The organism is Ruegeria sp. BHSB058 (genome assembly GCF_059613285.1).
Window position 1 is genome coordinate 1 of record NZ_JBXWSF010000017.1, and the last position, 57,671, is coordinate 57,671.

The following is a 57,671-nucleotide window of genomic DNA, read 5'->3' on the forward strand; positions in this document are numbered from 1 at the left end:
GCTTGGTTCCGGGTTTCTGTCTCATCTCCACTCCTTGATGGTTACGATGAGCCAGAAACCCTCCCTTATCAAATCAACCTAAACTGTCCCATTGGCGCTGACGTCAAACACACTGCTGAGATGGCAGCCTGATGGCTGCGAGACAACATTTTGCGCATCGCATCAAATAACTTGGCAATACCCCATCGACGATATCACGAGAGCCCACAAAACCTAACCCCGACCGATGTCTACTTCGGGCGCGACCAGACCCTCGCTTAGCTCAGGCCGCCATCTGTCCCAAAATCCCTGGCGACGGACAGTTTTGTCCAATCCATGCCGGCTCGTAACTCACTATTTTCGGCATACTTATTCCATAAATCCTGTTTTGTAGTCGAGAGTATTTGGCGGATATTTGTTAGTAAACTTAGAAGTACTGGAGATAACTTGTGCAAAGCCATGCTCGTGTGGTTGTTATTGGAGGAGGTGTCGGTGGACTGTCGGCGCTTTACCACCTTTGTCTGGAAGGTTGGACCGATACTGTCTTGCTGGAACGAAACGAGTTGACCAGCGGCACAACGTGGCATTCGGCGGCGCAATGTCCCAGCGTGGCGTTCAACCAGCTGCTGCTGCTCCTGCGAGACTACACAATCAAGCTTTATAAGGAACTGGCTGACGATCCGGCATATCCAATCAACTATCACCATGGAACAGGTGGTATGCGCCTCCTGACCAACCCAACTCATGTGGATGAAGTGCTTCACATCATGTCGGTGGCCAAGGGGCTGGGTATTGAATTTGATCTGCTGGATGCGGCTGAAGCAAAGCGGCGCAATCCTTTGCTGAACACTGATGGTGTCCTTGCTGCGATGTGGGATGAACGCGACGGCGACATCGACCCGGCGCAGCTGTGTCAAGCCATGGCGGCCCGGTCGCGAAAGGCGGGCGCAATGATTCACCGCAACGCCCCCGTAACTGCCTTGAAACAAAAGCCTAACGGTGAATGGTTAGTGACAACAGGCAAGGGCACGATCACCGCCGAGCATATCGTGGTTGCTGCGGGTTATCGCGCCAATGAGGTCGGTGCATTGATGGGGATCGCGTATCCAGTCATTGCGATGGAGCACATGTACTTCGTCACCGAAGACATCCCTGAACTGGTTGAGCGCGAGACGCGCGTCCCTATGGTGCGCTGTCCGCGTGACACTTTTTATATGCGACAAGAAAAGAATGGCCTTCTTGTCGGAATCTATGAACATGACTGTAAGACATTCGGGATGGACGGAATTGATCCTGATTTCGTCAATGCGCTTTGCCCGGATGATCTGGATCGTCTCTTGCCGAAGATGGAGCCGATTTTTGACCGCCTTCCGTGTTTGAAAGATGTTGGCATAAAGTCGGTGGTGAACGGGCCAATCACCTATGCCTCGGATGCAGGGCCACTGGTCGGAAAGCAACCAGGCCTCCGAAATTGCTGGTCGATGAACGGACTGCGCGTGGGCATTGGCGAAGGCGGTGGCTATGGCAAAATGCTCGCACAGATGATGGTGCACGGGGAAACGGAATGGGATACTTGGCAACTCGACCCGCGCCGTCTCACTAGTTTTGCCAACACTGAGTTTACTGCGCTGAAATCCATCGAGGATTACCAGCACGAATTCCGCTGGCATCTGCCGCACGAGCATCGCCCGGCCGGTCGCCCGGCCAAGGCGTCACCACTTTATCCGGTGCTGAAGGCCAAAGGTGCGGAATTTGGTGTCGTAAATGGCTGGGAGCGGGCAGAGTTCTATAAACAGGACCCAGCTTTCAAAACTTCATACGGTTATTCTTTTCAGAACTGGCACGATATTGTGGGGCGTGAAATCGAGGCGCTATGTACCAACGTCGGACTGGCAGAGCTTTCAGGTTTCAACCACTACCGCATCACTGGAGCCGGCGCGCTGGATTGGTTGAGTAGTCTGACCTGCTCCAGGGTTTCAGAAAAGATCGGAAAGGCCAGTTTGTGTTACTTCCTGACATCAAAGGGCAATATCGCAGGCGAGGCCACGATTGTACCTTTGTCAGATGGGAGCGTGTTTTATGGTTCTGCTGCCGCGGCTGAGTATCACGATATGGATTGGTTGACCGAACGTTTGCCCAAAGCATCAGATATTTGTATCGAGAGTCGCACCAACACGCACACAATGATTGTGATTGCTGGCCCAAAAGCCCGTGATTTGTTGGCTGTAGCGTCGCCGCGCACAAAATGGGGTCAAGCCGATTTTCCGTGGTTAAGCGCGCAGCGTGTCTTTATCGGATATATCGAGGCTTTGGCCATCGCGATCAGCTATTCGGGAGAGCAAGCGTTCGAATTGCATATCCCCAACACGCAACTCTACCCCGCGTATGATATTCTGACCAGAGTCGGTGCAGCATTCGGCCTGTCGCATTTCGGTATGTTTGCAATTGACTCGATGCGACTGGAAAAAGGTCATGGCCATTGGAAGGGTGACTTTATCACCGAATTCAATCCGATTGAGGCGGCGCTGCATCGTTTTGTCGACTTGTCCAAGGATTTCCCCGGAAAGTCCGGGCTTCTTGAGCAGATGAGTATCGGAAATCGCAAAGTACGGGTCATGCTTGAAATCCACGATGACAACGGACCAGCACAACCGGGTGAAGGCGTATTTGTGAATGGCGCGCCAATCGGGTCGATTACTTCATCCGCGTGGGGCTACCGCACTGGCAGAAACCTCGCCATGGCCTACGTTGACCCGGCATATGCAGGCGTGCTTACGGAAGTGGAAGTGTTGCTTTCGGGTGAAGTCACCAAGGCAATCGTAGGTCCGCTTTGCCAGTTTGATCCCGAAAACGCGCGGCCAAAAGGGAACAGTCAAATTGTCAATTTGCACTATTGACGGGGTACCGTAGACTAAATGCCCATTCCGAATTTGTGTGCCAACACGCGGCATCACCACATGTCGGACTGCGTCCCTCTGCAAGCGCAATCGATTCTTACCTGCCTCGCCGGGGAACGCTCCTCCAGATCGGCAGCGCTGAAAAGAAAACTGTTCGCCGCGTCCATACCGCGCGTCATCATCGCCACTGTAACCGTGTCGAAAGGGAATTATGTTCTCAACACAACGTCGACACGGGACTATTTCAGTGGCCATTCACTTGCTGACTTGCCGGACGTTGATCGCCAAAGCCCCGTAGTAAATCCTCGTCGGCCTTCGTACAAAGATTGCGACACACCCCAATCAGTTGATCTCGGTCAAAGTTTGGCACATGCTGGCAGAGTAAGAGACGATTGCAGAGCCAATCTGGCGCGAGCCGAAGACAATGACCAGCCACGCGACGAGACGCAATTTTCTGCGCGGAAGTATGAACTCCGCGCCTGTTCCGCGCCCTTTTGGCGCTGGGGCCGATATGGCGTTTTTGGAGGCGTGTACGCGCTGCGGCAATTGCGCGGCGGTTTGTCCACAAGCGATTATCACAGCAGGTGAAAACGGGTTTCCCGTTGTTGACGTCAGCCGCAGGTCCTGCACGTTTTGCGGCGAGTGCGTCGATGCCTGCAAACCGGGTGCACTTAAACCGGATATGGAGTGGCCATGGCGGGTCGCGATATCCGACACCTGCTTGTCGCTGAACCGCGTGAATTGCCGTATATGCCAGGATCATTGCGAACTATCCGCGATCCGGTTCCAGCTACGTGTCGGCGGCAGCGCCGAGCCGCTGATCGACGATGCGTCCTGTACAGGATGCGGCGCTTGCGTCTCGGCGTGCCCGGCTGACGCAATTTCGCTTGTCCATTCTCAAACCGGCCAGGAGAACCGCCAATGACAAACATCTGCGGCTGCCTTGTGCATACCATGCCAGCCATGACCCGAAGCGTCATTGAAGCAATCGATGCGACTGAAGGGGGCGAGGTGCATGCGCATGAAGACGGACGTGTGGTGGTCACCATCGAGGATACCGAAACCCAACGGGCCTCGGATCAGATCATGGCCCTGCACCAAATTCCCGGCGTGTTGAATGTCACGCTGACTTATCACCATTTTGAAGAGCTTGAATCTGACAGCGCTTCACAGACCCAACACTGAACACTGGGAGACCATATCGATGACCGCTTCCGCATCCCGCCGTGCGTTTTTGAAAACAAGTGCTGCCCTTGCCACCGCTTCGGCGGCTGGCATTACCCTGCCGGAAAAGGCAGCGGCGCAACTTCCGAGCCCGGATATCCGCTGGGACAAGGCCGCTTGCCGTTTTTGTGGGACAGGTTGTTCCGTTCTGGTTGGCGTCAAAGATGGCCGCGTGGTCGCAACTCAAGGAGATCCCGAAGCACCGGTGAACCGCGGCCTCAACTGTATCAAGGGTTATTTCCTGTCCAAGATCATGTATGGGCAGGACCGCTTGACCACGCCGCTTTTGCGCAAATCTAACGGTGTGTTCGACAAGGAAGGCGAGTTTGAGCCTGTGAGCTGGGACGAAGCTTTCGACATTATGGCCGAGAAGTGGAAAGAGGCACTAGCCAAGAAAGGGCCGACCAGTGTCGGCATGTTCGGTTCCGGACAGTGGACGGTTTGGGAAGGATATGCCGCCGCCAAGTTCATGAAAGCCGGCCTGCGTTCGAACAACATTGACCCGAACGCGCGTCACTGCATGGCATCCGCAGTGGCAGGTTTCATGCGTACATTTGGCATTGACGAGCCGATGGGCTGTTATGACGATCTTGAGCACGCCGATACCTTCGTGCTTTGGGGATCGAACATGGCCGAGATGCACCCGATCCTGTGGTCGCGTTTGACCGACACCCGCCTTACCAAACCGGGCTGTCAGGTTCACGTCTTGTCGACATTCGAACACCGGTCGTTCGAGCTGGCCGACAACGGCATGATTTTTGCACCGCAAACCGACCTGGCGATCCTGAACTATATCGCCAACTACATCATCCAGAACGGCGCGGTGAACGAAGAATTCGTCAAGAACCACGTCAACATTACCAAAACAGCAACCGATATCGGTTATGGCCTGCGCCCAACACATGAACTGGAACAGGCCGCGGCGAACCCGTCACATGAAGGCAAGCACGGTGCGCTTACGCCAATCAGTTTCGAGGAATATGCCGAAGCCGTCAGCGAATACACCGTGGAAAGAGTTTCGGAATTGTCGGGAGTCCCAGCAGGAAAGCTGGAGCAATTGGCGCAACAATACGCTGATCCGAACCGCAAGGTGATGAGCTTGTGGACCATGGGCTTCAACCAGCACACTCGCGGGTCGTGGGTGAACTCCCTGATGTACAACGTGCACCTTCTGGTCGGAAAAATCTCCGAGCCAGGCAACTCCCCCTTCTCGTTGACCGGTCAACCTTCGGCTTGTGGCACAGCGCGTGAAGTCGGAACCTTTGCCCACCGCCTGCCCGCGGACATGGTGGTCATGAACGAAAAGCACCGCGACATCGCTGAGGCCAAGTGGGGCCTGCCCAAAGGCACTATTCCGGAAAAGCCGGGCTATCACGCCGTGTTGCAGCATCGCATGCTCAAGGACGGGGAACTGAACGCCTATTGGGTACAATGCACAAACAACATGCAGGCCGCCCCCAACATGCTGGAAGAAGGGCTGCCGGGCTACCGTAACCCGGACAACTTCATAGTCGTTTCCGATCCTTATCCGACCGTCACAGCGCTTGCCGCCGACCTGATCCTGCCGACTGCGATGTGGGTGGAAAAGGAAGGCGCCTATGGCAACGCTGAGCGCCGGACCCAGTTCTGGCGCCAGCAGGTGGATGCACCGGGTGAGGCACGTTCGGACGTCTGGCAGGTCATGGAATTCTCAAAACGCTTCAAGGTCGAAGAAGTGTGGCCGGAAGAGTTGGTGACGGCGAAGCCCGAGTATCGCGGCAAGACCTTGTATGAAATCCTGTACGAGAATGGCAAGGTCAACAAATATCCGCTGACAGAAACCGCCGAAGGTTTCAACAACGACGAGTCCAAGCATTTTGGTTTCTACGTGCAGAAAGGTCTGTTCGAAGAATACGCCGATTTCGGCCGCGGCAAGGCGCATGACCTCGCTGATTTTGACACATACCACCAGGCTCGCGGTCTGCGCTGGCCTGTGGTGGATGGAAAGGAAACACTCTATCGCTTCCGCGAGGGGTATGACCCCTATGTCGAAAAGGGCAAGGGCGTTCAATTCTACGGCAAGCCGGACGGCAAGGCGAACATCATCTTCGCGCCTTACGAGCCTGCAGCGGAAATGCCGGATGAAGAATTCGACCTATGGCTCGTGACCGGTCGCGTGCTGGAGCATTGGCACTCCGGTTCGATGACCCGCCGGGTGCCGGAACTGCACCGGTCGTTCCCATCGGCGGTGGTGTATATGCACCCTGACGATGCCAAGGATCGCGGCTTGCGGCGTGGGCAGGAGATCACCATCTCGTCCCGCCGTGGCGATATGCAAAGCCGGGTCGAAACCCGTGGTCGCAACAAGCCGCCGCGCGGGGTCGTGTTCGTTCCGTGGTTCGACGAAGGCCAGTTGATCAACAAGTTGACGCTGGACGCCACTTGCCCGATCTCGAAGGAGACCGATTTCAAAAAATGTGCCTGCAAGGTGGAGCGCGCATAAGCGCTCCGTCTAACGACCGAAAGCAAGGGACAGGGTCATGCCCGCCAATTCCAACCGTCAACTCAGGTCTGTGGACCGGCGCCGCTTTTTGCAGGATGCTGCCCGTGCGACTGCGGGTTGCGCGGTGTGTGGGCTTGGCCTGACCTATCTGGCTACGGACGCCGGCGCGCTTCCGGCACAGGCGCTGCGCCCGCCCGGCGCTTTGGCAGAGAAAGACTTCCTGGCCGCGTGTATCCGTTGTGGTTTATGTGTCCGGGACTGTCCCTATGACACGCTGAAACTAGCCGAACTTGGCGTCGACGGGGCCGCGACAGGTACTCCATTTTTTATTGCCCGCGATGTGCCCTGCGAGATGTGTGAAGACATTCCCTGTGTTGCCGCCTGCCCGACAGGTGCGCTCGACAAGGAACTCGCCGATATTGACGACGCGGATATGGGCCTTGCTGTTCTGATCGACACAGAACGGTGCCTGAATGCGTTGGGTCTGCGCTGTGATGTTTGCTATCGCGTCTGTCCCGTGATCGATAAGGCGATCACGCTGGAGGTTCGACACAACGAGCGATCCGGGCATCACGCCATTTTCATGCCGGTTGTCCACTCGGACGCGTGCACGGGCTGCGGAAAATGCGAAAAAGCCTGTGTGCTACCGGAAGAAGCGGCGATCAAGGTATTGCCGCGTCGGTTGGCAACCGCTGAATCTGCCGAACACTACAGACTGGGTTGGGAAGAACAAAATCCGCTGGTCGATGACCTGATCGACCTACCGGACCGCCTGCCGGGGCCAGGCACCGACAACCTTGTGGCGCCGGGCGGCTATCTGTCCGAACCGATCCCAGACCCCAGCATGGAAGGCGGGTTCAAACCCAGTTTTTCAATTCCGGGCGCCGAGGGGGCAGGGCAATGAGCGAAAGAACTCAAAGCCCCGTTGGCCACGAGGCCATAGCCGAAAAAGGCTGGTTGAACGCGCACAAATACCTTCTATTGCGGCGAACGGCACAGTTTTTCTTCCTGTATATCTTTTTGATGGGGCCATGGTTCGGCATCTGGTGGGTAAAGGGAAACCTCGCAAGTTCGCTGACCTTTGATGTGTTGCCGCTAACCGACCCGTTCGTGACCGTCCAGTCGATGCTCGCATTTCACTGGCCCGAGGCAACTGCACTGGTCGGCGCGCTAGTTGTCGGCACCGTTTATGCACTGATCGGTGGCCGCGTCTATTGCAGTTGGGTGTGCCCGATCAATCCTGTGACCGACGCCGCGCATTGGTTGCATGATCGCCTTGGGCTTCAAAAGGGCTGGCAGCCCAAGCGAAGCACGAAATACTATGTGCTCGCCATGGTGCTTGCGGTGTCGCTCGCCACCGGCACGATTGCATGGGAATTGGTAAATCCAGTCTCGATGCTGCATCGCGGTCTTATCTTTGGCATAGGATTTGCCTGGGCATTCGTCATTGCGGTTTTTGTCTTTGACCTGATCGTGTCCCGCCGCGGATGGTGTGGTCACCTTTGTCCCGTCGGTGCATTTTATGGGCTGCTGGGAGCGCAATCATTGTTGCGGGTATCAGCACTAAACCGTGCCGCATGCGACGATTGCATGGACTGTTTTGCCGTGTGTCCTGAAATGCAGGTTATCACGCCCGCTCTGAGAGGAGATGAAGATTCGACCCCTCTGATCCTCAGCCCGGATTGCACGAATTGCGGTCGCTGCATCGATGTCTGCGCGCCCGACGTCTTTCAATTCACCCATCGCTTCGACCCCAGGCCAAGCCCGGCCCGTCCAAAGCGGCGCAACCAGAAACACAACCCATCCGAGGCCGGTCGCGCGGCCTAAGCAAGAAACGGAGAAACTCAATGAAAACCTTAGCACTTACAAGCGCCCTCGCGGTCGCAGCCCTCGTTGGAAGTCTCGGATATGCTCTGGCACAGTCGGTCGACACATTGCGCGGCGCCGATGTCAACGAACCGGTTCCACTTGATCAGGTCCATCGCAATGTCGAAGGGCGCATTCAGCGCAACTATCGCCAGCAACCGCCGTTGATCCCGCACTCGGTTGAGCAATACCAGATCGACCTACGCACCAACCAATGTCTAGCCTGTCATGACTGGACCAAGGCTGGCGAACGAAACGCCCCAACCTTGTCGATGACCCATTATCTGGACCGCGAGGGCAACGAGTTGGATCGGATTGCAGGCACACGCTACTTCTGCAACCAGTGTCATGTGCCGCAAGCAGATGCTCCGGCGTTGGTTGACAATGTCTTTCAGCCGTCCTCAGACAACTAATCCAACGCAAGATTGAAAGGAGCACTGAAATGGCAGACTCCCCTGAAAAACGCGGTTGGATCCGCCGTCTATGGAACGGGTTCTGGACACCGGCCGTCATGTTCAGCTCGGGCTTTCTGATCCTTGCCGGCTTTTTGGCAGGTATCTTGTTCTGGGGCGGCTTTCACTGGACGCTGGAACTGACCAATACCGAGGAATTCTGTACGTCGTGTCACACGATGGAAACCAACCTGGGCGAATATCGCGAGACGGTCCACTACAACAACCACTCCGGTGTGCGCGCAATTTGCTCGGACTGCCATGTGCCGGACGAGTGGAGCCACAAGATCAAGGCTAAAGTCATGGCGGTCAAAGACGTCTATCACGAATTGGCCGGAACGATAAGCACGCCCGAAAAATACGAAGATCACCGTTTGAGCATGGCGTCTGCCGTGTGGAAGAAGATGAAGGCGTCGGACAGCCGGGAATGCCGGAACTGCCATGACTTCGACTATATGGATTTCACCATCCAGGAAACCCGCGCCGCCTCGGAACACCAACGCGCAATCGACAACAGCATGACTTGCATCGACTGCCACCAAGGCATCGCTCACAATCTTCCGCCCGGCTATCTTGAGGAGTACCAGAAGGTTACTGAAGTTTTGAACTCGGAAACTGGCGGATTGATCCATCAACAAGCTTCGGCGGAAAGCGACCAGATCAAGTCATATCTGGACACGCGGACAGACTGAGAAGGGGCGAGACATGTTAGAAATTTTGGGAGACATCGGTAGCAATATCCTCAGCTTGCCGGGCGTTCTGGGCCTGGCGCTGGGGATGATGACCCGACAACTTTGGTTAGGTGCTGTCATGGGTGGCGTTGTTGGTATTGCCGAGACGCTGGTTTTTGCAGGTTTCCAGTTTTCTCGTGTTGATACCGTCGATCTGGGGATCGCAATTGTCGTCGGTATTTGCGCCGGGAGCCTGGGCACAGTCATTCGCTTGAAAGGAGCTACCGCCTGATCGGATGGTATTGCCAAGTTATTGACCTAAGCATGTAAGGTATTGGCGAAGGCAGGTTCAGGCTGTCATTTCCGCAGTGCAATCGTTCCAGAGGTTGAAGGCGTCGGAACGAGCGTGGCGGTATGAGTTTGCGTTGAGTTGATATCGGCGGGGACGGAAGATCAGGTTGATTTGGTCATGCGCGGACAGAAATCTCTGAGCCTGCAGGTGAGACTTGAACTTGCCGAATAGCTTCTCTCTTTTGCGGGTTGGTCAGTGCGAGACTTCGATCGCGTTGTTGAGACCTTTGTGGGTACGATGGTCAGCGTCCGGCGCCAGTGTTTTCATCGGTTTGATATAGCTGCATAGTTTATCCATTGTCCGGCAGTGCATTGCGAATGCAATGTCACGAGAGGGGGGATGACGACTCTGGGTTCGCCGAATTTGGCAACCAGCCCTCTGAAGAAGCGCTTTGCAGCTTTGGCATTTCGGCGAGTTTGCACGAGAATGTCGAGCACGTCGCCATTGGCGGCGATCGCATGCCACAACCAGTGCTTCTTGCCACGGATCATGATCACGACTTCGTCCATGTGCCACTTGTCATTCGGCTGTGGACGATCCCGCTTGATGCAATCTGCAAAGTGTAGACCAAAGCGATTGACCCACAGCCGAACTGCTTCCCGGCTGACGATAACGCCCCGCGCAGCCAACAGACCCTCGACGTCAGCTGTGCTCAACGCAAAGCGATGGTAAGCCCAAGCCGCATAAGCAATGATCTCACGATGAAAACGAAAGCCTCTAAGGCATGGCATGATCGGTGGGATGTTCATTAGCGCGACATAGCTGGATCACTCAGCCTGTACAACTTGGCAATACCCTTAGTTTACATCAGTTCACTGAACCCCTAACCGGGAACGACAATTGTCTTCTCGGGGTCCCAGCTCAGCCAGACCTGAGCCTCCTCCTTGAGTTCGGGAATATCCTGATCGCGGGCGATTATTTTGAATACCTGCCCTCCGCATCGCGCAATGCAGGTTGCCATCGCCCCGGCAAAGATCCGACGTTCCAGAATTGCCGGTATCTTTGACAGGTTGTCCCCTTGTGGTTCGTCCACCAGAATGCTCATGTTTTCGGGACGAACGGCCAAAGTGGCATTTGCTGCAGTTCCGGGCGGCAATTTGATGTCCGCTCCTTCCACTCTAAAAATCCCCTTACCATCTTTCGAAAGAAAATTCGCCTCTCCCAAGAACTCAGCGGTGAACACATCCGTTGGATTGCTGTAAACCTCGCGCGGAGCGCCGGCCTGGATCATCTCTCCCTGCCGAAGGATGCCGATCTTGTCGGATAGGGTCAGCGCCTCTTCCTGATCATGGGTCACGAATATGGTGGTGATGCCGATTTCGCGCTGAATACGCTTCAGTTCGATCTGCATGTCGATGCGCAGCGACTTGTCCAGCGCCGATAAGGGTTCGTCGAGCAGTAGAACCTTGGGGTTTGTCACTATGGCACGGGCCAGTGCGACCCGCTGGCGCTGGCCACCGGACAGCTGATGCGGTTTGCGGTCTCCGTGCTGGCCCAGCTGAACCAAATCCAGCGCTTCGCCAACGCGCCGGCGTTCCTCGATCGCACCGACTTTGCGCACACGCAGCCCGAACCCGACATTGTCTGCGACGGTCATATTGGGAAACAGGGCATAATTCTGGAACATCATGCCGATATCGCGTTTTTCAACCGGAATATGTTCGACCGATGTATCGCCGATACGGATCGATCCGGCGTCAGTGAAGATGAAACCGGCAATGGCGCGCAGCAGCGTGGTCTTGCCGCTGCCCGATGGCCCGAGCAGTGCAAAAAAGCCGCCATTAGGGAAATCCATCGTTACATCGTTCAGCGCTTTGAGCGGTCCGAATGACTTGGTGACATTCTGGACAGAAACCTCGGCCATCAGCGTTCTCCTCCGAAGTTTGAGAACCGCGCGGCAAACAGCATCACGGCCATGGAAACAACAATAATGATTGTGGAAATCGCGTTGATCTCTGGTGTGAATCCCTTGCGGATCGACGTGTAGATCAGCACCGGTAGCGTGCTGTCACCCGGTTCTGACAGGAAATACGAGACGACAAACTGGTCAAAACTGACGGCAAAAGCGAACAACGCGCCTGCGATCACGCCGGAAGAAATCCATGGTAAAGTCACGCGGCGCGTCACCGTCCAGGCGTCGGCGCCCATCGACCGCGCAGCTTCCTCCAGCGTGGCATCAAATGTGGCCAATCGAGCACTGACGACAACAATGACGTAGGGCAGGGCAAGCGCTACATGGCCGATAATGACGGAAGGGGTGCCGCGTCCGAGACCAACGCCAAAAAAGAAGATCAGCATCGCCGTTCCGGTGATCAGCCACGGAATGGCGATGGGTGGAAACAGCATGACCTGCAAGAACCGCTTGCCCCGGAAGTCGAACCGGAACAGGGCAACAGATGCAGCGGTGCCCAGAATTGTCGCGACAACCGTGGTCACAAGCGCGATCAGCACTGACCGAGCTGCGGCATCGATAATCTGACCATTGCCAGACAAATCCTCGTACCACCTGAGCGAGAACTCGAACGGTAGTTGATAATAAGGTGAGGCATTGAAGGACATGATCGCCATGACGATGATTGGCGCATAGAGGAAAAACAGGATCAGCCCCAGCCAGACCTTCCCCAAAACTGTCAGAAATCGGCCACTCATGTTTGTGCCCTTTTCAGAACCGGGCTTGCCAAGGCAAGGATCAACAGCACCACGGCAAGCAGGATGAAGGAAAGAGCGGCCCCAAGCGGCCAGTTGAACACAGCCACGAATTGATCTTCAATCACCGTACCGAAATAGGTGCCAACCCGACCGCCCAGAATGCGGGGTTCCATGAACGAGCCAACCACCGGAACAAAGATCAGCACCGCTCCGGCCATCAACCCGGGAAGAGACAGTGGCAGAATGATGCGCCAAAGGATGGTCAGTTTGCCCGCGCCCATGGATCGGGCAGCGTCAATCAGAGTGTCGTCAATGGCCTGAAGCGCCAGATACGAAGTCAGAATAACATAGGGCAGATAGGAATGAACCAGCCCGATCACGATGGCCGGGGTCGAAAACATCAAGTTTACATCCACTTCGAAGGGAAGAACAGCATTCAGGCCCAGATCCAGCACACCGTTGCCGCGTAACACAATGGCCCAGGAAAAGATGCGCACGAGCGAGTTGGACCAGAACGGCAGAATGACCAGCAGAAACAGCGCCTCGCGCGACCGGCCCTTGATCGCCTTGGCTAAGACATAGGCGCAGGGAAACCCGACCAGCACAGAAATCGCGGTCACCGTCAGACCAAGCCTAAGCGACTTCCATAACAGCGTGGCATAAGTCGAAGTTTGAAAAAAGGCCTGGTAGTTTTCCGTCGTATGGAACCACTCTCCATCACCAAACGGTACATCGGATAGGAAACTGAAATAGAGCATGGCTGACAGTGGCAAGAAGATAGCCACCGTCAGCCAAAGATATGCAGGGGAGAGCAGGCTGAAGATCTTCAGTCGTTCCTGTTTGGCAAGAACATCGGACATCCAGAAACACTCCCCTGAGAGTTGGCAGTTTATTGGGCGGCCTTTAGACCTTGCCACAGTTCAAGGTATTTCTCGCGAGTCTCATCCGAGACCGGGCGCTGGAACTGAACGCGGGCAACAACTTCGGGGTCTCCGAGAACCTGTTTGTTGAAGGCGTCATCGGGCAGAGCCGCAGCCGCTTTGGCATTGGCCGATGCAGGAGCACCATCAACGGCCCATTTCACGTAGAACTCTGGGTCGATCATCCAGTTGATAAAGGCATGCGCTGCCTCTTTCTTGTTGGACGAGTTGGGAACAGACAGTCCGTCCAGCCAGCCGATTGCCCCTTCTTTTGGCACGATGAACTGCACCGGCAGACCGGCAGCCATCGATCGGCTGGCCGATCCGGACCAGAAAGTCGCCACATCCAAATCACCGGCGGCCATGAACTGGTTCCAGTCGTTCTCGGATCCCCAATAGGTTTTTATCTGTGGCATCAACTCGGCAAGCTTGGCCTCGACGGCATCCAAATCGGCAATGTTGTTGATGTCCTGACCAGTGGCAATAGCGGCGAATTGCACCGCCTCCAGCGCATCGTCGCGGATCGAGACTTTGCCCTCATGCGCCTTGTCCCAGAATACTTCGATCGAGTCCGGCAACTCATCAAACTCGCCGGTATTGACAGCAAAGGATGTCAGACCCCAGGTCCATGGAACTCCATGCAGTGCCCCACCGGCATTCAGGTCCTGGTTGCCGCTCAGGTTTTCAGGTACGTCCGCAAGATTTTCGACCAGTGCAACATCGACAGGCCCGATCAGACCTTCTTCTTGCGCCTGCGGTGTAAATGCCGCGTTGATCAGCACGACATCATAAGCGCCGGGGTTGGTGCGCAGCTTGGTCAGCATTTCCTGTTCCGAGTTGAAATACTCGTGCACAACAGTGTGACCGCTGGCATCGGTGAATGCCTCGACCGCCCAATCCAGATCGGTGCCATAGCCCTGCCAGTTCAGAACCCGAATTTCATCGGCGATGGCGGCACTACCAACAAAGACGGCGGTTGTAGCCAATAAGATATGTTTGTTCATTTTGACCTCCCAGTCATTCGCAATTGAGAATTCTCTCGATCAACAGGCCTCTTTTTTATTCAGCGCCTCGGCAACCACCACACTGCTGGGTGTTGTTGCCGGGCCTTTTTGTGTCGCTGAAATAGCCGCCGCCACATTCGCATATCTGGCGGCTTGTGAGGGCGTGTCGCCAAGAGACAAGCGGGCGATGAAGCTGCCTATATGGGCGTCTCCAGCACCATTTGTGTCGACAACCCGGACGCGGTAGGGCAGGACATGTTCCACGGTGTCACCGGTGGCGATAAGGCACCCTTCGGATCCGTTTCGCACCACGCAACCGCCGTCTGCCGGGCGTGATTTCGCAATGGAAAGGGCGGCTTCGGTCGGATCACCCAAGCCGGTCAGAATCGCGGCCTCGCGGGCATTTGTGCTGACCCAATACGCCCGGTCCAAAGCCGCGTCGCGAATTTCGCGTGGGATCGACGCCACGACCGGGGACGGATCAAACACCAGGTTTGGAATAATGGCTTCCGTCAGAAGCCAATGATGCAGGGCCGCACGCGAACCCGCATAATGAAGGGCGTAGCCCGATAGCAACGTCCACCCGTACTCGGCAAATCCAATCTGTTCCAGGTCCTCGGTGGTCACGTGCCCCTCGGCCCCATCGCTTGCGACAAAGGTGCGTTCGCCCTCACTGTCGATCAGGACGCTGCAACAGCCTTGATCCCTCGTCAGATCCTGGCTGCGCAAGAACGGAATGCCTTCGGCGTTCAGCCCTTCGCGGACTAACTGCGCAAAAGGTCCCGAACCGATGGTTCCGCCATAACACACCATCATGCCCGTGCGCTTTGCGGCAACCATGGCATTGAAGCCACCGCCGGGTTTGATCGAAAAGCCGCGTACGATCGCCTCTTCGCCCGCGGCAGGGACATGATCGATCTCGTAGAGAAGATCGGCGACAACACCTGACATTTGCAATAGCCGGTTTGTCATTGGACCATCTCCGCATTTTCGAACGCCGAGCCATCGCAATTGGCACGCAGCGACAACAAATCTCGCGCAATTTGTTCCAGCGGCAACTCGTTTGCCGCAAATACCGTTTCGATGGCGAATTGCGTGATCCTGCTTTGCCCGACACAGGCACCTGCCATTGCCCCGGCAATCGCACCGATCGTATCGGTGTCATCTCCGATATTCGCGGCAATTTTCGCAGTTTCCCATGGGTCACAATTTGCCAGCAAAACCACACCGAATGCTGCCGCCACAGATTCGTGTGAGGCAACGGACGTTCCAATACGCTCGGCGAAGGCCTCGGACGAAAGTCCATCCTTTGCTGCTTCCAGTGCCAAAGCGATCTTTTCGGCCATGGCGTTTTCACCAACTGCATATCCGCGCCTTTGACCCGCTTCGGCGGCGCGTAACGCCGGCGCTATGGCCCGGTCAAATGACATCCCGTCGATGCCGCAACTGATGACTGTTGCAACGGCCGCAGCGGCGGCAATTGCTTCGCCAGTGTTATGGGTCATTCGGCAGGCAAGTTCGACACGATCCAGAAAGGTGGCTTCAGGTGCAATACGTGTTGCAATACCGACTGGTGCAATGCGCATCGACGCGCCATTGGTGGTCCCATTGCGCCCGGTCTCGTCAGCAGAGGCGCCTGAAATGATTGCGTCGAGTGCAGCCTTGGACGACGGCCCCAGCAAATCGCGCAACCCTCGTTTGCGAACATCGGCTTCCCATGCGAGGAGGTCGTTGGCCCAACGGTGTTCGTCTAGTTGACCACCATCCTCAATCAGTCTGAGTGCCAGCAACAACGCCTGTTCGGTGTCGTCTGTAACCTGCGCTGCTTTGAGCCCGTGCGAGACCGGGTGATCCGGGAACGGAGCAATAAAAGTTGAGATCACACCGTAGTGACGAAGAATATCCGCACGGCTCAGTGTCTGAGACGGCATGCCCATCGCGTCACCAATCGCCATCCCGGCCAAAGCCCCACAAGCGCGATCGTACTGAATGTCAGAGCTTACCGGCATTGTTGTCAACTAGAACTCCATGTGCAGACCGAACATCACTGGGTCCAATATGCTTTCGACAAATTCAATGATCGACCCGTCTGCGGCTCGTGTCAGTCGGCGTAAGTGCAGCATTGGCTCACCTGGATTACGCCCCATGACTCGGGCATCCATATCGGAAAGTGCGGGCAATACTCCGGCCCATTCGTCCCCGCCCGCAACCACTAGTCCTTTGGATCTAAGCAATTCAGTCAACGACCCGTTCTTAAGCCCGGTATCCAAAACATGCGAGAAACTGTCCCGCCATGGAATCCGGCTGCGCTCCAGCGACACGCCCTGTCTTGTATGGACCTGGTACCTCAATCGGTCGACGACCAGAAAATCCGAACCCGCTTCGACGGGCGCATCGGGGATGTCCATGGATCCACGGTCCAGCACCAGAACGCGAGTTTCCAGGTGAATATCTCCCGACGCAAGAGCAACGCTCCACCCGGAACGATCATCAATTGTCTTGCCGCCGAAGGTAACGAAGGACCCGATACCGCTCTTGGTGGTGATCAGGCCTTTATTGCTGAGAATTTCCAGGCTCTTGCGAATCGTATTCCGACTGACCGAAAATCTCTTCACAAGTGCGCTTTCGCTGGCCAGCGGATCACCCCGACTGAGCGCACCAGATCTGATATCCGTTTCCAGACGATGGGCAATCTTGACCGACTTGGATGCGCCGATCAGAGATATCCCTGTGTCATCATGTTCAAACCTGTTCATACCTGTACTCTAGCGTGGCTCTTTTGTGCTAGTCAACAAAAAGTCGTGCAGTCCTCTGACTGGCGTTGTTGCGTAACTCGCGTTTGAGGTGTGAAGACCCGTACCCCGCCGACGTCATGCCACGCGTTTGATCTCGGCGATTCTGAGGGCGTTGAAGCGGTTCATGAGGGCGATGAGGATGCGGATTTCTGCGGTCTGGCGGTTTGGGTCTCTTGCCGCGATGCGCTCGCCGAAGGCCTTCAGGCGGCGCATCCTCGCCTCGATCCTGCTGCGGACATGGTATCCGGTCCAGCGCTTCCAGAATGCCCGCCCGTAATGTAGCGTTGCGCGCAGGTTTTTTGTTTCTGGCAATTGCCGCAGGACAGTCTTCCTTAAGCAAGCGCCCGTTCTTGCGGATCGGAAAGATTCGAACAGCGTCGCGCTCGATGATGGCGTTGTGGCATCGGCGTGTGTCGCAGGCGCCATCAGCAGTCACTGTGCCGATCGGCTCATTCGGAGGGATCAGGCTGAGCAGATCAGGTAGTACTGGGTTGTCGCCGTCGCGGCTAGAGTTCACATGCTGAAACGGCGATGTCTGAGTTACTCCTAGATGATTGGACAATTTCTGGGGCTGACGTGACCTCCTCACCCACCTAGAGTTTGTTTCGGATCGATCCCGACCTCGCGGCACATGCGCCAAGCGTAAGAGTTCTTGAGTGGCGCGTGTTTGCGCCACCAGGGTTTGGTGCCATTTGTGTAAAGATGAACGGAAACGGTATCTTCCGTGAACCACCCTTCGACTCTACCATGCGGATCGTAGAAGATATCGTTCAGTTGAAACGGCACAGGATACAACACATCTGGCGTCATTGCCCGATCAAAGTCGCCGGTTTGTTTTGCGTAATGCGTAAATGCCTGTGGACCAAATGCCGTGCGTTCGGTTTTGTAAATGCGAACAGCCAAGGGATCTTGACCCTTTTGCCGGTCCATCTTCTTGCGCTGGCTCTGTCCCCACCAAGCAGGATAATCTGGCAAGTTCTCGTAATAGTCCAAAAGTTGGTCGATCAACTCGCACTCTTGCGGCAATCCGACAACCCCGCAGTTCAGCGCACCGCGCATCCCATGACCGGCAAAGATCCACTCCCATTCGTCCGGAAAAGGTTTGTGGCAGTAAGCGTCGCAGTCGATCCAGATGGCGCCTGTCTTTTTGATCATCTTGTAGCGGAAGACGTTCGAAAGAAATGACGCGGACGTCGCTTCGACCACCGACATATCGATATCCATAATCTCGGAAGCGGACCTGATCTCGACACCTTCGGGTGCATTGACTACGTCTTCGGTGCAATACAGAGTCACCGGATGGCCGTGACGCAAGTGTGATTTCAGGCATAACTGATTGAGATAGTGAAGGCTCTCTCCGATCCACAGAGAGGCAACGGGGCGGCGAGTTTCGGACAAGTCTGCTTCCTCGATAGAATTTGCCGGTATTTTATGTGTGTTGTCCTTTATTTGGCTTGAGGATGCAAAGGCGAATTGCATCTCAGCAGTCAAATCGTGTCCAACAATGGTAGTCTGTTCTTTCTGCACGTATATCGGGACCTGACGACCGACCACAGGCAACACAGGACGAAACATGCCCGCCCAACACGGCATTCTTGAAAAGCTGCGAAAACGCAAAAGCCCCAACGGCACCATCATGGCAGTATCTATGATGAAAGACGAAGCGCCGTATTTGTTGGAGTGGTATGCGCATCACCTGGCAGTCGGGTTCACTGATATTCTCGTCTATACCAATGATTGCTCTGACGGAACGGTGGAAATGCTTCAGCGTCTGGAGGAGCTTGGTCTGGGCTATCACCGGCACAACGTCATTCCTGATGGTGTCAAGCCGCAGCCATCTGCGCTGAAACATGCGCAGGCCGAGCCCTTGGTTCAGGCCGCAGATTGGTTGCTGGTTTTCGATGCTGATGAGTTCTTGTGCATCAACCATCCATCCGGAAATCTTGACGGATTGATTTCCGACGCCGTGGAAAAAGGAGCGAATGGCATTGTGATCACCTGGCGAATATTCGGCTCAGGTGGTGTGGTTGATTGGTCGCGCAAGCCGGTGACAGAACAATACCTGCGTGCGGCACCGCCCCTTTGGAATAAGGGTTGGGGGGTCAAAACCTTGTTCAAGTTCGATCCAGAGTATTGGAAACTTGGTATTCATCGACCTTCGATCAAGAACAAGCATCTTGAAACTGGTTTCCCAGAGTCGGTGAAGTGGCTGAACGGTTCTGGTCTTTCGATGGAAGACTATTTCAAATTTCGAGGTTGGCGCTCCATCCGACGCACGCTCGGCTATGAATGGGCACAAATGAACCACTACGCGGTCAAGTCTGTGGATGCATATGCCGTTCGAAAATTTCGAGGCAACGTCAACAACAAAAAAGACAAGTACAATTCCGACTATTGGGCCTTACAGGATCGCAATGAAGTCGAGGATCGCTCCATTCTGCGCCATGCACCTCTCGGGCGGGAGATCATGCAGGCTCTCCTCATGGATCCCGTGCTTCGAGCGTTGCACGAGGCGGCGTTGGATCGAATTGAGACGCGGCTCGATGCGTATAAACAGACGCCCGAATACCAAGGCCTGAAAAACGAATTGATTGAGGCGGGTAAGACACCGATTGCCAAGGTGGTGGCCAAACCGCCGCAGCCTCGCGACCCGGCCAAGATAGCGGCGATGATGAGCCGCGTGGAAAGAACGGCGACTGAAAAATTTGAAAAACCCAGAGAAGCAAATACAGATTTCCAAACGGTCGCATCGCCCTACGTGGGACAAGATGCGCGTCTTTCCACAGCTGCATCAACTCAGTGGTTTTTGAACCATGACATCGAATTGCCAGCCGATCCGGGGCTATTCTCATCCGAGGCTCTCAACTCCATTGTTGCGGGCAGGTTCGATCGGCGGAACGCCAGAAATATCGGGGGTTACCTCGATGGTTGCGCGCGGCTCCTCGAAATCGGGAGCGGTGTGGGTTTTGTTCCCCTAAAAGCCAGTCGTGATCTTCCGAAACTGGTTATAATGGCGCAGGACTGCCGGTCAGGCCTTGTCAGGGCGGCCAGAGAAATCGCGCGGCGCAACGGGTTGGAGAATTCGTCGCGCCTCAAATTCAGCGATGGGTTTTTGTCCTTTGAGGCTGACCGGCAAGGGCAGGCTTCGGGCCTTGCCGCATATCTTACAGATTTCAGGCCTGATGTTCTTCGCCTCGCGGCACCCGACCAGTTGCCGTCCGAACTTTTGCGTACGGCATCGCTAAGCTGTGTGGGCCGCGTGATCATTCCATATGCAGGTGAGCAAGCACGTGACCTATCACGACAAGAATACGGCCCTGTCTTGGCCGATCTTGGGCTAACGGAATCGATGGACAGGGCCGAAAGCGGTTCGCTACAATTCGACAGGGAACCTCAGATATAGCGGCGTCTCGATTGCGGTCCCATGGCCGAAATTGTGTTCAGTGATAATGTGTGATCCATGTTCTGCATCCTGTGCCGCAACATTTGCCGGGTCAGGCGGGAAAGGTCGTTCGCGTACTCGGGTTTGCCGGCCACATTCTCAAATTCGCCTTTTCCGCAGTGGTCAAACAAAATTGGCGGCAGGTCGGCGGCGAATTCCACAAGCGTGAATCTATTGTCTCGCAAGATACCAAGGCAGGAATTCGATGGATTGGTCCCCAGCGCTTTTTCCCATTCTGTCGGCTTTGAAGGTTGGGAAAAATCCAGTTCGCTGAACGTGTAGGTACGCCAGTCATCTGGCACATCGCCGTTCATCAGCGGAATTAGAGAGCGCCCATCCATCGAATTGGGAATGTCGCAACCGATCCAATCGAGAATGGTCGGCGTTATGTCGATGGTCTCGGTTGGTGCGGAAACAACCTTGCCAGCTCGGGCTTTGTTTCCCGGCATTCGGATGATGAGTGGTGTCTGATACGCAGCGTCATAAACAGTCATCTTTCCCCATGAATGGTGATCACCCAACATTTCGCCGTGGTCCGCCGTTACGACCAGAAGTGTGTTATCATACTGACCGCTATCCTTGAGATGCTGAATTGCCCGGCCGATATGGTGATCGACCTCGGTTGCCAGACCAAGATAGATCGACCTCAGCGTCTGGATATTTTCGTCCGTTGCTTCCAGCCCGGGGAACCCTTCGACAAATGTCTCGATAGAACTGGTTTTTATGAGCGGAGCAAAGAACGGGTGAACCGCGCATTCCTGTTCGACAGATGTCAACCTTTTAGGCAAAGGCAAAGACTGCGGATTGTACATACGGTTGTAGGGGCAGGGAGCGACTAGTGGTGGGTGAGGACGGATATAAGTTAGATGGGCGAACCAGCTTTTGCCGTGATGCGCTGTGATTTTGCCAAGGAAAGAATTCGTCAGGAACGCAGTATCACTATCTTCAGCTGAGTAGAGAGCGGGGTCATTCAGGCGTGGTTTGCCGCCATCTGGCGCAATCGGCTTGTATACATCCCAGTATTTTTCGAATTCGTACCCCTGCTGGATCAAATGCGATTGCCATGGATACGACATTTCAAGCCGCATCTCGGTCATCTCGTGAAAACCAGTCATTGGGTATTCATAGGTCTTCATCGCCGGGTCGTTGGGGTGGTGGACACGTGGATCTGAAGAGGTGTCGGTATACCCGAAAAGCATTGGCAGCAGTCCTGCCTTGCGCATCTCAGTTGCCAGATTGGGTATGTCATGGCGCAATGGCGTGCCGTTTCGCACTGATCGGTGGTTCATCGCGTATTGACCGGTCAGGATGGATGCGCGCGATGGCCCACAGGGGTTGGTGACCGAGAAATGTCGATCGAAACTCACCGCGTCCTGCATGAGCGCGCGAAGGTTCGGGAGATCGACGTGCTGGGCCAACTCTCCGCTCAAACAATCCGCTCGCAGTTGGTCAATGATGATGAACAGAACGTTACGCGTGGCGGACATCAGGCTTCTCCGAGGAAATAGCGAAATCAAGTGATAGGTAGGTCAGCGAAATGCGTCCAGATCAAAACGGACTAACAACGTCCGAACCTGGGGGCTCGAACCATTCGTTTATGCCGCATCCGCGGCGTCAGTAGTAATGGAAAAAGGGCGCGACGGTTGACCGCCGCGCCTTTTGGATCACGGGCTTGGAACTGTCATTTCATATCGAAGCGGTCCGCATCCATCACTTTGGTCCAGGCTGAGATGAAATCGGTCACAAGCCGGGCCTGACCATCGTCCTGCCCATAGATTTCGGCAATTGCCCGAAGTTGCGAGTTGGAACCGAAAACCAGATCGACCCGAGTCCCGGTCCACCTGACGGTCCCGGTTGCCCGGTCGCGACCCTCGAAAATGTTCGATGAACCCGACGCCGGTGTCCATTCGGTTCCCATGTCCAACAAATTGACGAAAAAGTCGTTGGTCAACTTGCCGGGACGCTCGGTCAGCATACCATGGGTCGCCCCGCCCTGGTTCGCGCCAAGCACCCGCAAGCCACCGATCAAAGCTGTCATCTCGGGCGCGGAGAGACCCAGCAACTGAGCCTTGTCGATCAACAACTCTTCGGGCGAGATCGAGTATTCGGCTTTCTGGTAGTTGCGGAAGCCATCGGCAATTGGCTCCAGAACAGCCATGCCTTCGGGGTCAGTCTGATCTTGCGTTGCATCGCCCCGGCCCAGTGTGACCGTAACGGTTGCATCGTGCCCCGCGTCTTTTGCTGCCTTTTCGATTGCAGCAGAACCGCCCAGTACAATCAGGTCCGCCATCGAGACGGGCCGCGGAAATTCATTGCGGATGCCCTCCAACACTTGCAACACACGCCCAAGCTGTTCCGGATCGTTGGCTTCCCAGCGGTTCATCGGTTCCAGCCGTATGCGTGCACCGTTGGCGCCGCCGCGGTGGTCTGAACCGCGATACGTCGAAGCCGAAGCCCAGGCGGTTTTGACCAGGTCGGACACGGACAGGCTGGATTCGAGGATTTTTGCCTTGAGCGAAACAACATCGGCATCAGACAGTTTGGTTTCCGATGGCGGGATCGGATCTTGCCAGATCAGATCTTCAGCAGGAACTTCTTCGCCCAAATAGCGCGATTTTGGCCCCATGTCGCGGTGAGTAAGCTTGAACCACGCGCGTGCGAACGCTTCGGCAAACTCTTCCGGGTTGGCGTGGAAGCGGCGCGAGATTGGGCCGTAGATCGGATCCATACGCATCGCCATGTCGGCCGTAGTCATCATGGTTTTGACTTTTTTCGACGGATCATGTGCCTGCGGGGCCATATCTTCGTCGGTCACGCCAACCGGTTCCCAAATCCATGCTCCTGCCGGTGATTTGGTCAGGTTCCAGTCATAGCCAAACAACAGATCGAAATAGCCGTTGTCCCACTTCGTCGGATTTGCCGTCCAGGCACCTTCGATGCCACTGGTAGTGGTGTCATCCCCTTTGCCGGTCCCATATGCATTGATCCAGCCCAGACCCATGGTTTCGATCGGCGCGCCTTCAGGCTCGGGGCCAACGAGCGCCGGATCTCCTGCACCATGGGCTTTCCCGAATGTATGGCCACCAGCCACCAGAGCCACGGTTTCTTCGTCATCCATCCCCATTCGACCGAATGTTTCGCGGATGTCGCGGCCGGAGGCCAGAATATTGGGCTCGCCATCGGGTCCTTCCGGATTCACATAGATCAGGCCCATCTGCACGGCAGCCAGCGGATTTTCCAGCTCCCGATCTCCGGAATAGCGCTTTTCACCCAGCCATTCGGATTCAGTGCCCCAATAGACGTCTTCTTCGGGTTCCCAGACATCCGGCCTGCCGCCGCCAAAGCCGAATGTTTTGCCGCCCATCGATTCAATGGCGCAGTTTCCGGCCAAGATCATCAGGTCTGCCCAAGAGATTTTGTTGCCGTACTTCCGCTTGATCGGCCACAGCAGCCGTCGCGCCTTATCGAGGTTTCCGTTGTCAGGCCAACTGTTCAGAGGAGCAAACCGTTGTTGACCTGTGCCGCCGCCGCCGCGTCCGTCGCCAGTGCGATAGGTCCCGGCACTGTGCCAGGCCATCCGAATGAAAAGCCCGCCATAGTGACCATAGTCCGCTGGCCACCAATCCTGACTGTCAGTCATGAGGTCGTAAAGGTCTTGTTTGAGTGCTTTGAAATCCAACGAGTTGAACTCTTCAGCATAGCTGAATGCCTCTCCCATCGGATCGGAACGGGAGGAATTCTGGTGCAGGATTTTCAGGTTCAGCTGGTTTGGCCACCAGTCACGGTTCGAGCGCGTGCCAAGCGCGGTACTGCCATGTATGACTGGACATTTGCCTATGTCATTTCCGTCCATAATTCTCTCCATCGAATATGTGTTGGTTTTTCGGCCCATGTTGGGCCGCGCGTTTCATAGAAAAGGCTAGCAGACGAATACCATCAACATAAGTTGCATTTATCAATCGTTGCGATAATAAAAAGTTATGATGGATCATTGGAGAGTAATGAACGTCCAGAATTGGGTATTGGGTGGATATCTGCTCGCGACATGGCGACCTTGACGGTTCGCATTCAGGATACCAAAAAAGTTGGTGTTTCGGGTTCGTCATGCGGCCAATTCAAAAGACTAGCGGTAAGTGTGAATATGGGAAAAGCAATAATCTGCTGTGCTCTGAACGGTGTGCTGACTGATCCTCTGCAGCACAACGTACCGGTCACTCCGCAAGAAATGGCAGAAGAAGCTCGCAGAGCCTACGAGGCCGGAGCCGCCATTGTTCACATCCACTTACGGCAACAGGGTGAAGGCAAAGGTCATCTTCCAAGCTGGGACATTGATCTTTCGCGAGAGATTCAGGCAGCTATCAGAGATTCCTGCCCAAGCATCATCATCAATCATACCACTGGAGTTGTGGGTTGCGACTATCGGGGGGTCTTGGACGTCATCAAGGCGACCAAACCGGAAATTGCCGCCTGCAATGCAGGGTCGCTGAACTATCTGAAGGCCCGAAAAGATGGGTCTTGGGCTTGGCCACCAATGCTGTTCGACAATCCGGTCCAGAAAGTTCAGGATTTTCTGACTGCGATCCAAGCTGCCGAAGCGATCCCGGAGTTCGAGTGCTTTGATACCGGAATTGTTCGTAGCGTGGGAATGTACCGCCAGGCCGGAATGTTTTCGGGCACTGCTCACCTGAACTTTGTTATGGGTGTCGCGTCGGGACAACCTGCACGGGTAGATCTTCTGCCGATCCTTGCAGATTTGGCTCCTAACAATTCCAGATGGCAAGTAACCGCGATCGGTCGCTCCGAAATCTGGCCTTTGCACCGTAAAGCCGCAGAGCTTGGCGGGCATTTACGCACCGGTCTCGAAGACACGTTTTATTTGCCTTCCGGAGACAAGGCCGCATCAAACGGAGCACTAATCGAAGAACTCGCACGTTTGGCCCGAGAGGCCGGTCGCGAAATAGCGTCGACGCAAGAGGCGCGAAAACTTATTGGTATCAAGGCAGTTTAATCAATTTGGCGACGTGGCAATAAAGAAGTACACCCACTCTCCCTTGAAGTCCGAATTCTCCGCCCGAAGAGCGGAAACTCGCTCCTTCAGCCATTCCAGATAGTCTTCGGCGGGTTCGCCTAAAGGTCGAATGCCATCATAAAGTGGTTCGGACGTGGCGAAGGCCGCCGCGATCTCCTGTCCGAACGGTGGTCCTATGGTGATAAACAATCCTGGATCCCCGAGTTTTTCCGCCCCGATCTTCAGGTCCGATTTCGCCGGAGATTTGACCAAATCAACGTTTTCGTTTGGGCTGAGATGAATGACCATTCCATCAGCATCAAAATAATCGACATAAACATAGGCGTCGTAATCCGGCGCAGTTAGATCCAGAACCAGTTGCTGGCCTTCGGAATAGTTGAATTCTCGGGCGTGGGCATCTGGGCCAACAATCAGCGGATTGGTTATCTGATCCGTTGACTGAGGCAGGCCGACATCACCTATGCCTGACAAGGCCCCGCATTGCGGACGTGGCAGGATCAACAAGTTGTCGGTTACAGAAATGCTTTGACCCATCTGGGCTTGCAAGGCAGCTATTATCGGTGCTTGCATATTGTATTCCGGCACATGGCCGACAACTTCCAATGTGTTGTTTTCAGGGTGAAATTGCACCTGTATCCGCGAACAGGGCACTTGGGACAGAACGCCCGAGATTCCGTCACGCAACTCGGTCGAGGCGCTTCCGGCGTTGCTTGGGTCGACAAAACTTTGGAACGCCGCGATTGATACAGGGTCAACGGTTGCGTCTCCACTACCTGAAAATGCCAGTGCGGCAACCATAACCGTTTCCGGAAGCGGTGCGGTAGAAAGCGTGGTTGTTTGTGGTTTTTCGATTTTCGCCGATACCGGCAGAGGCTGATCGAGTGAAATCGCGTTGCTGGACGGTGGCCGGGTTTGAACCATATCGCCGATGTCGGAAGCATCCCCAGCAACAAGCGTCGTTGCTTTGGGAACAGCCGCCGATATTTGTGTTGCGTCGATGATCTCCGACTGCCCTACAGTAGGCCGGACACTGGCTTGAGTGGCCTTTTGGCCACGTTTCGGCACAGGCTGTAATGCCTCAAAATCGGGGGCAAGGCTTTTTCCCCGGGTTTGCGGAATGGTGCCTTGGCCGATGCGCCGACCGGTAGTATTCGATGTTGCTGCTGTTTGCCTTTCAGGGACGGCCTCGGCTGCGTCAGACCGCTCAACCTGGTAGGTTGACAGATGCATCTTGGTCTCCGGCATCGATTGTTCGTAAACCACTTTCGGTTCAAACGACCATAACAGAATTCCCCCGCATACGGCGTGCAGGGCGACTGACCCCACCAATCCGAGACCCCAGATAGCAGGCTCGCCGATCATGGAGTGACCGGCGGTGGCGTGACCACCAAAACCTGATCACGCACTCCAAGCTGTTCCAGTCTGGTGATCAGGGGCAGAACATTTCGTAGTTCGACGTCCTTATGTGCATTGATGCGCACGAGAGTATCCGGTGTTTCTCGAATTTCCTTTTTCAAAAAAGCAAAGATTTGTTCGGCATCAGAGGCCACCCCGTCCAGAGCCAACGATCCCGTTGTGCTTACAGATATCGTCGTCCCGCCCGCTGGCATGTCCGCGCCGGTTCGGGCTTCGGGAGGTGATACGTCGAATGGCGCGGTTGCATCCATCCGCCCGATGAGCATGAAAAACACCAACAAAAAGAACACCACGTCTATCAATGCGATGATCGTTTCCGGCTGAGGGCGCGGGGCAGGGCGGGTGATCCTCATGATCGGGTCTCCAGCCGGATTATCCTTACCTTGGTAGCGCCTGCGCTTGTTAGGGTGTCCATCAGCGAAACCAGAGCTTGCATATTGGCGCCTCCGGTCGGAAGAACAATGACGCTCAAACGGGGATTTTGCGCCGTCCGCGTTCGTATTATTCCGCCCAATTCTGTAAACTCAAGTTCACGACCACGGATCACTGGAACCCCGTCCGCGCCTAGTCGGATCAACAAGGTGCCCCCCTGTTCTGCGGTGGGTGGCGATGCCTCTTCACTCTGGTCCGTCCGCGAAAGCGCGGGGATCATGTCGAGGTTCAGATATGTCGACGTAACCATGAAGAAGACCAACAAGATCAACATCACATCGATCATCGGAACCAGAGAAATCAGCGCCTTCTGGTGCAGTGGACGTTTCAGGATCACCTCGGCTGCCATCGTTGCCTATCCTCAGTCATCGCCGCGTTCTTCGATAACCATCAATCGACCAACCGAGTTCTCGATAGCCTGCGCACCACGTTCTGCGCGCGCGTTTAACAGCGTCGCGCCTACAGCAGCGGGAATGGCGACCAATAGGCCTGCGGCAGTCGTCAGCAACGCTTGCCAGATACCACCGGCCAAGACCGCTGCGTTTGCCGATCCCTGCGCCAGTTCGAGTTCCTGGAAAGACTGGATCATGCCGGTGACCGTCCCCAATAGCCCCAACAAGGGACTGATCATCGCGATGAGTTCAAGCGCACGAATCATGCTGTTCATGGAAGCGAACTCCTCGTTCCCCCGCCGGGTCAGTTCTGCCAACAATGCGGGTCCTTTGAATCCTTCGGCCAAGGCTTGCATGGCATAAGCGCAGACGCGATCAGCGGGTGCCTTGCCAGCAGAGACCTGGAGTTGCGCCTGAGACTTATCGCCTTTCGCCCAATGTGCCAAAGCAGCATCACGCATCGGGCCGCCAGAGGTAACGGGCCACAAGCGGATCGCCTTAACGACAATCAGGGCCAGCGAGAAAACCGACAGAACCGCCAAAAGCGCGATGATTGGCCCTCCGGGACCAAGATTTTCAAACCCATCCATGATCACTTCGCCAAGATTGCAGAGGTTTTGCTGTTCAGTTCCAGAATTGGGAAACAGTCTGTCGGTTCTGAATTTTGCGGTTTGCAAGCTGACAGATCGTGCAGCAAAACTTCGGAAATATTGCCGCAATCAATCTCGGGAATTTCGAAAAGTTTGAGGACTGTCCGTTGGATTGGTAGTGGGGCAGCGTCGACAGAAAGTAAGCGGTCGATGACCCCGCTGCCGTCGAGAATAGCCAAAGACATTTCAAATTGCTCATAGCTGTTGCCTGTGTGATTTCGAAACAGGAAAAAGGCGCGGCAACCACCAGTTTCGATGGCTTCGAATTTGTTCAATTCAACAGTTAGCTTCTCCTCCGCGGTGCTGACGCCAGGTATAGTGGCAAGAAAAACACCGAGTGCGGCCAGCGCCAGTTTTGAAATCTTCATGTTCACCTCCGCTTTACCTTGCTCACGTTATGTGTTTCAGGGCGTCGTTCACTTTCCGCAGTGTAGTTGTAACCGTCGATCTGATGCTGGTTTCGACAAACCCGTTGGAATCTATTGTCTTGAAAAACTCAGAGTTGACGACTTTCAGATGTTTTTGCGCGTGTGCTCTTGCGGTGACAGCCAGCCGACGGCGTTTGGCAGCTGAATCGGCCGTAGCTAACTCGCCCAAAACCGTTTCCAGGGTTGTATCCATCTGCGTTAGCGGCTGCAGCTTTCGTACGATTTGAGAAGCAGCATTTCGAAATCGGTATTCGTCCTTGGTCGCAGCATTGATTGCGACGATCAAGGCGTGCACGTCCTTTGCCGTTGCCTTGCGGGCAGCTATCCAGTCTTGTCGTGCCCTGTTCAGCGCATTCGGGCCTGGTTGTGCGACATCCGGAGAAGGGGCATCTATATCACGCGACATATCGGCGATACGCTGAGCCAGATTTACAATCGACTGGGAAACAAAGGTCATGTCGCCAGCTTTGATTTTTTCCGAAATTGTTTTGGCTTCGGTCGCGGCGAGTTGCTGTGCTTCGGGTCCAATGCGGGCGGCGCGCAAGACCAAGTCGCGCAAGTGCTTTGATGCTTTTTGTCTGGCTGGTCTGTCAGATGCTTGATCTGACTGTTCAGACGTCGAACGGGTGTCAGGCGTTGGCGCGGTCTCCTCGTGGTTTGGGGCAAGATGCTTTGCGCCGGCCTGGATTTCACCGACGTCGCTCTCTTCTTCGAGGATGGTTCCACTCGCGTCCGTCGCGGTGACTTTTGCGGAAACGCTGTTGTTTTTCAGGTATTTGCGAACTCTTTTGGCTAAATTGGGAAGCGGCATGTCGCACGCGAGTGTGATCATGTTTGCGTCAGCAGTCAGAACACCGAACGCAACTTTGGTAAAGCCGCCTTGCTTTTTAGCCTCTTTTCCCAGTGTCGATGGTGGCTTGCGCCGATCAATGAAAAGGCAATCATCGTTTTTGGAGTCGATGCAGAATGCGAACGCCAATGGTTGCTTTCGGGCAATACCCACCATCTGCCGCAATTCAGCTCCGGTAACCGGTTCTACTCCCATTGGAAACCGCCTCACGCGCAATATGAATTTGACTTTGAAGAGACAATAAGGCTGACTGTGGGTCAAGACAGGAGCTGGGAATATCGATCTTGAAACGTATTTGTTGATTTCGTATTGGCGTTTTCTTCGGCTGGTTGGGCCTTAGGGGGTGCCGCTATGTATGAGACAACATTGAAAAAATGAAAAAAGCCCTGAGGAATGAATGGATCTGGCAGCCTACCTAGAACCGCGCGATGCAAACCCGCCGAGTGGCGAAAATCTTGAATACGAGGCCATCTTCACGGATTTGGAACTGGCGGCCCAGCCAGGCGAAGAACGCCAGATGGGTACCGAGGTTGTAGCTGCGGAAGAACAGGATTGGACCGACGTCCGGACTAAAGCCCTTGAGGTTATGGAGCAAAGCCACGAGATCCGTGCGGCGGTCTTTCTGGTTGAAGCCGTACTGAACTCATCCGGTTTGCCCGACTTTGCGTCGTCTCTGGGATATATCCGCAGCCTACTTGAAGACTATTGGGATTCTTGTCATCCCGAATTGGACGAAGACGATGGTGACGCAACCATGCGGATCAATGCGGTGCAAGGTCTTGCGTCTTCAGATCGAGTAATCCGCGCCTTGCGGCGGTGCCCACTGACCGACAGCCGTATGTTCGGTCGCCTAACGCTGCGCCATGTTGATGTTGCTGATGGTACAATTAACGCACCCGCCGACATGGACAATGTACCGGACATGAATGCGGTGTTGGCCGCGTTCAAGGACACAGATGAAATTGTTCTGAATGCCAACTCCGAAGCGGTCAAAACGGCGCTGGAACATTTGCAAGCCATTGATGCGGTTTTCAACGAGCAAACACCGGGCGAAGGCCCTGATCTCGAACCGCTAATTAATTCCGTAAAGCAGGTACAGCGAGCGTTGTCACAGCATGGTGGTTCCGGGTCTGCTACGGCGTCGGAAACTGCGGATGAAGGACAGCCTGTGGAAATGCCTTCTGCGCCGACGGGTGGAGCACCGGCTGTTGGCGGCGGCGCAATTAATTCGGCCCGTGATGTTACCATGATGCTGGATCGGATCATGGATTACTATGCCCGGTGTGAGCCTTCGAGCCCGATCCCAGTTTTGCTGGAACGGGCCAAACGTCTCGTCAATGCCGATTTTTTGACAATAATCGAAGATATGGCGAAAGAAGGTTTGGATGAAGTTCGTCGGATCGGTGGGATCAAACCCAAAGACGATTACGACTCTTATTAACTGCCTGCACCGATCACCGCACGCGGTACAACAGAACTGAAAAAGGATTGAGGAGCAACAGATGGCCGACAGTTCGCAAAAATTCATAGCGCGAAACAGGGCGCCGAGAGTTCAAATTGAATACGATGTGGAACTTTACGGAGCCCAGAAGAAGGTTCAGTTGCCCTTTGTGATGGGCGTAATGAGCGACCTGGCAGGTAAGTCCGAAGTTGAGCAGCCTCCGGTTGCAGATCGGAAGTTTTTGGAAATCGATGTCGACAACTTTGATGACAGGATGAAGTCGATGGCGCCGCGCGCCGCGTTCACGGTTCCAAATACGTTGACCGGCGAAGGCAACATGGCTGTCGATATCACGTTCGAATCCATGGACGATTTCAGTCCGGCGGCTATTGCCCGCAAGGTAGAGCCACTGCGCGAGTTGCTTGAAGCCCGAACCCAGCTATCGAACCTGATGACGTATATGGACGGCAAGACGGGGGCTGAAGACTTGATCTCAAAAATCATTCAAGACCCGGCATTGCTGAAAACACTGGCAGCACAACCAAAGCCGGGCGGTGAAGCGAGCGAGGAGGAATAAAAATGGCCGAAGAAGAAGCCCAAGTCCAACAAGCTGAAGGTCAAACCGCATTCGGATCGTCCGAATTTGAAGCGTTGCTGCAAAAGGAATTCCGGCCCAAGTCCGATCAAGCGAAAACCGCCGTCGAGTCTGCTGTCAAGACACTGGCGGAACAGGCCTTGGCGAACACAGCGCTGATTTCGGATGACGCGTTGCGCTCTATCGAAAGCATTGTCGCGGAGATCGACAAAAAATTGACCGAACAGGTCAACCTGATCCTGCACCACGAAGACTTCCAGCAAATGGAAAGCGCGTGGCGCGGGCTGCATTATCTCGTCAACAACACCGAGACTGATGAGCAGTTGAAAATTCGGGTCATGAACATCTCCAAGAAGGACATGCACAAGACTCTGCGCAAGTTCAAAGGGACTGCGTGGGATCAATCTCCGATCTTCAAGAAGCTCTACGAAGAGGAATTCGGCCAATTTGGTGGCGAGCCATATGGCACGTTGGTGGCTGACTATCACTTTGACCACAGTCCGCAGGATATTGAATTGCTGGGCGAGATGGCCAAGGTCGCAGCGGCAGCACACGCGCCGTTGATCACCGGCGCCAAACCAACTCTGTTCCAGATGGACAGTTGGTCCGAACTTGCCAACCCGCGCGATCTGACCAAGATTTTTCAGACGCCGGAGTATGCTGCCTGGCGGTCTCTGCGCGAAAGCGAGGATTCCAAATACATCGGCCTTGCAATGCCACGATTCCTTGGTCGTTTGCCCTATGGGTCCAAGACTGAACCGGTCGAGGAGTTCGCCTTTGAGGAAGACACCGAAGGCGCAGACAGCAACAAGTACAGCTGGGTGAATGCGGCTTACGGTATGGCCGTGAATATCAACCGTTCATTCAAGCAATATGGCTGGTGTTCGCGTATTCGCGGCATCGAAAGTGGCGGGGCATTGGAAAATCTCCCGTCACACACCTTTGCGACCGACGACGGCGGCGTGGATCAGAAATGCCCCACCGAAATAGCCATCGGGGACCGGCGCGAGGCAGAACTTGCTAAAAACGGTATGATGCCACTTATTCATCGCAAGAACTCGGATCTGGCGGCCTTTATCGGTGCGCAATCCTTGCACAAGCCGGCGGAATACAACGATCCGGACGCGACCGCGAACGCGAATTTGGCGGCGCGTTTGCCTTACCTGTTCGCGACTTGCCGTTTTGCACACTACCTCAAATGCATGGTTCGGGACAAAGTCGGATCGTTCAAAAGCCGCAATGATATGCAGGACTGGCTGCAGGAATGGATCAACGAATATGTTGATACCAACTCTGAGATATCGTCCGAAGCCGAGAAAGCGCGTAAACCCTTGTCGGCGGCTGAAGTTGTTGTTGAAGAGGTCGAAGGAAACCCCGGTTACTATACGTCCAAGTTTTTCCTGAGACCGCACTATCAACTCGAAGGCCTGTCAGTTTCGTTGCGGCTGGTCTCGAAACTCCCGTCTGAAAAGGGCGCGTAGTAGACGCTGAACATGCCTTTCCGCAGCACGGCTCGGCCGTGCTGCTGTTAACTCTCCTCAGGAAGGATAAAAAATGGAAAACGTATTTATCAAAATTGACGGCATTCCCGGCGAAGCTCGTGAATTGAAACACAAGGATGGCAAATGGATTCCGGTAAAATCCATTGAATGGAGCGCTGAACGTACCCTCGACATGACCGATCTCGGCACCACCCAACGTGGTTATGCCAATGCCAATTTCGGCAAAGTCACTTTGACCACCGAACTAAGCGTCGCCTCAGCCAAGATCGCACAGTACACTGCAAGCGGCAAAGTGACATCCGAAGTTGTCATTCATATGTGTCGTGCGGGTGACGATGTTGCAAAAGGTATGGAACCCTATCTTATTTGGACTTTGCGTCACGCCATTATCGACAGCTATTCCGTGAGCGGCGGCGAAGAGCAGATTCCAGAGGAAAACTGGACATTGGCATATCGCGGAATCGCCTTTGACTACTACCCGTCTGATTTCGAGTCTGGCAAGATTTTGAAAGACAAGAAAGAAACCTTCAAATGGAACCTCGAAACCGGCGATTACAGCTGATCAGGCACGCAGAAGGGTTCGGGTGTCTTTGGGCAACCGAACCCGGATCGCGGTGAAATTTGGTTGTTGGAGTTGGTTTGATGACGCCGGAAGAATATCTGAAATCAGGTGATCTTGCTGGGACGCTGGCTGCGTTGCAGGACAAGGTTCGCGCCAATCCGGCGGATGCCAAACTGCGCGTATTTCTGTTTCAGCTGCTGTGCGTTCTGGGGGATTGGAAACGCGCGATCACCCAGTTGAAACTTAGCGCTGAAATGGACGAAGGCGCCACGATGATGGCAAAAACCTATCGTGAAGCGATAATCTGTGAGGTCTATCGCGAGAAGGTTTTCGCCGGTGAAAAAGACCCTCTGATATTTGGCGAACCCCAGGAATGGCTGGCCTTGCTGATAGAGGCACAGAAACTTTTGGCGCAAGGCGAGACCGATAAGGCTGCATCGCTGCGCGCGCTCGCCTTTGATGCTGCCCCGACAACCAAGGGTATGGTCGACGGAGACCATTTTGATTGGATTGCAGACGCGGACATGCGATTGGGGCCAGTCCTCGAAGCTATTGTTAACGGACGGTATTTCTGGCTACCTTTTGCGCAGATAAGACAAATAGACATCGAAGCACCGACTGATCTTCGTGATGCAGTCTGGACAGCAGCCGTTGTGACATTGGCAAATGGCGGCGAAGTAGCCGCACTGATTCCAACGCGCTATCCAGGGACACATCAGCGCGGCAACGATGCGTTGAAACTGGGTCGAGCCACGAAGTGGGAAGATGCCGGGGCAGATACGTTTGTCGGACTTGGCCAGAGACAGCTAACGACAAATAATTCCGACATCGCGCTTTTGGATATGCGCGCGCTCACGCTGGAGGCTGATGGCGAAGAAACGGTCGCCGATGGCTGACAAGACCCTTGCCGAGCGACTTCAACCATCGCTGTTGGATCGGCTGACCGACGATGAGCCGGGAAACCTGAAGGAAAGCCGTGACGCACGTGTGATTGACATCATTCGGCTCCGTGAAATTATCCAGCGCGATCTGTCTGTATTGCTGAACACTAGCGATCATTCGGATCTGATAGATCCCAAAACCTATCCCAACGCGTCAAAATCCGTGTTGAACTTTGGTGTCCGCGAAGCCACCGGCCGATTTTCGACGCTGGAGCAAGCCCGTGAAATAAAAAAGCACATCCAGTCGGCGATAGAGGTCTTTGAACCCAGGATTGCCAAGGGCACAGTTTCAGTGGAGTTGCGATCCGAAGCCCGGGCAGGAGAAATGTTCGTCGAATTCGACATCCGGGCAGTGATGTGGGCCCAACCAATGCCCTTGGAATTGTATCTACGCAGCAAGGTCGACGTGACCACAGGCGAGGTCGCCATCGAGCGGAGCTAGGAAATGGACACACGGCTTCTCAAACACTACGAGAACGAGTTGGCTTTCCTGCGCGAGATGGGCGCGGAATTTGCCGAGGCCTATCCAAAGATTGCAGCCAGACTGGGCATGGAAGGATTGGAGGTTCTCGATCCTTATGTCGAGCGGCTTTTGGAGGGCAGTGCGTTTCTTGCCGCTCGGGTTCAGTTGGCGCTGGACCTGCAGTTCCCGGTTTTCACCAGTAATCTTCTGGAAATTGTATATCCCCACTATTTGGCCCCGACTCCATCCATGATGGTGGCAGAGTTCGTACCAGATGTGGACAACGCGGCGCTGATGGAAGGTTTCACTTTGCCGCGCGGTTCGGCTATCCGCAGCCGATTGATGGAGGGCGAGCAGACGCCCTGCGAGTTTCGAACCGCATCCAAGTTGACCTTGTGGCCAATTGAAATCACAGAAGCGGAATATATAGACGGTCGTGGCGAACTCGTTGCAGCCGGTGTTACGCAAAACGCAAACGCCCGTGCAGCGATCCGATTAAGGTTCAAGCGGACGGATAACAAACCGATTTCCGAGTTGACGATGGATTCCCTGGTGCTGCACCTGAACAAGCAAAGCGGTCAGGCTTGGCGCCTTCATGAACTGTTGTGCACTCAGTGCGAGGGATTGACAGGCAGATCCACCAACCGCCGCGCCGACTGGACGTTGCGGTTGTCGGGCGGAGAGGTGGAACCCCGCGGATTTGAGCGGGACGAAGCGTTGCTCCCCACTCCTCGCCGCTCTTTCGACGGCTATCGTTTGTTGCAGGAATATTTTGCAATGCCTGAACGGTTTTTGTTTGTCGAACTCAAAGGACTGCAGCCCGCGCTGAAACAGTCGGAAAGCAGTGATGTCGACGTTTATGTCCTTCTTGGGGAAGGAATGAGTGACGTCGCGCCGGCCGTCAAACCCTCGGCGTTTACGTTGAATGCAGTACCCGCAATAAACTTGTTCCGCCGACGTTGCGACCGAATCCAAGTGACATCGAAGGACACCGAATTCCATGTTGTTCCTAGTCGAACTGCCGGTTTGGACTATGAAGTCATATCGATCGAAGCTGTACGAGGCATTCGCAGTGACGACCAGGGCGACCTTGATTTTCGGCCTTTCTATTCCGCTACTGATCTGACGGCGGCCGGTGACAGCCATAGCGCTTATTACACCATTACGCGCAGGATGCGCCAGAGGAACGAAAAAGAACGATTGCGTGGAGTAAGGACGACATATCTAGGGTCCGAAGTTTATCTGAGCCTCGTGGATCGCATGCAGGCGCCTTATTCCCCGGATCTCAATCAGTTGGCTATCGAAGCCATCTGTTCGAACCGGGATTTGCCTATGCTGCTGAGCAACGGTGACGGAGGCGTCTTTCAACTTCCTGAAGGAGGACCCATCAAGGCCATTCGAACACCGGTCACACCGACACGACCACATGCAACTTTGGCTCAGGGGGATGCCGCCTGGAAACTGATCAGTCACCTGAGCCTGAACTATCTGTCAATTGCTGGAGAGGGCGAAAGCGGCGTAGGCGCATTGCGTGAGTTGCTTGGAATTTATGCACCGCTTGGTGACCGCGTTATCGAAAAGCAACTGGAGGGCATCCTTTCCGTGGCCAGCCGACCGATTGTGCGCAGAATGAGCGACGAGGTTTTGTCGACGGCGGTTCGTGGGTTGGAGATCACCATCACGTTCGATGACGACTTCTTTGAAGGCACAAGCGTCTATGTTCTTGGCGCTGTGCTCGAGAGGTTTTTCCGAAAATACACAACGATAAACAGCTTCACCGAAACGGTGCTAAAGACGGAACGACGGGGAGAGATTGCCAGATGGAGACCGGCGACCGGCCTAGGCCGGATCATCTGAGCCGACTGGCTGCTGACCCTGAAAAACATCACGTTTTTCAGGCATTGCGGATCATAGAAGCTCACTACATGGAGGCGCCGCGCCTTGGTGAATCCCGCCGCCCAAGCGAGGACAAAGTACGTTTAGGGCAGGATGCAAGCCTGGCTTTTGCCCCAACCACTGTGACCCGCTTTACTCCAGGAAAGGACGAAACGCCTGCCCAGTTGGGCAACCTTTGGTTCGGGTTCTTTGGGCCCCATGGTCCTCTGCCTCTGCATCTGACCGAATTTGCTCGGGATCGGCTGCGAAATCATCGTGATCCGACTCTGACTGCATTTGCGGATATGCTGACACATCGGCTTATGAGTCTGGTGTACCGAGCTTGGACCAGTGGGCAGCCAGCCCCTAATTTTGACCGGGCCAAAGACCCGTTCGAGCAACGAGTTGCGGCACTTGCCGGCTTCAAGGGTGCCAGGATGCAAGATCGGGATGCAATGCCTGACCATGCGCGGCGGTACTTTGCGGGGCACCTTGCGTCAGGTACGAAAACGGTAGAGGGTCTGGTTTCTATCCTATCGGCCTTCTTTCATGTTCCCGTTTCCGTGCAGCAATTCGTTGGGTCGTGGCTTGAGTTGGAGCCGGATGACACGTGGCGCTTGGGTGCGGCTGCCGGGTTGGGGCAATCGACCAGTATCGGAAACCGCGTCTGGTCGAGAGCGTCCAAGTTTCGCATTAAATTGGGCCCTTTGTCCTACGAAGACTATCAGCGCTTGCTGCCTGGCGGGATCTCGCAAAAACGTCTTCAGGCCATTGTAAGGACCTATGTCGGAGACACGCTGGATTGGGATGTCAATCTGGTGTTGGCAGGGGATGAAATTCCACGTGCGTCACTACGCGGTTCGACCCGGCTTGGGCACACCAGCTGGTTGCGCACGCGCGACGAGACAGAAGAAGCAAAACCGGATGCCGAGGATCTGGTCCTCTATCCGAATTTCAAAGATGCATAATCATGCAGAACGGCATGGAGGGAACTCGAAATGACAGAAATTAGCCGAGTAGCGCTTTTCGGGAAACTGAACAAGCTGGGGTATCAGGCGATCGAGGGGGCTACCGTATTCTGCAAGATGCGGGGCAATCCTTATGTCGAAGTTCAGCATTGGTTGCATCAGATTTTGAATACTCAGGATAGTGATATCCATCGGATCATTCAGCACTACAATCTTGATCCGGGTAAAATTGCCTCTGAATTGACCAGGTCACTGGATACGTTGCCGCGTGGGGCATCATCGATTTCGGATCTCTCGGACCACTTGATGGACGCAATGGAACGCGGCTGGGTATGGGGATCACTACTCTATTCCGACAGCAAGGTTCGTACGGGCTATCTGTTTTTGGGGATGCTTAAGACGCCCGCTCTGCGCAATATTCTGAAGTCGATGTCGCCGGAAATGGGTAAGATTGGTCCAGACGATTTGGCTGACAACTTCAAGTCGGCGACGGATGGCTCCCCCGAGGTGGGATTGGGCGCGCAGGACGGCAGTCACGTCGGTGGCGGGGCGGAGCCCGGCGAGGCCAGTGGCGCGATGACACCCGGTGCGTTGGGTAAGGGCGAGGCGCTGGAACAGTTTTGCACCGACCTTACCGAGCAGGCCCGCAATGGAGAGATCGATCCGATCGTCGGCCGCGACGAGGAAATCCGACAGATTGTCGATGTGCTAATGCGGCGGCGTCAGAACAACCCGATCCTGACCGGTGAGGCCGGTGTGGGCAAAACCGCTGTGGTCGAGGGTTTTGCGCTGAGGATCGCGCGCGGCGATGTCCCGCCCGCACTCAAGGATGTGCGGTTGCTTGTTCTTGATGTCGGCTTGTTGCAGGCCGGGGCCAGCATGAAAGGCGAATTCGAAAACCGTTTGCGGCAAGTGATCGATGAAGTACAGGCCAGCCCCACACCCATCGTAATGTTCGTGGATGAAACGCACACACTGGTAGGAGCGGGAGGGGCCGCGGGAACGGGTGACGCTGCGAACCTGCTGAAACCGGCGCTGGCGCGGGGCACTTTGCGCACAATCGGCGCGACCACCTGGGCCGAGTACAAGAAATATATCGAAAAAGACCCGGCACTGACCCGTCGGTTTCAGGTTATTCATGTGGAAGAACCCGACATACCAAAGGCGGTGCTAATGATGCGAGGCATCACCTCGATGCTCGAAAAGCACCATCGCGTTCAGGTTCTGGACGAAGGGATAGAAGCGGCAGTGACCTTGTCCGCCCGCTACATCCCTGCGCGGCAATTGCCGGACAAGTCGGTGAGCTTGCTGGACACCGCCTGCGCACGGGTTGCCGTGTCTCAGCACGCTGTCCCGGCCGAGGTCGACGATAGCCAACGCCGGATCGAAGCGCTGACAACAGAATTGGAGATCATCGAACGGGACGAGACAGCCGGGTACGAGGTGGCTGACCGTCGTGCTGCTGTAAAGGTTGCCAAAGAAGCCGAACAGTCGCGCCTGGCAGAACTCACGAAACGCTGGGAGAGTGAAAAAAAGGTTGTCGAGGAAATCCTTGATCTGCGAGCCAAGTTGCGTGAGGGTGGTGCGCCCGTTGACGCTCCGATTGCTGAAGGGGAGGGCGTGGAAAGTCCCTTGAGCGAAGAAGACCGCACCAGGTTGCTGGCGGAACTGAAGGCGAAGAACAAGGAACTGGAAGAAGTACAAGGCGGCATTCCATTGATCCTGCCGATTGTGGATCATCAGGCTGTTGCAAGCGTCGTGGGTGATTGGACAGGTATTCCCGTCGGCCGGATGGTCAAGGACGAGATTGACACGATCCTGAACCTGGAAGAGCGGTTGGCGCAGCGGGTGATCGGCCAGGATCATGCGATGAAGATGATAGCCAAGCGTATCCAGACCAGTCGTGCCGGACTCGACAATCCCAACAAACCGATTGGTGTTTTTATGCTGGCCGGAACCAGTGGCGTTGGCAAAACCGAAACCGCGCTTGCGTTGGCCGAAGTTTTGTATGGTGGTGAACAGAATGTTATCACCATAAACATGAGCGAGTATCAGGAAGCGCATACCGTCAGTTCCCTGAAAGGCGCGCCTCCCGGTTATGTCGGTTATGGCGAAGGAGGAGTGCTCACCGAGGCCGTTCGGCGCAAACCCTATTCGGTTGTGCTGCTTGATGAGGTCGAAAAGGCGCATCCAGATGTGCATGAGATCTTTTTTCAGGTTTTCGACAAGGGTGTGATGGAGGATGGCGAAGGCCGCCTGATCGATTTCAAGAACACACTCATTCTCCTGACATCGAACGTCGGAACCGAAATGATCATGGATATGTGCGCCGATCCCGATCTGATGCCCGACCCGGAAGGCATGGCAAAGGCGCTGCGCGATCCAATGTTGAAAGTGTTCCCACCGGCGCTTCTGGGTCGTCTGGTGACGATCCCATACTATCCGCTGAGTCCGGACATGTTGGGCGAGATAACCAAGTTGCAACTGGGTCGGATCAAGAAACGGGTGCAGGAGGCACATGGTGTGCCCTTTGAATACACCGCTGCGGTCGTCGAAGAGATCGTCAACCGATGTCAGGAACTCGACAGCGGCGGACGAATGATTGATGCGATCGTGACCAACACCATGCTGCCCGACATTTCCATCGAATTCTTGCGACGGATGATGGAAGGAAAGGAAGTCGCCAGTGTTGTGATCGATCTCACTGACGGCGAGTTCACCTATCGGTTTGACTAAGTTGGAATGGCGCGCTCCGACGGAAAACGCGGGCGCAAGATTCCATTCGGATAAGATGGCTACAGGGAGATGAAATGAATGTCCAAATCAACTGTCACGACTGCGAAACTGCCGATAGTTGATCTGGTTCGGAACAAACCGAAGCTGAATCATATCGAAATCCCGGTGTACCGCGCCGATGTCGTGATTGAAATTACCCGAACCAACAAGATCAAAAAGCCCTCCGAAGTGCCCAGCACGTCGATGAACCGGTACAAGGACGTCGCCGAAGAGGTGATGCTGGAATACGAAAAGGTTATCAAGGAGGAAGCAGTCCGGCTGGACAAGAAAATCGACGGGTTGATGCAACAACCGTCGAAAACGAACCTTAAGCTAGCCGAAGAAATGATCCGCGAGACCAACTTAAGCATCAGGAATGCTTTGGCGGGCGCGGAACCCGCGGCGCAAAAGGCCGTCGCAGCGGAGGTCAAGAAGGACAAACATCTCAAGGGGCTGCTCAAGGAAACCCGGATCAAGACCACGGTGAAAACCACCTTGGGCGTGATCAAAATTTCGGGAGCGGTTGCCAAGCTGGTGGCGACGGCTGGGGCGGATGTGACTTCGTACAAGACCCTAATTGTCGAAGTGGCCAAACTGGGAGTGGAAATAAATCAGCAGCTCAAGAACGAGGCAAAACTTCGTAGAGATCTGCAACAGGGGCTGGCGACATTTCTCAAGCTGCGGGAATCTTCGGTTCAGCAGGCGCTGGAACGACAGGGCCTGCACGACGTCATGGCCAAGGACTTTTCGAATCCAATGAACGCTATCAAGGAAACCTTGTCGGGCGCACAAAAGGCAGGCGAGGAAATCACCAAGGGCAGGGACATTCAATCCATCGGAAGAAGTATTTTGGACTTTGCGGTAAAGAAGGTCAAAAGCCTGATCAGCGATGTTGAAAAGGCACGGGTCGCATATCGCAATCACACGGCCAAGACACTGGAGAAGTCAGAAAAGCTTGGTTCTGCTGCCGACAAGCTGATGAAAAAGATGAAAGAGCAGAAGACGCTCAAGGAAGGCGTTAAGATCGGTGCCAAATGCATGGAATTGAAGCGACAGGGTACTGCGATGAACAAGAAGCTGGCCGAGCGACAGGCGTTCCTTGACGAAATTCAGCAGATGATGATGGGCAATGGCCTGGAAATCGATGATCGTACTACGATTCAGAAAATCAAGGATCTGGAAAAACTGACGATCATGGAAGAAGGAAAAGGCATCTTTGACGCGATCAGGGATGTAAAAGATCTCGTCGACAATGTTGCTTCGGCAGTAGCCTGATGCGCTGGTGACCGGTAGCGCCTGAAACTTTGTCGCGATCACCGGAAGGAGACAGACATATGGAAAATCAGCTCCAATCCGAACTGACTCTTCGGGACCGCGCGCGCGAATTCATCGAGCGGCCGTCGGTCACCAACGCCATTCTGGCCGTGATTATTTTCAATGCGGTTACTTTGGGATTGAGTACGTCGCATGCAGTGATGAGCCAAATCGGTGACCTGCTGAAGGTCATCGACAGGATTGTCCTGACTATTTTTGTGATTGAGCTTCTGACTAAGTTCTATGCCTACGGCTTCCGGTTCTTCAACAACGCCTGGAACGTGTTTGATCTGGTCGTAGTCAGTCTGGGCCTGCTGCCCGATAGATCCGGCCTCTCCGCGCTGCGGGGGCTTCGGGTGATCCGGTCCCTTCGTTTGCTATCAGTAATTCCACAAATGCGCGCCGTGGTGCAGGCATTGCTGGATGCTTTGCCCGGTATGGGCGCTGTCATCGTCATGATTTCCATCGTTTTCTATGTCTTCGGGGTAATGGCAACGTTGATGTATGGTGGAGTTTTCGAAGAATGGTTCGGGACACTGGGCCGGTCTCTTTACTCGCTTTTCCAAATCATGACCCTGGAAAGCTGGTCCATGGGCATTGTCCGCCCGGTCATGGAGGAGTTCCCGTTTGCCTGGGCCTTTTTCGTCCCGTTCATCGTCATTACGGCTTTTTCCGTCTTAAATCTGTTCATCGGTCTTCTGGTAAACACAATGCAGTCTGCGGTGGAGGCGGAAGCCGAGGCCGAGTTTGAACAGATACGCGAACTCGTGCGCAGCGAAACAGACCTTGTGGATGAGCACGTCCTGGCAATGCACGAAGAGCTTCGTGCATTAAGGCGAGAAGTCGCAGAACTTAAAGGTCGCTCGGATGGCTGACAGTTCTCAGAAGTTCATTGCCCGTAATAGGGCGCCCAGGGTTCAGATCGAATATGACGTCGAACTGTATGGGTCCTCCAAGAAGGTCCAATTGCCGTTCGTCATGGGGGTTATGAGCGACCTGAGCGGGAAATCACGGATCGAGCCGCCATCGGTATCAGATCGGAATTTCCTGGAGATTGATGTCGACAATTTCGATGAACGGATGAAAGCGATGGCCCCCCGCGTCGCGTTTACGGTTCCCAATAGCGTGACCGGAGAAGGTGATCTTTCGGTTGACCTGACTTTCGAGAAGATGGCTGATTTCTCGCCAGCGGAAATTGCGGCCAGAATTGAACCTTTGAAAGGGTTGCTTGAGGCTCGAACGCAACTCTCGAACCTGATGGCCTATATGGATGGCAAGACCGGGGCCGAAACCCTGATCGAGAAAATCCTTGCCAACCCGACATTGCTGGCCTCACTGGCATCCAGTGATACGTCTTCCGCGTTGCAAGAATCCGCATTGGAGTCCTTGCGCTCGTCCGAGCCCTCGGAAGCGCCCGAGGAAGATCAGCAAACGCAGGCCCTTGAGGGTCTCAAAACAATCGGCAGGCCGGATGTCCCCGAAGACACTTCTGTTGCCGACGCTCTTTCGTCCTTGCCAAACACGGAAGACATACCTGAGGAAGACAGCTCTTCCGATGTACTTGCCAATCTGGCCGACGCCGCACCCGAAAAAGAGGAGGTGGACACATCGGCCTCTGATGCCTTGTCATCTCTGGCCGCGGTTGAAGAGAAGGTAGAGGAAGACGATACCGTCGAGGTATTGGGAAACCTCGTGGCATCTGCCCCGATCGAAGGAAAACAAGATACATCCGTAGCCGATGTGCTGTCCTCGCTGCCCGAAATTAATGAACCTGAAGCCCAAAATGAATCTGCCGCGGTTCTGGCAGGATTGGCGACCGAACCTTCTGACGTCGAAGACAATGATACTTCCGTCGCTGAAACCCTTGCCTCCCTGTCGAATGCGGATGAGTTTTCCGAAGCCGATGATACTGCCGATGTACTTACCGGCTTGGCCGGTATGAGACCCGCGGTAGAAGAACACGATACCACGGTCGCCGATGTTCTATCGTCAATTCCCGAAATAGAAGACATTCCCGACGATGCTGGATTTGATTCCGTTTTGTCCGGTCTGGCGACGGAACCGTCCGAAACTGATCCCGAAGACTCGACTGTAGAAAATGCCCTGTACTCCTTGCCTGAGGTTGCCAGTTCTGGCGATGGCAATGATGCAGGTGACATTCTGAGCGGGTTGGCGATAGGCGAAGCGGAAATGGATGTCGAGGATACGTCGGCGGCCAAAGCCCTGTCTTCCTTGCCGGCGCTTGAAGAGGCGCCCGATACAGAAACGTTTGATGATATTCTCGATGACTTGGCGAGCGACACACCAGAGTTGGCAGACGAGAACACGGCTGTAGCGGATGTCCTGTCGTCGGTGCCTGAATTTGATTCTCGAATAGATGACAATGATCTTACTGACATACTGGGGGATCTGTCCAAGTCTACACCAGAGGATGAAATCGGGGATACGTCAGCCGCGGAAGCCTTGGCGGCCCTTTCCACAGCCGGAGACGAGCAAGAAGAAGACAGCTACGAGGGCATTCTTGAAGACCTCTTGAGCGATGATCCCGAACAGGAAGACCCAGAAACATCCGTTGCAGATGTCTTGTCTTCAATATCTGAAATTGAAGAGATCCCAAATGATGGAAGCGACGATATTTTCACGTCACTATCGGAGCTGGAACCAAACTCAGTAGACGAAGAAAAATCTGACGACACGCTGTCTTCCTTATCCGAGTCCAAACACGATCCTGATCCTACTGATGACCTGGAAGGTCTTCTGGCAGATCTGGTTGAATCACCGTCGACGCAAGAATTGATGGAAAACCCAAATTTGGAAGATGTTTTGGATGAGCCTGAAACTCCGGTTGAAGAGACTGCGGAAGAGGCACTTGGCGATAGGTCAGACGACTTGAACCTCATACCCGAACAATCGGATATGAAAGGTGCTTCCGATCGCGAGGACTTGTTGTATGATCCGTTCGATGCCGATCAATCCATTGAAACAGATGCATTGGTGGATGATCTGTTGCGTGATCTGGCGATCGATGAAAACGAAAATACGGCCAGGGAAGCGCAGTCTGAACTTGACGATCTGCTCAATGACCCAGGCGATAACGAACCGAACCACGAAACAGGCCTAGCTGATCCCGAAGACCACGAAAACACTTTGGTAGAATTTGATCAACATGATGGTTCGGAAGTCGACTCTGATCTGGATAGTCTTCTGGACGATTTGACCGATCTGGGCGAAGTGGTCGAAGCAGCAGACACACCACCAGACCCTGCCGATGAAGATGCTTTGCTGAACGAACTGGAGGTCCGTGAAGTTGGCGAGGGCGACGATCTGGACTCGAGCGACCTGTTGTCTGATATAGATATCTCGGATGAAGAAGACACTCTGGGCGAATTCGATGATCCGGGTGAGTTGCCACCGGTATTCGACGAAGAATACGATGCGCTATCAGGTTCCGCAGACGACGATCTTGATGCTTTGTTATCGGCTTTGGAAAACGACGAACCTGTGGATATTGATGACGTGCTTGCCGAGATCGACGAGGGTGATGTTAGGGTTTCGGATCTGGATGACCTGCTTGGCGAGATGGATGTCGAGGCATCGGATGCTCAGCCAGATACCGCCAACCAAGCCGTGCTAATGAGTTCTGATCCAGAGTTCACTTTTGGTGTGTTGAATGCAGAACGTCCGGACACGGGGAAACTGAACCGTAGGCGCTTTCGCATCGCGCTTTTTGGTGATTTTTCGGGCCGCTCGGCACGCGGTACTTTAGAAACCGGGGATACCCTTGCCAATCGCAAACCGATCCTGCTGGATCCGGATACGGTCGAGGATGTGATAGCAGGATTTGCCACCAGCCTCGTATTACCGATCGGCAAGGATGGGGCCGGGATTGAAGTTCGGCTGAACGAACTTGACGACCTGCACCCCGATGAATTGTTCGAAAAGGTTGAGTTGTTCGAGGGTTTGGCGAACCTGAAACGACAGTTGTCATCCGGAGCGACGGCAGAACACGCTTCGCGTCAGTTGATCACTTGGGGTGAGCAGTTCGGTCAGGAGGTTGTGCCGCCCCGAAAAAGTTCGAGCGGCAACACGGTCCGTGCAGACCGGAAGCTGAGCGATTTTCAAGAACTGATTGGCGACATATCTGGCCAATTGGCCCAGGCTTCGCCGTTGGATGAACTGTTGGCCCGGATCGTCGGCCCACATATCAGAAAACTGCCTGACCCAGATGCGGCCGCAATGCAGAAAGCGGTGGATGAAGCTCTGAGTGCGGCTATGCGCTTGGTGCTGCACCATCCTGAATTCCAGTCCCTCGAAGCACAGTGGCGGTCGTTGGACCTGATTGCCCGCAGCGTTGAAACCGATGATACGCTCGAAGTCATGCTGTACGACGTTTCTGCCGATGAAATCGCGGCAGACCTCGCCGCCGAAGATGATCTGTCAAAAACCGGTTTTGTGCGTCTTCTGACCGAGGACCCATTGGACGAAGAAAATGGCCGTGGCGGATTTTCGGCCCTGATTGGCCTATACACTTTCGAAGAAACTCCGCCTCACGCAGAAATCCTGGCCCGCATAGCGCGCGTGGCAGCCCATGTGGATGCCCCGTTCTTTGGTGCCATGACGCCGGGATATCTTGATGTGGATGCCAAGGATCGCCATCCACTGGTGGCGCAAGCCTGGGACACTTTGCGTGCAATGCCAGAGGCAGGTCATCTGGGTCTCGCATCGCCGCGCTTTTTGCTGCGGCGGCCATATGGTGCGAAGTCCGAACCTATCTACGAGTTCGATTTCGAAGAATTCACCATGTCCGAGGGGCTTAAAGGAATGCTCTGGGCAAACCCGGCGGTGTTGGTTTTGATCCTTCTGGCGCGTTCGTTCAAACAAAACGGTCCGTCTATGGGTCTGGGGCAGGTCATGACTCTCGGCGGAATGCCATATCATTTCGTCAATGACCGGTACGGAGATCAGGTTGCACTTCCATGCACTGAACGCAATCTGACGTTGCCGAAACATGAACATACCATCGCGCGTGGATACATGCCGATTGTGTCGATCAAGGGCCGTGACGAAATCCGGCTTGGTTCATTTAACTCGGTGGCCGGGCGGGAAATCCTGGGGCCGTGGTCAGGTATGCCGCTTTCGGACCCGTCGCCGCCAAAACCGGCGGCGCCCGCGCCGCAGGAGATAGTTCCTCAGGATCAGGATGAAGTACCGCCAGATGACGATCCTCTAGGCGATCTCGATGACCTCCTGGCAGGGTTCTCGGACGATGCGGCAGATGATGGTGATAGTGATGATATTGACGCCGAACTGGCGGCACTTTTGGAAGACCTGTAGAACCGTGATGACCCGGAGACCCTTGCCGGCTTTCCGGGAAAGGAGATGAGATGGCCAATACCCGCGATGAAAAACTGCTGTGGGTCACCGGGGATTTCGCCCAGGAGGATTGCGAAATTCGCCGTGCCGTTGTCACGGATGGCATGAGCCAGCTGACCGAAACCCGAATAGAGGTTGTCTGGGCCAAATTCGACGTCAAACTCGAAGAGTTTCTCGGCAAGTTTATGACTATTCACCTCGAGACTAGTGTAGGCAATGAAAGATTGTTCAGCGGCATGGTCGTTGGTGCCAAGGTCGTAGACATCTCAAGCGGAGGCGTTTTGATCGATCTGGAGCTCAGGCCGAAGCTTTGGCTTCTTACGCGCCGCAGGAACTCCAAGATCTTCCAGAACATGACCGCGCCTGCCATCATCGACGAAATTCTAAATGATCACGGAATATCGCGCACCCGCAATTCGACGTCGGAAACCTATGGCGAGCGGGAATACTGTGTTCAATACCGGGAAACGGATTACGATTTCATCTGCCGTTTGATGGAAGAGGAGGGGATCTATTACTTCTTCGACCATGCTGATTCCGATGGAGTCGGCGAGACGCTGGTTTTTGCCGATGGCTCGGGTGCGCATTCCGCCCTTCCCGAAACACCAAGCCCGGAATTCTTCGACCGCGATGCAAGTTCCGCGCGCCGGGGTGATCATGTATTCGAGATGACCAGCAATCAGCACATCACGAGTGGGGCTGTGACGTTGAGGGATTTCGATATGGAAACGCCCACCGCAGACCTGACAGTTGCGAGCAACATTGCCAAAGGCATACATAGCTTCAAAACTAAGGAGAACTACGACTATCCCGGTCATTATCGGCGCGACACAAGCCTGGGCACATCGCGCGCGCGCATTCGCATGGAGGCCGAAGCCGCAAGATTTGCTAAATGGAAGGGGGCTTCCACCGTGCGGACTATGGCGGTGGGTGGAACATTTCAAATTGAAAATACCGATAACCTCAAGATCAAGGATACAGCCACCGACTATCTTGTCATCAGCGCCGCGCATTACATGCAGGCACCTGGAAACTACACTGCCGACGCCGAGCGCAAGGATATTGAAAAAGATGCCTTTCCTTTCCCAAAGGACGCCAAGGAATTGTATTCCAACGATTTTCATGCGATTCCGAAAGCCGAACCCTTTCGAACCCCGCTGGTGACGCCTTGGCCCCAGATCAGCGGGCTGCATACTGCGATCGTGACCGGACCTTCGGGGGAGGAAATCTACACCGACGAACATGGACGGATCAAAGTTCAGTTTCATTGGGACCGCGATGGACAAAAAAACGAGAACACCACCTGTTGGGTTCGTGTGGTAACTCCGTGGTCGGGAAAGAACTGGGGAATGGTGCATGTGCCGCGTATCGGGCAGGAAGTCGTGATCCAGTTCGAAGAGGGCGACCCGGACCGGCCAATCTGTACAGGAATGCTTTACAATGCCGAAACGCCGACGCCCTACGACTACCCGGCAAACGCGACACAATCGGGTATCAAGACCAACTCGTCAAAGGGCGGAGACGGTTTCAACGAGTTGATGTTTGAAGACAAGAAAGACGCCGAACTGGTCCGTTTTCAGTCAGAAAAAGACTATGAACAGATCATCAAGAACAACGCAACGATCACCATTGGCATGGAGAAAAAAGACGCGGGCGATCTTACCCAGACAGTTTTCAATCACGTCACAGAGACTATCAAAGAAGGCAACCATACCTTTACGATAGAAAAGGGTGACCAGACCTTTGACATCAGTACCGGTAGCCAGACCGTTACGATCAAGACCGACCAGACAGAGACAATCGAAGGACAGTCGACTCGCACAGTCACCGGCGATCATTCCGAGACGATCAAACAGGGCGACAAGAGCACCACGGTGAGTTTGGGGAATATCACGGTCGATGCCAGTGCTGGCAAGATCACGATGACTGCCGCGCAGTCGATCGAGTTGAAAGTTGGCTCATCGTCGGTGAAACTCGACCAAACCGGTGTTACGGTGAAGGGCATGATGATCACAGTGGAAGGCACGGCAAAAACTGACGTGAAAAGCCCGATGACCACCGTCGACGGCAGCGGGATGCTGACCCTCAAAGGTGGTCTCACGATGATCAACTGAGGACTTTGATCATGACCGCAAAATGGCAAAACATGACTAAGGTGCCACAGCAACCGGCTGCGCGAGCTTTGGCTGGCGCAAATGCAAAGCTGGCCACCAAACTTTCGGCGCCGGCTAGTTCGATGCCGGATGTTGTCTTGGCTGAGTTGGAAGAAAAAAACGCCCCGGTCGATATTCTGAGGCTGATGTCCGTTATTTTGCCACCGCGCGAACGAATTTGGTGGGCCTGTCTGGCGGCACGCGACGTTATCGGCCCGGCGCCCGACCACAATACGCCGTCACTTGCCGCAGCGGAAGAGTGGGTGTTTCGCCCTTCCCCTGAAAACCGCGCAAAAGCTGCGCTTGCGGTGGATACCGCCGAATTGGACGATGAAACGGTCAAATGCGCGCAAGCTGTGGTTTATGCCGATGGAACCTTGGGGCCAGGCGAGTTGGCGGAACATGCGGCCCCTCCGGGTGCGGGTGAGGTTCTGACCTTTGCGATGAACCTCGTGGCGCTGGAACACCACAAAGACGATTTTGAGTCGTATCTGCAGTTGCTTATCGACCGCGCAGTCAATATCGCCAAGGGCGGAAACGGTAAAATAGGGGCAAAGGAGGGCTGATCATGGGTTTCCCGCAAGCCAGAGTGACAGATCTGCATCCTTGTGTGCTTCTGGCACCGCCACCGGCACCGCCGTCACCGGTTCCTGCACCGATGCCGATCCTCCCACCCTGCATGACAACGGTTTTGGTGGGGAAATTGCCGGCAGCACGGCTGACCGATCTGGCAACACCGGGTGCGCCCCATCCGATCATCAAAGGTTCCGCCACTGTGCTTATCGGAAAACTGCCTGCAGCACGCGTCATGGATAATGTCGCGTGTGGCGGCATGATCGTAAAAGGTGAATTTACAGTTTTGGTAGGAGGTTGATCTCAAAGCATGTTTGTCACGCTTAAGTTTCAGTCGACCGGAACCGTACCCGGTGATGGTCGCCCGGTCGCGATGCGAGGCGGGTCTTTGACCGTTGGGCGTGCCGAAACAAACGATTTGGTTTTGCCGGACCCGGACAGGATGCTTTCCAAGAACCATTTCGTGGTCGAAGATCACAACGGTAACGTTGTAGTTGTCGATCTGAGTACGAACGGAACTTTCTTGAACTACTCCAAGCTTCCGCTGGGGCGTACGCCGACGCCGTTGAACAATGGCGATGTGCTGATCGCCGGGAACTATGAAATGGTAGTCGAGATAGGTGCCGAAAAGGGATCGCTCGAAGATGCCATTCCTGCACCGATGGATCAGGGCAATGTGAGCCACGGACAGGCGCAAAATGCGCCCGATCCTTTGGCTCTACTCGATGATGCGGGACCCGAGGGTGATTTTCTGGATGATCTCTTGGGCTCGGGGGATGCGCCAAAAGGCCATTCGCAGCTTGAACGCAATGATCCGATGGATGAACTGCTACCACCGTTGGACGATGATGACCCGTTCTTTGGCAAGCCAGAAGATCCGCATGCCGGTCAAGGCGCAAGCGATGCGGCGCACAACCCATCGGCGCAGGATGCGTTTTCCTCTCCGACGGCCAGTGCAAATTTCATCCCGGAGGACTGGGAAGAAGATTTACTGTCGCCTTCGGGTTCGGCGCAGGCACCGTCAAGTGATCCATTCAAGGAACCCCCATCACCTGAAAGGACTTCGGGGCCAACGCCACGACCGACCCCGGCTGTGGAATCTTCGCAAGGAACGGTTGCGCCACCTCCGCCGCAGAGATCTGAACAGCCAGGCGATCATTCCTCGGCACGCGCCTTTTTGGAAGCGTTGGAGATCGAGGACTTACGGATCGATGATGCCGATCTTCCTGCCACAATGGGGCGGATGGGGCGTGTTCTGCGGGCGATGATCACCGGTCTGCGGGAAATTCTGATGACCCGCACTTCGATCAAAAGCGAATTCCGCATTGATCAGACCATGATAAGCGCAGGCGGTAACAATCCGTTGAAATTCTCGATCAGCCCCGAGCAGGCCATCGAAGCGATGATCAAGCCGCGCGCGCGTGGTTATCTGGGCTCGGAAGAGGCGACTGAACAAGCTTTGAACGATATCAAGGCGCACGAAGTCGCGATGGTCACGGGGATGGAGGCCGCCCTCAAGGGTGTCCTGGCCAAACTCAGCCCCGATGAAGTTGCGGGCAAGATCGAAAGCTCTGGTGCGCTTGGCAGTCTCTTTAAGGGAAAGAAAGCGCGCTATTGGGAAGCCTACGAGAACATATTTGAAGAAATTTCGGATCAGGCCGAAAACGAGTTCCACGACCTGTTCAGCCGCGAGTTTGCGCGCGCCTACAAGGAGCAGTTGGAAAAACTGAAGTAACGTCGCAATGTGAAATTGGCGGCGATGAGAATTGAGGGAGGACTGGGTTTGTCCTGGGACAGTAAGGTACTTTGGACCGAGGGGTTGTTTTTGCAACCTCACCATTTCCAGCAGGCGGACCGGTACACCGAGGCGCTGGTCGCGGGGTTGGCCCGACGGATCACGCCTTATGCCTGGGGCGTCAGTTCTCTGGAACTTGATGACGAGGTCCTGAAAGTTGGTCAGATTGCGCTGAAGTCCTGCTCAGGCCTGACGCAGGACGGGACAGTTTTCCGGATGCCGCAATCCGATACCCACCCGCCCGCGCTGGAAGTTCCCGAAACAATAAAGGACTGCGTGGTTTACCTGACCGTTCCGCAACGCCGTCAAGGTGCATCCGAGGTTGACCTGTCAGGTGCGGAACAATCGGCAAGCCGCCTGCGTCCGACCGAGCATGAAATCACCGATGTGATGAGCCAGCAAAAAAAGCCAGTGACGATCGGTGTGGGAACGCTTCGTTTACAGTTCGCGCTGGAAGTCGATGATCTGGCGGATCGTCTGGCCATTCCGATTGCCCGCATTATCGAGGTGCGCCCGGATCGTGAGATCATTCTTGATAGGGGTTTCATACCAAGCTGTCTGGATGTGCGGGCTGCCCCGGCACTCAGCGGTTTTCTGAATGAATTGGAGGGCATGCTTGCCCACAGGATGCAAGCGCTTGCCGGTCGCTTGTCCGAGGGCGGTCCCGCCAAGGGTGCGGCAGAGATCTCAGATTTTCTTTTGCTGATGACGATCAACCGAGCGCTACCGGTAGTTCGCCATTTTTCAAATATCGAAAACGTTCATCCTGAAACGGCCTTTCGCCTTTGTGCGTCGTTGGCGGGTGAATTGGCAACCTTCATGAGCTCTGAAAAGGAGGCACCGCAATTCAGTCCCTATCAGCACGACAAACTGACAGGTACGTTCGCGCCGGTGATCCGCATGTTGCGGCAATATCTCAGTTCCGTTCTTGAACAGACCGCGATTTCGATCCCATTGGAACCCCGGAAGTATGGTATAAGTGTTGGTGTCATCGCCGACCGGAAATTGATCGGCAATGCAGGTTTCGTTCTTGCCGTTAGCGCCGATATTCCTGCAGAAGATGTGCGCCGTCACTTTGCCGGTCAGGCCAAGACAGGTCCGGTCGAAGAAATCCGCCAGCTTGTGAACTCGGCCTTGCCCGGCATTACGCTCAGACCTTTGCCTGTCGCGCCTCGGCAAATCCCGTATCATTCCGGCGTCGTTTATTTCGAACTGGATGCTGCCAGCCCGTATTGGAGCAAGATGACCACATCAGGCGGCATCGCGGTGCATGTTTCAGGCCAGTATCCGGGGCTGACAATGGAGCTTTGGGCCATTCGCAACCACTGAGCCGATGAGCCGGGTTCGCGTTGTTTTAATTTGATAGAGTGTTCCGGCTAGGTCAGACTGGCTAGCAAGGCTCGAAAAGAACAGGTGTAACTTAATGTCAGATGACGATCCGTTCGCAGAACCGAACGACACCGACAAAACAGTGATCCGCCCGAACCCCGGCGGGCGTCGCCCGGTGCATAGCGCTTCGCAACAGCCTGCAGCCCCTCAGGCCAGCGATCCTTCTGGGTATGGAACACCACCGCTTGAACCGGCGTCTGCACCTACGGCGGGCGCGGGTGGCGTCGGCGCATATGGCGTTCCCCAGTCGCGGACTAAGCAGCAGCAATCCGCACCTACGGCGGAGCCTGTCGTCATGACCGGTATGAATCGCTTGAATGCTTGTGCTACACCTTTGTTTTCATTGATCAGTCGCATACGAAACCGGGCACAGCACATGGACCCGGACAAACTTCGACAAAGCGTGGTGTCCGAAGTCCGCACCTTTGAAAATGCGGCGCTTCAGGCCGGAATTGCGGCGCAGACGGTGAAGGTAGCGCGGTATGCGATCTGCGCGACACTGGATGATGTGGTCCTGAACACGCCTTGGGGTGAGCAATCCAGTTGGGCCACGCAATCGCTTGTTGGAACCTTCCACCGCGAAACGGTGGGCGGTGATCGCTTCTACGACCTGCTGGCGCGCCTCGAGAAAGAGCCCGGCTCCAATATCGAACTTCTGGAATTTGTCTATATGTGCCTGTCCCTCGGGTTCGAGGGGCGGCTTCGCGTAGAGCAGGGGGGAAGCGACAGACATCTGCAGATCCGGCAAGGTTTGGCTCGGCTTATCCGCGCCCAGCGAGGACCGCTCGAATACGATTTGTCGCCGCATTGGGAAGGTGCGGACAAACCATATCGCGCGCTCAGCGCATGGAAGCCCGTCTGGATTGCGGTGGGGGTCACCGCGGTCTTGCTGGTGTTAGAATTTGCCGGTCTTTCGTATGCCCTGTCTTCCAAGACTGAAAACCTGATGGGCCAACTTTCGGTGATAGATTCAGGACCGGTGGCCGAGTTGCAACGCCGCGCACCTCCCCCTCCACCGCCACCACCTGAGCAAGCAAAAGTTGAAAAAGTGGCGCAGTTCCTTCAGCCCGAAATTGAAGAGGGCATCGTCAAAGTCTTCGAAGCAGGCAACACACTGGTTATCAGGATCACCGGGTCGGGAATGTTCGGGTCAGGGTCGGATCAGCTGCAGGATTCGTTTGTAGATCCCGTCAATCGGGTCGCTCAAGCGCTAAACGACGAACCGGGGCCGGTCATCGTGGCGGGACATTCAGACAATGTCCCAATCCGATCCTCACGGTTTCCCTCCAACATGCATTTGTCATTGGCAAGGGCCAAGTCCGTTATGGAGCAGATGGCTGACGCCTTGAACGACCCATCAAGACTTAGTGCCGAAGGCCGTGCAGACAATGAGCCGATTGCAGACAACTCGACCCGCGAAGGACGTGCGGCCAACCGCAGAATCGAAGTCTTGCTGGTCCAGGAGCAGAACTGATGCTTATCAACCGACTTATCCTGCCGCTGTTCCGTTCGATCTATACCATCCTGCTGCTTGTCGCGGTCGTGCTGGCAAGTTGCCTGATCTATTTTGGCCCTTTGATTGGTTGGGGCGAATGGCGCCCGTTTGACAGCTTGAGCGGCCGCTTGATCTGGGGTGGCGCGATCTTCGGCTTCTTTTTTGTGATAATGTTGATCATTTTCTTCGTTCGACGCCGTCGCGAAAAAAAGATGACCGAGGAAATCGTCGAAACGGTGGATGAAACCGGCGACATGATCGGCTCCGAAATCGCAGAACTGCGCTCAAAGCTGAAGACGGCGATGTCCCAATTGCGCAAATCCAAGAACGGGCGCAGACATCTGAATGAATTGCCCTGGTATGTGATGATAGGGCCGCCGGGCGCAGGCAAAACCACTGCCATCGTGAATTCCGGCCTGAGTTTTCCTTTGGCCAGGGAAATGGGTAAATCTGCAATCGGAGGCGTGGGCGGAACCCGTAACTGTGACTGGTGGTTCACCGAAGACGCGGTCCTTATCGACACCGCCGGCCGCTATACGACCCAGGAAAGCGATGCCGAAGTCGACAACGCGGCTTGGGTCGGTTTTCTTGGATTGCTCAAGAAGTACCGGAAGCGACAGCCAATCAACGGCGCGATGATCGCTATCAGCCTGAGCGACCTGTCACTACAGGACGAGATGACGCAAAAAGAACATGCCAAGGCGGTTCGACGTCGACTAGAGGAATTGCGCGAGACGTTGGGTGTCCGTTTCCCGGTTTATGTCCTTTTCACCAAGGCTGATCTGATCGCGGGCTTCGCCGAATTCTTCGACAATTTGGGCAAGGAAGAGCGCGAGCAGGTCTGGGGTTTCACACTGCCTCTGGACAAGGTCAAAGGTGAACAATCCCCGGTTGCGGCGTTTGATGAGGAGTTTGCAGGTCTCTTGGGGCAACTAAATGCGCAGTCCTTGGAGAGGATGCAGACCGAGACCGATCCCCAGCGCCGCGCGCTTGTCGCCGGGTTCCCGGTTCAGGTTGCCTCTGTTCGCAAGGTTGCCCGCGATTTTCTGAGCGAAGTCTTCCAGGAAAGCCGATACCAGCATCGCCATATGTTGCGAGGGGTGTACTTCACATCGGGTACACAGGAAGGTACACCGATCGACCGCCTGATGCTCGGCATGGCTCGTACGTTTGGTATCGGACGGCAAGCCATCGGTTCAGGACAGGGGACGGGACGATCCTATTTCCTGACCCGGTTGTTCGAAGCGGTGATCTTTCGCGAGGCGGGTCTGGTATCTGCCGACGACAAGGTTGAACGCCGTTACAGAATCGTCAAATGGGGTTCTATCGCGGCCACGATTTTGGCGGCAATCGGTGTTGGTGCCTTGCTGGTGCGTAGCTATCTGGGCAACGCCGACCTGATAGCAGAGGCACGGGACAGTGTCGGCGCCTATCAGGCCGCCGCGGCAACACTTCCTCCCAGCCCGGTCGGGGATACCGATCTTGTGCCCGTAGTGCAGGCGCTCAACAACCTTCGCGACATGCCTGCCAATCCCGTGCTTGATGACCCCGACCCCGAACGCCGCCTGACATACGGTCTGTATCAGGGTGAGGTGATCGGCACGCAGGCTGCACAAACTTATCGCGCCGCGCTGAACCGGCGCTATTTGCCAAGGTTGCTGTTGCGGCTGGAAGAGCAGATGGCAGCCAATATCAACAACCCGGATGTCCTCTATGAAGCGCTCAAGGTCTATCTGATGCTTGGGCTGCAAGGCCCGATGAACAAGGACCTAGTTCGCGAGTGGATGAATATCGACTGGACGGTCTCCTATCCTGGGCCATCGCGCGACCAACTGCGAGCCGATTTGAACGACCATTTGGACGCATTGCTTGGTCAGCCCATGCAGGAAATTGCGTTGAACGGCCCAATGGTAGAGCAGATTCAGGGTATCCTGTCCGAGATGCCGCTGGCCCAGAGGGTTTATAATGGGATTATAGCCAGCCCTGCTTCAACCGCTTTGCCAGAATGGCGGCTTACCGAGGTTGGCGGCCCTGCCGTCACACGTGTTCTGGTCCGCAGTTCCGGAAAGCCGCTCAACTCCGGGATCGAAGGTATATTTACCTATCAAGGCTTCAACGGGGTATTCTTGGGAGAAGCTGTCGGCGTCGCAAAGCGTGTTCAACGGGAAAGCTGGGTATTGGGTCCGCGTGGCGAAGCAGAACAGACGGAACTCGCACTTGCAGCTCTCAGCCGTGATGTTCTTGACCTGTATTACAACGACTACATTGCACGGTATGACGCCATTTTGGGCGATATCGATATCATCCCAATGGAATCGCTCAGTCACGCCGTCGAGGTTACAAATGTCCTGTCCGGACCGACTTCGCCGATTGTGAATATCCTGATGGCGATTTCCGACGAAACACGGCTCACCGAAGACCGCTCTGCATTGGCTGACACTGAGGTCAGCAACAAACTCTCCACCGTGGCTGGAATTGAGCTGCAAGCCAATACCTCGGTGCAAACCCAGATCTTGCTCGAGGCGCT

46 protein-coding genes and 3 pseudogenes (1 of these 49 running past the window's edge) are annotated in these 57,671 nt (G+C 55.0%); 31 read left to right on the plus strand and 18 right to left on the minus strand.

What is annotated here, in order from left to right; genetic code table 11:
• Positions 1-428: 428 nt before the first annotated feature.
• The 9 genes from AC2FNB_RS06550 to AC2FNB_RS06590 all read left to right on the plus strand — a co-directional run bounded on the left by AC2FNB_RS06550 (position 429) and on the right by AC2FNB_RS06590 (position 9,863).
• Positions 429-2,876 (plus strand): GcvT family protein, encoded by a 2,448-nt coding sequence (locus AC2FNB_RS06550; RefSeq protein ID WP_496745223.1) that lies wholly within the window; start codon positions 429-431, stop codon positions 2,874-2,876.
• Positions 2,877-3,387: 511 nt separating this feature from the next.
• On the plus strand, positions 3,388-3,801 hold the full coding sequence (napF, locus tag AC2FNB_RS06555) for a ferredoxin-type protein NapF (RefSeq protein WP_496745279.1): 414 nt from the start codon (positions 3,388-3,390) through the stop codon (positions 3,799-3,801).
• Positions 3,798-4,061, plus strand: a complete 264-nt coding sequence (locus tag AC2FNB_RS06560; protein WP_480750833.1) for a chaperone NapD — start codon at positions 3,798-3,800, stop codon at positions 4,059-4,061. The genes napF and AC2FNB_RS06560 overlap by 4 nt, the downstream gene beginning before the upstream one ends.
• Before the next feature lie 19 nt (positions 4,062-4,080).
• Entirely contained in the window at positions 4,081-6,582 is a 2,502-nt protein-coding gene (gene napA, locus AC2FNB_RS06565; protein WP_496745224.1) for a nitrate reductase catalytic subunit NapA, read from the plus strand.
• A 37-nt stretch (positions 6,583-6,619) separates the two neighbouring features.
• A complete protein-coding gene (gene napG, locus AC2FNB_RS06570; RefSeq protein WP_496745225.1) occupies positions 6,620-7,486 on the plus strand; it encodes a ferredoxin-type protein NapG in 867 nt (288 codons plus the stop codon).
• Positions 7,483-8,409, plus strand: coding sequence for a quinol dehydrogenase ferredoxin subunit NapH (napH, locus tag AC2FNB_RS06575; RefSeq protein ID WP_496745226.1), 927 nt, complete (start codon positions 7,483-7,485; stop codon positions 8,407-8,409). The genes napG and napH overlap by 4 nt, the downstream gene beginning before the upstream one ends.
• A 20-nt stretch (positions 8,410-8,429) precedes the next feature.
• Positions 8,430-8,861 carry a nitrate reductase cytochrome c-type subunit gene (locus AC2FNB_RS06580; RefSeq protein WP_480750829.1) on the plus strand — a complete coding sequence of 144 codons (432 nt, stop codon included), beginning with the start codon at positions 8,430-8,432 and terminating at the stop codon, positions 8,859-8,861.
• 29 nt (positions 8,862-8,890) lie between these two features.
• Positions 8,891-9,592 carry a NapC/NirT family cytochrome c gene (locus tag AC2FNB_RS06585; RefSeq protein WP_480750828.1) on the plus strand — a complete coding sequence of 234 codons (702 nt, stop codon included), beginning with the start codon at positions 8,891-8,893 and terminating at the stop codon, positions 9,590-9,592.
• A 13-nt stretch (positions 9,593-9,605) separates the two neighbouring features.
• Positions 9,606-9,863 carry a hypothetical protein gene (locus tag AC2FNB_RS06590; RefSeq protein ID WP_480750827.1) on the plus strand — a complete coding sequence of 86 codons (258 nt, stop codon included), beginning with the start codon at positions 9,606-9,608 and terminating at the stop codon, positions 9,861-9,863.
• A 57-nt stretch (positions 9,864-9,920) separates the two neighbouring features.
• On the opposite strand, the pseudogene AC2FNB_RS06595 reads toward AC2FNB_RS06590, so the two are convergent.
• The 10 genes and pseudogenes from AC2FNB_RS06595 to AC2FNB_RS06640 form a co-directional block, all read right to left on the minus strand.
• A pseudogene (locus AC2FNB_RS06595) lies at positions 9,921-10,672 on the minus strand (IS6 family transposase).
• Positions 10,673-10,746: 74 nt separating this feature from the next.
• Complete coding sequence (locus tag AC2FNB_RS06600; protein ID WP_496745229.1) at positions 10,747-11,787, minus strand: ABC transporter ATP-binding protein; 1,041 nt, start codon at positions 11,785-11,787, stop codon at positions 10,747-10,749.
• Positions 11,787-12,572, minus strand: coding sequence for an ABC transporter permease (locus AC2FNB_RS06605; protein ID WP_480750825.1), 786 nt, complete (start codon positions 12,570-12,572; stop codon positions 11,787-11,789). Before AC2FNB_RS06605 ends, AC2FNB_RS06600 begins: the two co-directional genes overlap by 1 nt.
• On the minus strand, positions 12,569-13,432 hold the full coding sequence (locus tag AC2FNB_RS06610; RefSeq protein WP_480750824.1) for an ABC transporter permease: 864 nt from the start codon (positions 13,430-13,432) through the stop codon (positions 12,569-12,571). The genes AC2FNB_RS06605 and AC2FNB_RS06610 overlap by 4 nt, the downstream gene beginning before the upstream one ends.
• Before the next feature lie 29 nt (positions 13,433-13,461).
• Complete coding sequence (locus AC2FNB_RS06615) at positions 13,462-14,496, minus strand: ABC transporter substrate-binding protein (protein ID WP_496745232.1); 1,035 nt, start codon at positions 14,494-14,496, stop codon at positions 13,462-13,464.
• A 39-nt stretch (positions 14,497-14,535) separates the two neighbouring features.
• Positions 14,536-15,468, minus strand: coding sequence for a PfkB family carbohydrate kinase (locus AC2FNB_RS06620; protein WP_496745234.1), 933 nt, complete (start codon positions 15,466-15,468; stop codon positions 14,536-14,538).
• Positions 15,465-16,505, minus strand: coding sequence for an ADP-ribosylglycohydrolase family protein (locus AC2FNB_RS06625; RefSeq protein ID WP_496745280.1), 1,041 nt, complete (start codon positions 16,503-16,505; stop codon positions 15,465-15,467). Before AC2FNB_RS06625 ends, AC2FNB_RS06620 begins: the two co-directional genes overlap by 4 nt.
• 9 nt (positions 16,506-16,514) lie before the next feature.
• A complete protein-coding gene (locus AC2FNB_RS06630) occupies positions 16,515-17,252 on the minus strand; it encodes a GntR family transcriptional regulator (protein ID WP_496745235.1) in 738 nt (245 codons plus the stop codon).
• 114 nt (positions 17,253-17,366) lie between these two features.
• Positions 17,367-17,799 (minus strand): annotated as a pseudogene (locus AC2FNB_RS06635) (transposase); the annotation flags it as partial.
• Positions 17,800-17,876: 77 nt separating this feature from the next.
• On the minus strand, positions 17,877-18,689 hold the full coding sequence (locus AC2FNB_RS06640) for a glycosyltransferase family 32 protein (protein WP_496745237.1): 813 nt from the start codon (positions 18,687-18,689) through the stop codon (positions 17,877-17,879).
• Between the two features lie 253 nt (positions 18,690-18,942).
• On the opposite strand from AC2FNB_RS06640, the gene AC2FNB_RS06645 reads away from it, so the two are divergent.
• Complete coding sequence (locus tag AC2FNB_RS06645; RefSeq protein ID WP_496745239.1) at positions 18,943-20,694, plus strand: glycosyltransferase family 2 protein; 1,752 nt, start codon at positions 18,943-18,945, stop codon at positions 20,692-20,694.
• Here the strand turns inward: AC2FNB_RS06645 and AC2FNB_RS06650 are convergent.
• Complete coding sequence (locus AC2FNB_RS06650) at positions 20,685-22,220, minus strand: alkaline phosphatase family protein (RefSeq protein WP_496745241.1); 1,536 nt, start codon at positions 22,218-22,220, stop codon at positions 20,685-20,687. The two genes, AC2FNB_RS06645 and AC2FNB_RS06650, sit on opposite strands and share 10 nt — an antisense overlap.
• Positions 22,221-22,414: 194 nt before the next feature.
• Positions 22,415-24,586, minus strand: coding sequence for a catalase/peroxidase HPI (gene katG, locus AC2FNB_RS06655; RefSeq protein ID WP_496745243.1), 2,172 nt, complete (start codon positions 24,584-24,586; stop codon positions 22,415-22,417).
• A 192-nt stretch (positions 24,587-24,778) separates the two neighbouring features.
• Here katG and AC2FNB_RS06660 point away from each other — a divergent pair, with 192 nt between their 5' ends.
• Complete coding sequence (locus tag AC2FNB_RS06660; protein WP_496745245.1) at positions 24,779-25,741, plus strand: beta-keto acid cleavage family enzyme; 963 nt, start codon at positions 24,779-24,781, stop codon at positions 25,739-25,741.
• Here AC2FNB_RS06660 and AC2FNB_RS06665 read toward each other — a convergent pair whose 3' ends face one another.
• From AC2FNB_RS06665 to AC2FNB_RS06690, 6 genes are read right to left on the minus strand one after another with little or no spacing between them, the layout of a single operon-like run.
• Positions 25,742-27,124, minus strand: a complete 1,383-nt coding sequence (locus tag AC2FNB_RS06665; RefSeq protein ID WP_496745247.1) for a DUF4384 domain-containing protein — start codon at positions 27,122-27,124, stop codon at positions 25,742-25,744.
• Complete coding sequence (locus AC2FNB_RS06670; protein WP_480750815.1) at positions 27,121-27,531, minus strand: ExbD/TolR family protein; 411 nt, start codon at positions 27,529-27,531, stop codon at positions 27,121-27,123. Before AC2FNB_RS06670 ends, AC2FNB_RS06665 begins: the two co-directional genes overlap by 4 nt.
• Positions 27,528-27,959 (minus strand): ExbD/TolR family protein, encoded by a 432-nt coding sequence (locus AC2FNB_RS06675; RefSeq protein ID WP_480750814.1) that lies wholly within the window; start codon positions 27,957-27,959, stop codon positions 27,528-27,530. The genes AC2FNB_RS06670 and AC2FNB_RS06675 overlap by 4 nt, the downstream gene beginning before the upstream one ends.
• 12 nt (positions 27,960-27,971) lie before the next feature.
• Positions 27,972-28,592 carry a MotA/TolQ/ExbB proton channel family protein gene (locus AC2FNB_RS06680; protein ID WP_496745249.1) on the minus strand — a complete coding sequence of 207 codons (621 nt, stop codon included), beginning with the start codon at positions 28,590-28,592 and terminating at the stop codon, positions 27,972-27,974.
• A 2-nt stretch (positions 28,593-28,594) separates the two neighbouring features.
• Positions 28,595-29,020, minus strand: coding sequence for a hypothetical protein (locus AC2FNB_RS06685; RefSeq protein ID WP_480750812.1), 426 nt, complete (start codon positions 29,018-29,020; stop codon positions 28,595-28,597).
• A gap of 22 nt (positions 29,021-29,042) precedes the next feature.
• Complete coding sequence (locus AC2FNB_RS06690) at positions 29,043-30,125, minus strand: hypothetical protein (protein WP_496745251.1); 1,083 nt, start codon at positions 30,123-30,125, stop codon at positions 29,043-29,045.
• Positions 30,126-30,327: 202 nt separating this feature from the next.
• Here AC2FNB_RS06690 and tssA point away from each other — a divergent pair, with 202 nt between their 5' ends.
• From tssA to tssM, 20 genes and pseudogenes are all read left to right on the plus strand, one after another.
• Positions 30,328-31,371, plus strand: coding sequence for a type VI secretion system protein TssA (gene tssA / locus AC2FNB_RS06695; RefSeq protein ID WP_496745253.1), 1,044 nt, complete (start codon positions 30,328-30,330; stop codon positions 31,369-31,371).
• A 61-nt stretch (positions 31,372-31,432) separates the two neighbouring features.
• Positions 31,433-31,948, plus strand: coding sequence for a type VI secretion system contractile sheath small subunit (tssB, locus tag AC2FNB_RS06700; RefSeq protein WP_480607686.1), 516 nt, complete (start codon positions 31,433-31,435; stop codon positions 31,946-31,948).
• A gap of 2 nt (positions 31,949-31,950) precedes the next feature.
• Positions 31,951-33,447, plus strand: a complete 1,497-nt coding sequence (tssC, locus tag AC2FNB_RS06705) for a type VI secretion system contractile sheath large subunit (protein WP_480750809.1) — start codon at positions 31,951-31,953, stop codon at positions 33,445-33,447.
• 73 nt (positions 33,448-33,520) lie between these two features.
• The gene (locus tag AC2FNB_RS06710; RefSeq protein ID WP_480750808.1) at positions 33,521-34,030 is read left to right on the plus strand and encodes an Hcp family type VI secretion system effector; all 510 of its coding nucleotides are present in this window, start codon (positions 33,521-33,523) and stop codon (positions 34,028-34,030) included.
• Between the two features lie 80 nt (positions 34,031-34,110).
• The gene (locus AC2FNB_RS06715; RefSeq protein WP_496745255.1) at positions 34,111-34,926 is read left to right on the plus strand and encodes a type VI secretion system accessory protein TagJ; all 816 of its coding nucleotides are present in this window, start codon (positions 34,111-34,113) and stop codon (positions 34,924-34,926) included.
• On the plus strand, positions 34,919-35,413 hold the full coding sequence (gene tssE / locus AC2FNB_RS06720) for a type VI secretion system baseplate subunit TssE (protein ID WP_480750806.1): 495 nt from the start codon (positions 34,919-34,921) through the stop codon (positions 35,411-35,413). Before AC2FNB_RS06715 ends, tssE begins: the two co-directional genes overlap by 8 nt.
• A gap of 3 nt (positions 35,414-35,416) precedes the next feature.
• A complete protein-coding gene (gene tssF / locus AC2FNB_RS06725) occupies positions 35,417-37,291 on the plus strand; it encodes a type VI secretion system baseplate subunit TssF (protein WP_496745257.1) in 1,875 nt (624 codons plus the stop codon).
• Positions 37,255-38,277: a type VI secretion system baseplate subunit TssG gene (gene tssG / locus AC2FNB_RS06730; RefSeq protein WP_496745258.1), complete on the plus strand. Its 1,023-nt coding sequence runs from the start codon at positions 37,255-37,257 to the stop codon at positions 38,275-38,277. The genes tssF and tssG overlap by 37 nt, the downstream gene beginning before the upstream one ends.
• Before the next feature lie 30 nt (positions 38,278-38,307).
• The gene (gene tssH, locus AC2FNB_RS06735) at positions 38,308-41,013 is read left to right on the plus strand and encodes a type VI secretion system ATPase TssH (protein WP_480750803.1); all 2,706 of its coding nucleotides are present in this window, start codon (positions 38,308-38,310) and stop codon (positions 41,011-41,013) included.
• A 78-nt stretch (positions 41,014-41,091) separates the two neighbouring features.
• On the plus strand, positions 41,092-42,327 hold the full coding sequence (locus AC2FNB_RS06740; RefSeq protein WP_480750802.1) for a hypothetical protein: 1,236 nt from the start codon (positions 41,092-41,094) through the stop codon (positions 42,325-42,327).
• A gap of 59 nt (positions 42,328-42,386) precedes the next feature.
• Positions 42,387-43,241 carry an ion transporter gene (locus AC2FNB_RS06745; protein ID WP_496745260.1) on the plus strand — a complete coding sequence of 285 codons (855 nt, stop codon included), beginning with the start codon at positions 42,387-42,389 and terminating at the stop codon, positions 43,239-43,241.
• Positions 43,234-43,710: pseudogene (gene tssB, locus AC2FNB_RS06750) on the plus strand (type VI secretion system contractile sheath small subunit); the annotation flags it as partial. The gene AC2FNB_RS06745 and the pseudogene tssB (AC2FNB_RS06750), both read left to right, overlap by 8 nt.
• Before the next feature lie 846 nt (positions 43,711-44,556).
• Positions 44,557-47,700, plus strand: a complete 3,144-nt coding sequence (locus AC2FNB_RS06755) for a type VI secretion system contractile sheath domain-containing protein (RefSeq protein WP_496745282.1) — start codon at positions 44,557-44,559, stop codon at positions 47,698-47,700.
• 50 nt (positions 47,701-47,750) lie between these two features.
• A complete protein-coding gene (locus tag AC2FNB_RS06760; RefSeq protein ID WP_496745262.1) occupies positions 47,751-49,853 on the plus strand; it encodes a type VI secretion system Vgr family protein in 2,103 nt (700 codons plus the stop codon).
• Positions 49,854-49,864: 11 nt separating this feature from the next.
• A complete protein-coding gene (locus tag AC2FNB_RS06765) occupies positions 49,865-50,458 on the plus strand; it encodes a DUF6931 family protein (RefSeq protein WP_480750799.1) in 594 nt (197 codons plus the stop codon).
• A gap of 2 nt (positions 50,459-50,460) precedes the next feature.
• Positions 50,461-50,766, plus strand: coding sequence for a PAAR domain-containing protein (locus tag AC2FNB_RS06770; protein WP_496745264.1), 306 nt, complete (start codon positions 50,461-50,463; stop codon positions 50,764-50,766).
• A 9-nt stretch (positions 50,767-50,775) separates the two neighbouring features.
• Positions 50,776-52,200 carry a type VI secretion system-associated FHA domain protein TagH gene (gene tagH / locus AC2FNB_RS06775; protein WP_496745265.1) on the plus strand — a complete coding sequence of 475 codons (1,425 nt, stop codon included), beginning with the start codon at positions 50,776-50,778 and terminating at the stop codon, positions 52,198-52,200.
• Between the two features lie 48 nt (positions 52,201-52,248).
• Positions 52,249-53,589 (plus strand): type VI secretion system baseplate subunit TssK, encoded by a 1,341-nt coding sequence (gene tssK, locus AC2FNB_RS06780; RefSeq protein ID WP_496745267.1) that lies wholly within the window; start codon positions 52,249-52,251, stop codon positions 53,587-53,589.
• Between the two features lie 94 nt (positions 53,590-53,683).
• The gene (gene tssL / locus AC2FNB_RS06785; RefSeq protein ID WP_496745269.1) at positions 53,684-55,123 is read left to right on the plus strand and encodes a type VI secretion system protein TssL, long form; all 1,440 of its coding nucleotides are present in this window, start codon (positions 53,684-53,686) and stop codon (positions 55,121-55,123) included.
• Positions 55,123-57,671: the 5' portion of a type VI secretion system membrane subunit TssM gene (gene tssM / locus AC2FNB_RS06790; protein WP_496745270.1), read on the plus strand. It continues 1,021 nt past the right edge of the window; the window shows 2,549 of its 3,570 coding nt (coding positions 1-2,549); it begins with the start codon at positions 55,123-55,125; the stop codon falls past the right edge of the window. The genes tssL and tssM overlap by 1 nt, the downstream gene beginning before the upstream one ends.

Excerpts from the sequence above, each read along its gene's own strand:
- napF (WP_496745279.1), top strand. The coding sequence starts at position 3,388 with ATGGCGTTTTTGGAGGCGTGTACGCGCTGCGGCAATTGCGCGGCGGTT.
- AC2FNB_RS06560 (WP_480750833.1), top strand. The coding sequence starts at position 3,798 with ATGACAAACATCTGCGGCTGCCTTGTGCATACCATGCCAGCCATGACC.
- napA (WP_496745224.1), top strand. The coding sequence starts at position 4,081 with ATGACCGCTTCCGCATCCCGCCGTGCGTTTTTGAAAACAAGTGCTGCC.
- napG (WP_496745225.1), top strand. The coding sequence starts at position 6,620 with ATGCCCGCCAATTCCAACCGTCAACTCAGGTCTGTGGACCGGCGCCGC.
- napH (WP_496745226.1), top strand. The coding sequence starts at position 7,483 with ATGAGCGAAAGAACTCAAAGCCCCGTTGGCCACGAGGCCATAGCCGAA.
- AC2FNB_RS06580 (WP_480750829.1), top strand. The coding sequence starts at position 8,430 with ATGAAAACCTTAGCACTTACAAGCGCCCTCGCGGTCGCAGCCCTCGTT.
- AC2FNB_RS06585 (WP_480750828.1), top strand. The coding sequence starts at position 8,891 with ATGGCAGACTCCCCTGAAAAACGCGGTTGGATCCGCCGTCTATGGAAC.
- AC2FNB_RS06590 (WP_480750827.1), top strand. The coding sequence starts at position 9,606 with ATGTTAGAAATTTTGGGAGACATCGGTAGCAATATCCTCAGCTTGCCG.
- AC2FNB_RS06600 (WP_496745229.1), bottom strand. The coding sequence starts at position 11,787 with ATGGCCGAGGTTTCTGTCCAGAATGTCACCAAGTCATTCGGACCGCTC.
- AC2FNB_RS06605 (WP_480750825.1), bottom strand. The coding sequence starts at position 12,572 with ATGAGTGGCCGATTTCTGACAGTTTTGGGGAAGGTCTGGCTGGGGCTG.
- AC2FNB_RS06610 (WP_480750824.1), bottom strand. The coding sequence starts at position 13,432 with ATGTCCGATGTTCTTGCCAAACAGGAACGACTGAAGATCTTCAGCCTG.
- AC2FNB_RS06615 (WP_496745232.1), bottom strand. The coding sequence starts at position 14,496 with ATGAACAAACATATCTTATTGGCTACAACCGCCGTCTTTGTTGGTAGT.
- AC2FNB_RS06620 (WP_496745234.1), bottom strand. The coding sequence starts at position 15,468 with ATGACAAACCGGCTATTGCAAATGTCAGGTGTTGTCGCCGATCTTCTC.
- AC2FNB_RS06625 (WP_496745280.1), bottom strand. The coding sequence starts at position 16,505 with ATGCCGGTAAGCTCTGACATTCAGTACGATCGCGCTTGTGGGGCTTTG.
- AC2FNB_RS06630 (WP_496745235.1), bottom strand. The coding sequence starts at position 17,252 with ATGAACAGGTTTGAACATGATGACACAGGGATATCTCTGATCGGCGCA.
- AC2FNB_RS06645 (WP_496745239.1), top strand. The coding sequence starts at position 18,943 with ATGAAAGACGAAGCGCCGTATTTGTTGGAGTGGTATGCGCATCACCTG.
- AC2FNB_RS06650 (WP_496745241.1), bottom strand. The coding sequence starts at position 22,220 with ATGTCCGCCACGCGTAACGTTCTGTTCATCATCATTGACCAACTGCGA.
- katG (WP_496745243.1), bottom strand. The coding sequence starts at position 24,586 with ATGGACGGAAATGACATAGGCAAATGTCCAGTCATACATGGCAGTACC.
- AC2FNB_RS06660 (WP_496745245.1), top strand. The coding sequence starts at position 24,779 with ATGGCGACCTTGACGGTTCGCATTCAGGATACCAAAAAAGTTGGTGTT.
- AC2FNB_RS06665 (WP_496745247.1), bottom strand. The coding sequence starts at position 27,124 with ATGATCGGCGAGCCTGCTATCTGGGGTCTCGGATTGGTGGGGTCAGTC.
- AC2FNB_RS06670 (WP_480750815.1), bottom strand. The coding sequence starts at position 27,531 with ATGAGGATCACCCGCCCTGCCCCGCGCCCTCAGCCGGAAACGATCATC.
- AC2FNB_RS06675 (WP_480750814.1), bottom strand. The coding sequence starts at position 27,959 with ATGGCAGCCGAGGTGATCCTGAAACGTCCACTGCACCAGAAGGCGCTG.
- AC2FNB_RS06680 (WP_496745249.1), bottom strand. The coding sequence starts at position 28,592 with ATGGATGGGTTTGAAAATCTTGGTCCCGGAGGGCCAATCATCGCGCTT.
- AC2FNB_RS06685 (WP_480750812.1), bottom strand. The coding sequence starts at position 29,020 with ATGAAGATTTCAAAACTGGCGCTGGCCGCACTCGGTGTTTTTCTTGCC.
- AC2FNB_RS06690 (WP_496745251.1), bottom strand. The coding sequence starts at position 30,125 with ATGGGAGTAGAACCGGTTACCGGAGCTGAATTGCGGCAGATGGTGGGT.
- tssA (WP_496745253.1), top strand. The coding sequence starts at position 30,328 with ATGGATCTGGCAGCCTACCTAGAACCGCGCGATGCAAACCCGCCGAGT.
- tssB (WP_480607686.1), top strand. The coding sequence starts at position 31,433 with ATGGCCGACAGTTCGCAAAAATTCATAGCGCGAAACAGGGCGCCGAGA.
- tssC (WP_480750809.1), top strand. The coding sequence starts at position 31,951 with ATGGCCGAAGAAGAAGCCCAAGTCCAACAAGCTGAAGGTCAAACCGCA.
- AC2FNB_RS06710 (WP_480750808.1), top strand. The coding sequence starts at position 33,521 with ATGGAAAACGTATTTATCAAAATTGACGGCATTCCCGGCGAAGCTCGT.
- AC2FNB_RS06715 (WP_496745255.1), top strand. The coding sequence starts at position 34,111 with ATGACGCCGGAAGAATATCTGAAATCAGGTGATCTTGCTGGGACGCTG.
- tssE (WP_480750806.1), top strand. The coding sequence starts at position 34,919 with ATGGCTGACAAGACCCTTGCCGAGCGACTTCAACCATCGCTGTTGGAT.
- tssF (WP_496745257.1), top strand. The coding sequence starts at position 35,417 with ATGGACACACGGCTTCTCAAACACTACGAGAACGAGTTGGCTTTCCTG.
- tssG (WP_496745258.1), top strand. The coding sequence starts at position 37,255 with ATGGAGACCGGCGACCGGCCTAGGCCGGATCATCTGAGCCGACTGGCT.
- tssH (WP_480750803.1), top strand. The coding sequence starts at position 38,308 with ATGACAGAAATTAGCCGAGTAGCGCTTTTCGGGAAACTGAACAAGCTG.
- AC2FNB_RS06740 (WP_480750802.1), top strand. The coding sequence starts at position 41,092 with ATGTCCAAATCAACTGTCACGACTGCGAAACTGCCGATAGTTGATCTG.
- AC2FNB_RS06745 (WP_496745260.1), top strand. The coding sequence starts at position 42,387 with ATGGAAAATCAGCTCCAATCCGAACTGACTCTTCGGGACCGCGCGCGC.
- AC2FNB_RS06755 (WP_496745282.1), top strand. The coding sequence starts at position 44,557 with ATGGATGTCGAGGATACGTCGGCGGCCAAAGCCCTGTCTTCCTTGCCG.
- AC2FNB_RS06760 (WP_496745262.1), top strand. The coding sequence starts at position 47,751 with ATGGCCAATACCCGCGATGAAAAACTGCTGTGGGTCACCGGGGATTTC.
- AC2FNB_RS06765 (WP_480750799.1), top strand. The coding sequence starts at position 49,865 with ATGACCGCAAAATGGCAAAACATGACTAAGGTGCCACAGCAACCGGCT.
- AC2FNB_RS06770 (WP_496745264.1), top strand. The coding sequence starts at position 50,461 with ATGGGTTTCCCGCAAGCCAGAGTGACAGATCTGCATCCTTGTGTGCTT.
- tagH (WP_496745265.1), top strand. The coding sequence starts at position 50,776 with ATGTTTGTCACGCTTAAGTTTCAGTCGACCGGAACCGTACCCGGTGAT.
- tssL (WP_496745269.1), top strand. The coding sequence starts at position 53,684 with ATGTCAGATGACGATCCGTTCGCAGAACCGAACGACACCGACAAAACA.